Source organism: Streptosporangium sp. NPDC023963 (assembly GCF_040639135.1).
In the GTDB taxonomy this organism is placed as follows: domain Bacteria; phylum Actinomycetota; class Actinomycetes; order Streptosporangiales; family Streptosporangiaceae; genus Streptosporangium.
Genome location: NZ_JBEZZK010000001.1, coordinates 291,016 through 348,686, shown reverse-complemented (window position 1 = coordinate 348,686; position 57,671 = coordinate 291,016). Strand labels below are relative to the sequence as shown.

Genomic DNA, 57,671 nt, shown 5'->3' with positions numbered 1-57,671 from the left:
CAGGGCGTATCCGTCGCCACGCTCGCTGACGTACATCGTCAGGTCGAACAGCGCGCCCGGCAGCCCCGCCGGCAGCGGCTCGGTCACGCATCCCGGCAGGTCCAGCTTGGGCTCGGCGAAGTTGTACATGTTGAACAGCACCTGCGTCACCGGGTTGCGCCCCAGGTCGCGCGGGACGCGCAGCGCCTCCACGACGCGCTCCAGCGGCACGTCGCCGTGGGAGACGACCTCGGCGAGCTCGTCGCGGCAGCGGGCCACGTGCTCCTCGAACGAGGCCTCGGGGTCCTGGCGCAGCCGCAGCGGCAGCATCCGCACGCACATGCCGATCAGCGACTCGAACGCGACGTGCCCCCGGTCGGCGTACGGGGTGCCGACGAGCAGGTCCCGCTGCCCCGACAGCCTGGCGAGCAGCTGCGCGAACGCGGCCAGCAGCACCGGGTACGGGGTGACCCCCAGCCGGACCGCCAGCTTCCTGACACGGTCTCCGATCTCGCCGTCAATCTCCGCTGTTCGGAGCGCTCCAAAAAAAGTTTGCACAGGTGGGCGGGGGGTGTCCCTGGGCAGGTCGAGCACCATCGGGGCGTCCTTCAGGTGCTCACGCCACCAGTCGACCCCGTCGCCGTCCGGGCGTTCCCTCGACCAGCGCGCGTAGTCGGCGAACGACGCGCCCGCCGGCACCCGCGGGTCGCCGCGGTAGGCGGCGCTCAGGTCCCGGTAGAAGACGTCCTGGGACCAGCCGTCGAAGACGATGTGGTGCGCGGTCACCGCGAGCACGTGGTCGTCCTCGGCCAGCCGGATCAGCCTGGCCCGCACCAGCGGGTCGCGCGCCAGGTCGAACCGCGTCCGCGCCTCCTTCTCCAGCACCGTCTCCAGCGCGTCCCCGGGGTGGGGGAGCGCCGAGAGGTCGTCGAGCGGGAGCGGCACCTCGCCGGGCGGGACGACCGTCACCCGGGGCACGCCGTCGCGGGAGGTGATCCGCCAGCGCAGCGTCTCGTGCGCGGCCACCACGGACTCCAGGGCGCTTCGCAGCGTGCCGTGGTCCAGCGGGCCGCGTACGCGCTCGGCCATCGCGATGTTGTGCGCGGGGGTGTCGGGGGCGAGCCGCTCCACGAACCACATGCGCCGTTGCGCGGGCGACAGCGACGGGGGTTCGCCCGAGGGGGAGGACCCCTCGGCGTCCCGCAGGGGGGCGTTCTCGACACCGGAGGAGAGGGCGCCGTAGGTGCGGGCCGCGTAGACGTCCTCGACCGAGATGTCCCGGCCGAGTTCCGCCCTGACGGCCGACACCAGGCGCATCGCCCGCAGCGAGTGCCCGCCGCGCTCGAAGAAGTCGTCGTCGGGGCCGGGGGCGGGGGCGTCGAGCACCCGCGCCCAGATCCCCGCCAGTCCCGGGGCCCCGGCCGCGTTCCCGGCCGTGTTCCCGGAGGCGTTCCCGTTGGTGTCCCCGGAAACCCCGGAGGTGTTCCCGGCGAGGCCGCGCAGGGCGGCGAGGTCGACCTTGCCGGAGGCGTTCAGCGGCAGGGAGGGGACGTGCACCACGCGGGTGGGCAGCATGTAGACCGGCAGCCGCCCGGCGCAGTGCGCCCGCAGGGCGGCCAGTCCCGGCGCGTCCAGCGGCGCGACGTAGGCGACCAGCTCGCCGGGGGCGTCGACCACGGCCTGCGTCACCCCGGGGTGCGCCCGCACCACCGACTCGACCTCGCCGATCTCGACCCGCTGCCCCTGGATCTTCACCTGCCGGTCCAGCCGGCCCATGAACGCGATCCGGCCGTCCTCCTGCCAGGCGACGTGGTCACCGGTGCGGTAGAGCCGCGCCCCGGGCACGCCGTCGAACGGGTCGGGCACGAATCTTTCGGCCGTCATGCCGGGCAGGCCCAGGTAGCCGCGGCTCACCTGGGGCCCGCCGATGTACAGCTCGCCGGGAACGCCGACGGGACACTCGCGCATGTCCGCGTCCAGGACGTGCGCCCGGCAGCCGCGCAGGGGGTACCCGATCGGCAGCGACCGCTCCCAGGTCCCCGACAGCTCGGTGCCGATCACGCAGACGGTGGTCTCCGTGGGGCCGTACCAGTTGTGGAAGCGGGTGTGCGCCGACCAGCGGGCCACCTGCTCGGGCCCCGGCGGCTCTCCGGCCGTGACCAGGTCGCGCAGGTGCGGCAGCCGGGCCGGGTCGACCAGCGGCAGCAGGGCGGGCGGGACGAACCCCCAGGTGACGTCGTGCGCCTCCAGGAACCGCTGCAGGCGGGCCGGGTCGGTCCTGTCGTCGTCCGGCACCAGCTGCACGCAGCCGCCCACGGTGAGCGGCGCGAGCATGTCGAGCACCGAGACGTCGAACCCGAGCGCGGAGAACGCGATCGACCGGCAGGTGCCGTCCAGTCCGAAATGGGCCGCCGCGGCCGAGGCGAACGCGACCACGGAGGCGTGGCTCACGACCACGCCCTTGGGCCGCCCGGTCGATCCGGACGTGTACAGAACGTAGGCGGCGTTCCCCGGCAGCGCCGGGCCACCGTCGGTGATCTCGCCGACGATCTCGGCGGCGCGCTCCGCCGCGATTTCGGTCAGGTTCCCGGCCGGGGTTCCGGCGGCGGTTCCGGAGCTGGTTTCGGACACGGTTCCGGTCGCGGCGCGCGTTTCCGGATCGACCAGGGGACGCCCGCATCCGTCCAGCAGCGCGCGGCCGTGGCCATCGGCCACGACGACCGCGACGCCCGCGTCGTCGAGCACCTCCTCAAGCCGCCGGCGTGGATGCGCCGGGTCGAGAGGGACGTACGCGCCGCCCGCCATCATGATGCCGAGGACGGCGACGGTCATCAGCGGCGTGCGCCTGGCACAGAGCCCGACCCGGTCCTCGGGGCGCACCCCGAGGACGCGTAGCCGCAGCGCAAGCGCGGTGGCGGCGTCGATCAGCTCGCGGTAGGTGAGGCCGGCCCCCCACTGGCGGATCGCCGGTGCGGAGGGCGTCCGCGCAGCCTGGGCGGCGACGAGGTCGCACAGCAGCGCGTCCGGGGCGATGTGGGATGGTCCCGCCGTCCAGGCGGCGGGAGCGGGGGCCGTCGGCGGCGCCGGTGGAGTGGACGACGGACCGTGCAACGAGGCGGACGACGAGTCCCCCCGCATCGCTTCGAGCATTCACCCCCCATAGCCCTAAACAGGGTTTATGCCCTGTCAAGTATTCACAAGCGATAAGCCAGATCATTCCTATTATTTGCGCCATCGGCAGTCAAGGATTGAAAATTAAACGTGTGTCGGAATGCCGGTTTCGGCCGCAGGGGAAGATCGTCTGCCGTTCTCACGCTCCGACATCGCCGCAGTTCACGGCGATATCGGGAGCGGAAGGTGACCTGCCGCTTCCGTGCGTCGTGAGCCGTCTCACTCTGTGGACACCGATCGTGGCGGGAGGCTACCAAGAGCAAGTGTCCAAAATGCCAATTTCGGTCTTAGTTCATCGGGCTGTCATTTCGGTCGTACTCTCCGGCGATCCGCTCGGCCTCCTCGTCCGTGAGGTCGTCGATCTCCGCGGCCAGGCACTCCTCCACCACCAGCGCCAGCCCGCGGACCGAACGCGTGGTGAACAGGGCGTTGAGCGGCAGGTCGATGCCGACCGCCGAGCAGATCCTGGCGACGACCTTGGTGCCCAGCAGCGAGTGCCCGCCGACGTCGAAGAAGTCGTCGTCGATCCCGATGCCGTTCCTGCCCAGCACCTCGCACCAGATCTCGTGCACCAGCTCCTCGCTCGCCGTGACCGGTCCCGCGGGCGCCGACGACGCCTCCTCCGCGACGGGGGAGGGCAGCGAGGCGCGGTCGAGCTTGCCGTTGGGCAGCCGGGGGAAGTCCCGCACCGGCACGAAGAGGCTCGGCACCATCGTGGCGGGCAGCCGCGACGCCAAAAACGCCCGAAGCTCCCCGGCCGTCACCTCCCCGGCCGCCGTTCCCGCCGCCGTTCCCGCCTCCGTGCCCACGCCCGTCCCGGCGCCCGGGTCCGCGCCGGCACCCGCGCTCGTGCTCGTGTCCACGCCCGTGCTCGTGCCCGTGCCCGTGCCCGTGTCCACGTACGCGACCAGTGCCCGGCCGCCGGGGGCGTCCTCCCTGACCGCGGCGACCGCCCGCCGCACGCCCGGGTGCGCCGCCAGCGCCGCCTCCACCTCGCCCAGCTCGATCCGCACCCCCCGCACCTTCACCTGGCCGTCCGCGCGCCCGAGGAACTCCAGGGTCCCGTCCGGCAGCCGCCGGACCAGGTCGCCGGTCCGGTAGAGACGGCCGCCCCGGCCGAACGGGTCGGGCAGGAACCGCTCGGCGGTCAGGCCCGGCCGTCCCCGGTAGCCGCGGGCGACCCCGTCACCGCCCAGGAACAGCTCCCCGGCCACCCCGGAGGGCACCGGCTCCATCGCCTCGTCCAGCACGTACGCGGTGGTGCCCGCGACCGGCATGCCGATCGACATCGACTCCGCGCCCTCCGGCACCCGGTGCGCCAGCGACCAGATCGTCGTCTCCGTCGGCCCGTAGAGGTTCCACAGCTCGCCGGCGACCCGGTGGATCCGCCCGGCCAGCGACACCGGGAGCGGCTCCCCGCCGCTGAACACGCGCGGCAGCCCGGCGGGCAGCCGCTCCAAAATCTCCTCCAGCACCGACGGCGGCGCCTGCACCGTCGTCACCCCCGCCTCCGCCACCAGCTCGCCCAGCCCGCCGTTGCCGTACGGGGGAGCCAGCACCACCGCGCCCCCCGCCGTCAGCGGGCCGAAGATCTCCAGCGCCGCGATGTCGAACGACAGCGAGGTCAGCAGCAGCATCCGCTCCTGCTCGGTGAACCCGAGCCCGGTGACGAGGTTCACCACCCCGCGGTGCGGCACCACCACCCCCTTGGGCACTCCCGTCGACCCCGAGGTGTAGATCACGTAGGCGGGCGAGTCGGGAGAGACCGGACCGGGGACGAAACCGGACACCCCGTTCGCCGGCAGCGCGTCCAGCAGGATCGCCGGGGGATGGTCGGCCGGCAGCCGCTCCACCAGCGTCGAGCGGGTCAGCAGCAGCGGGCTGCCCGAGTCGGCCAGCATGAACCTCAGCCGCTCGGCCGGGTACTCCGGATCCAGCGGCACGTAGCAGCCGCCCGTCTTCAGCACCGCCAGCAGCGCCACGATCAGCTCGGCGCTCCTCGGCAGGCACACCGCGACAGGTGTCTCCGCGCCCACCCCGCGCTCGCGCAGCCGCCGGGCCAGCGCGCCCGCCCGCTCCTCCAGCCGCCCGTAGGTGAGGGTCCCCTCGGAGGAGACGACCGCCGGGGCGTCCGGCGCCCGCTCCGCCCGCTCGGCGATCAGCTCGTGCAGGCAGCGCTCGGGGTAGGAGGCCTTCGGGCCGTGCCAGGAGGTCAGCAGCCGGGCCCGCTCCCGCCCGTCCATCAGCGGCAGCCGGGAGATCGGCGCCCCCGGGTCGTCGACGGCCGCGCCGAGCAGCGTCAGGAACGCCGACACCAGGCGGCGGATCGTGTCCTCGTCGAACAGGTCCGTGCTGTACTCGACCCAGCCCTCCATCCGCCCGTCCGGGTTGTGCAGCTCCATGGTGAGGTCGGCCTTGGAGGTGCCGTTGTTGTACCGGCCGCGCCCGTCCGCCGCGACCTGGTTGAAACCCACCTGGAACAGCGGCGTCCTGCCGGGGTCGCGGGGCGGGCTCAGCACCTCCACCAGCTTCGCGAACGGCACGTTCTGGTGGTCGAACGCCTCGAGCACGGTCGTGCGGACCCGGTCCAGCGCCTCGCCGAACGTCGGGTCGCCGCCCAGGTCGGTGCGGAGCGGCAGGGTGTTGACGAACATGCCGATCAGCCCGTCCAGCTCCGGCAGCTCCCGCCCGGCGACGGGGGAGCCCACCACGACGTCGGTCCGCCCGCTCCAGCGCGCCAGCAGCACCGAGAACGCCGTCAGCAGCACCGTGAACGGCGTGGTGCCCCGCCGCCTGGCCAGCGCGCCCACCCGCTCGGTCAGCTCCTCGGGCACGGCGAAGTCCAGCGCCGAGCCCACGTACCTCATCTCCGCCGGGCGCGGCCGGTCGGACGGCAGCTCCAGCGGGACGCTCCCGCGCAGCCGCTCCCGCCAGTAGGCCAGGTCGCCGTCCAGCTCGCCGCCGCCCAGCCGGTCGCGCTGCCAGACCGCGTAGTCGGCGTACTGGATCGCCAGCTCGGGCAGCTTGGGCTCGCGGCCCTCGCGCAGCGCCCGGTAGACCTCGGTCAGCTCCCGCCACAGGACGCCGGCCGACCAGGCGTCGAAGATCGTGTGGTGCAGGACCAGCAGCAGCCGGCACTCCCCGCCGCCCAGCGTCACCAGCCGCACCCGCCAGAGCGGGGCGCTGTCCATCCGGAACGGCGCGCGCGCCTCCTCCGCGGCGACCCGCTCGAACTCCTTCGCCGCCGCCTCGGGGGGCAGCTCCGACAGGTCGGTCCTGGCCACCGAGACCGGCACCCGGTCCGCGATCGTCTGCACGACCCGCTCGTCGCGCAGCTCGAACGCCGTCCGCATCGACTCGTGCCTGCCCGCGAGCACCGCCAGCGCCCGCTCCAGGAGGTCGGGGTCCACCGGCCGCAGGTCGGCCGCCTCCGAGCGGATCGCGGTGTTGTAGACGGCCAGGTCGGGCAGGAGCTCGTGCAGGAACCAGATCCGCTCCTGGGCGAACGAGGCGGGAAAGACGTCCATCTAAACTTTCTCCTTCAGGCACTCGCGAAGCTGTTCCGCGATCACGGGCAGGGCGGCCGTCTCGCCCAGGGTGGCCAGCCAGTGCCACTGCTCCAGGGCGTGGCAGAGCCGGTAGAAGGCGAGCCGCTCCGGCCAGTCGTCCGGCAGGTCGCCGTACCCCTCCAGCAGGTACCTCCGCCGATCCTCATCGCCCCTGACCGCGAAGTAGTCGGTCCGCGCCAGGTCCATCAGCGGGTCGCCGCCCAGCGCGTTCTCCATGTCGATCACCCCGGTCATCCGCAGCGGGCCCCCCGGCCCGCCCTCCTCGGCGACCATGACGTTGCGCTCGTGGAAGTCGTTGTGGCACAGCACCGGGGAGTCGCAGCGCTCCACCAGGTGGCGGTGGCGCGCGACGTACGCGGAGAGCTCCGCGTGCAGCTCCGGGTCCCCGCCGAACTCGGTGAACTGCGCCAGCCTCAGGTCCAGCTGCCCGCCCACGTACGCCGCGTTGGAGCCCTCCTGCGGTCCGTCGATCGGCCCGAACCCCTCCACCCGCACGCCGTGCACCGCCCGCAGCGTCCGGCCCATCTCCCGGTACAGGCCCGCTACCTCCCCGGCCGAGAGCCCGCCGGAGACCTCCGACAGCGGCCGGCCCGGCACCTTCGTCATCACCGCGTACGCGTGCGGCAGGTCGCGCCGCGAGACGTCCCAGTGCACCATCTCGGGGCAGGAGGCGCCGCTGCCGCGCAGCAGCTCGTAGACGCGCGCCTCCTTGTGCAGCCGCGCCGCCAGCACGTCCGGGTAGATCTTCACGATGAGCTCGCGGTCGGCGCACCTGACCTCGTACACGGCGCTGATCTCCCCGCCGGTCCGCAGCACCACCTCCCGCACCTCCGCGTCCGGGTACGGGGTGCGCAGCACCGCCTTCGCGCGCTCCAGCGGCAGCGGCATCGTGATCGCCTTGGCGAACGCCGGGGCGGTCCAGGACACGCTCACCCGGTTGCCGACCCGCTCCCGCAGAATCTGGGCCCCGACCAGGTCGTCCGCCGGGGCGTCCGGCATCTCGTCGTCGAACCGCGACAGCACCCGCGTGCGCATCGAGATCAGCACGTGCACCGCGATGCCCAGGCCCAGCACGATGTACATGAGCGCCACGCCCCGGCCAGGGCCGACGCCGATCACCGAGCCCACCGTCGGCGCCAGCGCGCCGCCGGGCACCAGCAGCGGGTTGAGCAGCCGCTCGCCGAGCGGCGCCACCACCGCCATGCCGATCGGCAGCGTCGACCACGACACCATCTGGTTGAGCGACTGCACGCGGCCGTGGAAGCGCTGCGGCACCTTCGTGTGGATGATCGTCAGGAAGGTGCCGTTCACGATCGACAGGCAGCCCCACAGGCCGAACGCCCCGATCCCCACCACCCACGCGACGGGCTGCGACCCGGTGATCACCGCGAACACCGACAGTCCCAGCGTCGCCAGCATCACCCCGCGCATCCGCCGGCGCCTGGGCCCGCCCCACAGCGCGATCACCATGCCGCCCAGCGCCCCGCCCAGGCCGCCGACGAAGGAGATCTGCCCGGCGACGGTCAGCGTGGAGAACGACAGCACCAGCGGCGTGATCGACAGCAGCAGCGCCGAGAGCATCACGTTGAGCGTCGCGAAGTAGATCATCGCCGCCCGCAGGTGCCGGTTGCCGATCGACATCCGCAGCCCCTGAGCGATCTCCTTCGACAGGGGCTCCCTGGGCGAGTGCGCCATCGTGTCCGGGAAGCGGATCAGCAGCAGCGCGCCCAGCACCAGCGCGAAGCTCGCCACGTCGACCACGAGGATGCCGCCCAGGCCGATCGTGGACAGCAGCGCGACGGCCACCAGCGGCGCCGCGAACTGCGCCGTGCCGATCACCATCTGCACCACCCCGGCCGCGTGTCCCATGTACTCCTTGGGGACGAGCTGGGGGAGCGCGGTGGTGAAGCCCAGCCGCTGGAAGATCAGCGCGATCGACAGGCACGCGGTCAGCGGGTAGATGTGCCAGATCTGCAGGGTGTCCGTCCAGAACAAAAGGCCCAGGACGAGCTGCGTGCCACCGGCCATGCAGTTGCCGAGGATCATCATCGAACGACGGCTCGACCGGTCCACGATCGCCCCGGCCAGCGGCGCGATCACCACTCCCGGCATGATCGACAAGGCCACGAACAGGGCGAAGTCCACCAGCGACCCGGTGGTCAGGTAGATCCACACCGGGATCGCGAAGTCCGTGATCGCGGTGCCCACCATCGACACCAGCTGGAACGCCGCCACCACCAGGAACCGCCGCAGGCTGGGCGGCGGCGCCTTGACCCTCGCCTCGGTCTTGACCGGTTTCTCCCGTACGGCGGGTCGCTCGGGAGCGGGAGCCTCCTCCGCGAGGTCCGGGGCGGGGGAGTCGACGGAGACCTCCTCGACCCACCAGCCCGCCCCGGGGCCCCGCGAGGACCGGTCGAGGGTGCCCGCCGCGCCGTACCCCATCGCGATGTGCGTGTTGGTGAGGATCTCCGACAGCTCGGCGGCCCGATACTTCAGGAAATAGTGACCTGCCTCGTCCAAGATGACCAGCGCCGTCGTGTCGCTCAGGAAGTGCCACTCCCGGTAGCGCTCCTGGTAGTAGTCGGTCGTCGGATCCTGCTCGCCCACCACCGAGATGACCGGCGCCCGCAGCCGCTCCACGCGCTCGGCCAGCACCCGCGTGAAGATCTCCTCCGCGATCAGGGTGTCACGCCGCTGGTTGCGCACCATGAACCGGACCTGCTCGTCGTCCAGCCCCGAGATGTCGGTGCCCATCGACTTCATCCGGTTCTCGTACACCCGGTCACCGCGCAGCCGGTCGTAGCGCGTCAGCCGCGCCAGCGGCCCGGCGATCCGGCCCCTGGGCTTGGCGAACGGGAAGATCGCCCCGATGTACACCGCCTCCAGCGCGCGGCCCCGCTCCTCCAGCCGGCGCGCCACCTCCACCACCAGCGCGCCGCCGATGCCGCAGTGCCCGTACAGGGCGAGGGGACCCTCGACGTTCTCCAGGATCTCGGTCACGCACAGGTCCGCGACCTCGTCGATCGGCCTGGTCTCCTCGTCCGGCAACCCGGGGTCGTGCCCGGGGAAGGCCAGCGCGTGCAGCGAGCATCCGTCGGGCAGCGCGTCGGCCAGCGGCTGGAAGATCAGCGGGCTGCCGCCGCCGTACGGCACGCACACGTACGTCATCAGCGCCGGTCCCGGCCTGGTCAGCTCGTACAGCAGGCTCCTCGGCCCCGCGGGACCGGCGGGCCGCTCCACCAGGGCCGCCAGCTCGCGCACCGTGGGGTGCTTGAACAGGTCCATCACCCCGACCGCGCGCCCCCCGACCACCGGCAGCGCCTTGCGCATCCGCGCCACCGCCTGGATCGCGACCAGCGAGTGACCGCCCAGCTCGAAGAAGTCACCGTCGGCGCCGACCGACTCCACCTCCAGCAGCTCCCGCCAGATGTCGGCGATCGCCCGCTCCACCGGCGTCCGCGGCTCGGCCCCCGGCCCCGCCGCCTCGGCGCCCCGCCGCTCCGGCGCGGGCAGCGCCTTGCGGTCCAGCTTGCCGTTCGGGCTCAGCGGCAGCGCCTCCAGCACCACGAACGCCGACGGCACCATGTGGTCGGGCAGCGTCACCTTCAGCGCCCGCCGCAGCTCCGCCCCGTCGAGTCCCGCCCCGGCCGCGCTCCCGCCCACGCCCGCGGGAACGCCCGAGGGAACGTCCGCGGGCACCACGTACGCGACCAGCCGCCTGTCGCCCGGCGCGCCGTCCTCCCGCACCGTCACCACCGCCTCGCGCACCCCCGCGAGCCCGCGCAGCACCGCCTCGATCTCGCCCAGCTCGATCCGCTGCCCACGGATCTTCACCTGGTGGTCGATCCGCCCCAGGAACTCGATCGCGCCGTCGCGGCGCAGCCGCACCAGGTCGCCCGTCCGGTACAGGCGCGCCCCGGCCGTCCCGAACGGGTCGGGTACGAACCGCTCCGCCGTCAGGCCCGGCCGGGCGTGGTAGCCCATCGCCACCTGCGCCCCGCCGATGTGCAGCTCGCCGGGGACCCCGAAGGGCGCCGGCCGCAGGTGCCGGTCCAGCACGTACAGCGAGGTGTTCTCCACCGGGTGCCCGATCGGCACCGTCGCGTCACCCGGGCGGCACCGCCACAGGCTCACGTCGATCGCCGCCTCCGTCGGCCCGTACAGGTTGTACAGCCCCGTCCCCGGCAGCCGCCCGAAGAACCGCTCGGCCACGTGCGCGGTCAGCTCCTCGCCGCTGCACACCACCCGGCGCAGCGACCCGCACGCCTCGACGCCCTCCTCCTCCAGGAACGCCGCCAGCATCGACGGGACGAAATGCGCCGTCGTCACCCCCCGGTCCACGATCAGGTCCCGCAGGTACGCCGCGTCCCGGTGCCCGCCGGGACGGGCCAGCACCAGCCGCGCGCCCGTCACCAGCGGCCAGAAGAACTCCCACACCGACACGTCGAAGCCCGCCGGGGTCTTCTGCACCACCACGTCGTCGCCGGTCAGCCCGTAGACAGCCTGCATCCAGCCCAGCCGGTTGCGGATGCCCCCGTGCGTGTTGGGCACCCCCTTGGGGCGTCCCGTCGACCCCGAGGTGTAGATCATGTACGCCGCGTCCGCCGACGTCGCCGACGGCTCCACGGGCGTGTCCGGCCCGTCGAGCGGATCGTCCAGCACGACCGTCACCACCCCGCCGCCCCGGGGCGCCTCCCTCGCCGAACCCGAACCCGAACCCGAACCCGAACCCGAATCCGCACCCGAATCCGTGAGCGCGCCCGGCACCTCGGAGGCGGCGTGCGGTGCCGCGCCCAGCGGGTCTTCGGGGAGCACGTCGAGCACCGCCCGCTGCGCCAGCAGCACCGGCACCGCCGCGTCGGCCAGCATGAACGCCAGCCGCTCCGGCGGATAGTCCGGATCCAGCGGCACGTACGCCCCCCCGGCCTTCACCACCCCGAGCAGCGCCACCACCAGCTCGACCGACCGCTCCGCGCACACCGCCACCAGGGTGCCCGGCCCCACCCCCAGCCCCCGCAACCGGTGCGCCAGGCGGTTGGCCCGCGCCTCCAGCTCCGCGTACGTCAGGCGCTCGTCCTCGAACTCCACCGCCACCGCCCCGGGCGTCCTGGCCACCTGGGCCTCGAACATCCCGCCCAGCGTCGCCCCGTCCGCGTACGGCTCGCCGGGACCCGTCGCGCACGCCAGCACCCGCTCCCGCTCCTCGGCGGGAAGGACGTCCAGCTCCGAGATCCGCGCCGACGGAGCCGCCACCACCGCCCTCAGCAGCGTCTCCAGCTGCGCGGCCATCCCCTCGACGGTGGCCGCGTCGAACAGGTCGCGGTTGTAGACGAACAACCCGCCCATCCCGTCCGGCTGCTCGGTCAGGAACAGCTCCAGGTCGAAACGCGTCGCCCTGGCCTCGAACACGAACGGCTCCACCGACAGGCCCGGCCAGCGCGTCCCCTCCCTGCGCCCGTAGCTCTGCAGCGCGAAGACCGCCTGGAACACCGGCGACCTGCTCACGTCCCGCTCGATGCCCAGCTCCCCGACCAGCTGCTCGAACGGCAGCTCCTGGTGGGCGTACGCCTCCGTCGTGGTCCGCCTGACCCTCTCCAGCAGCTCCAGGAACCCCGGGTCGCCCGACAGGTCCGCGCGCATCGCCAGCACGTTCACGAACATGCCGATCGCGCTCTCCAGCTCCCGCCGGGGACGCCCGCCCACCGGGGAGCCGATCGCGAAGTCGTCCTGGCGCGCGTACCGGCCGAGCAGCACCTGGTACGCCGCCAGCAACACCATGTACAGGGTCGTGTCGGACCTGCGCGCCAGCCGCGTCAGCCCCTCCACCAGCTCCCGGTCCATGTTGAAACCGTGCGAGGCCCCCGCGAACGTCTGCTCGCCCCGCCGCCGCCCGTCCAGGGGGAGTTCCAGCGGAACCACCCCGGCCAGCTGCGACCGCCAGTACGACAGGCCGGCCTCGGAGACGGGCCGGTCCCGCTGCCACAGCGCGTAGTCGCCGTACTGCAACGGCGGCTCGGGAAGCTCCGTCCCCGAGTAACACGCCCGCAGCTCCTCGGCGAGGATGTCGGTGGACCAGCCGTCACCGCAGATGTGGTGCAGCGCCACCAGCAGCACGTGATCCTCGGCGTCCCCGGCGTCATCCCCGGCGTCCTCGGCGTCCCCGGTGCCCACCCGCACCAGCAGCGTCCGCAGCAGCGGTCCCCGCGCCAGGTCGAACGGCAGCGCCGCCGCGTCGCTCACCAGCCGTATCGCCGATCGCTCGCCGTCCGCCTCCGCCCTCTCCAGCGGAATCTCGACCCGCTCCTCCACCACCGCCGTCGGGCGCCCGTCCCCGTCGGCGGGAAAACGCGTCCGCAGGCTCTCGTGCCTGGCCACCACCGCCCCGATCGCCCGCTCCAGCGCCGCGACGTCCAGCGGCCCCGTCAACCGCAACGTCATCGGGATCGTGTACGCGGCGGTGCCGGGAGCGAACTGGTCCATGAACCACAGCCGCTCCTGCCCGAACGACAGCGGCGCGTCCTGCCCCGGCGGCCGCCGGGGGATCGTGAACACCGGATCCGGCACGCGACGGCGCAACCGTTTCTCCAGCAGTGCTCGCTTGGCGTCGGAAAGCTGTGTGCTGCTCGGGGACCGGCCAGGCGAGGACGTCACACGTGGCTCACTTTCCGCAGGGGGTTGAGACGCGCTCCGCGGCCGGGAAACGCGCCAGGTCTCTCCTAAACCGCTTACCTTTCCTCAGGATTAATGACATTCATACATATCTGTCTGACCGAGTCGAGATCAACAACACAACCCAATTGCCCGCGGGACGGCTTCGGCCGTGTTTCCCGCCCACGCCCGGGGACAAGCTCCCGGCCCGTATCCAGAGGTGAGCTCAGCGCCCGCCCTCAAAGCTCGGCGCCTTTCACGAGGTCGGTTTCGCGCCGCGAGGCGGGGCCTCCCGCCCGCGGCCCTCCCACCCGCTTCTTCCACGCCGTCACGCATGAGCTCACGCACGCACGGGCCGTCACGTATGAGCCGTCGCATGAACGCACGCACGGGCCGTCACGTATGAGCCGTCGCATGAACGCACGCACGCGCCGTCACGTATGGGCCGTCACCCGCGAGGGCCGGCCTCCTCGTACTCCCACGTCCGCAGCACCAACGACCGGCCCTTCTCCTCCGAGAGGACGGGCGGCGCGTCCGTCAGGCGGTATCCCGCCGCGCGGGCCACCGCCACGCTCGCCGCGTTGCCGGCCTCGATCTCCAGCAGCAGCCGGGACACCCCCACCGTCCTGCGGGCGAACTCCGTCATCACCCGCACCGCCCCCGACGCCAGCCCCCGCCCCCGGTAGGCGGCCCCCAGGCCGTAACCGATCTCCGCGACGTCCAGGCCCAGCCCGCTCAGCATCAACAACACCTCACCCGCCGGCTCGCCCCCGTCCGCGGTGATCGCCAGCTGCAGCCGCTCCCCGGACGCCCGCCGCCGCCGGGCCCGCTCCAGGTAGGCCCGCGCCGCCTCCGGGTCGAACGGCGAGGCCAGCGGCGTCCAGTAGGCCACCTCGGGGTCGTCGAACAGCTCCACCATGGCCGCCAGGTCGCCGTCCTCCCATTCGCGCAGCACCACCCCGTGCCCGCTCAGCCTCACCCGTTCGGGAAGGCACACCCGCCCGGCACCGAGGTCGCCCCGCTCCGTCCGGCCATCCCCCGCAGCTTTCACGCCGCCACCTTCCGTCACACCACTTCACGCCGCTTTTGAGCAACCTACTCCGCCCGCGGAGCCGGCATTCGTGTCCGGCGTACGACGTCGCCGGTGCTCCGTTCCCGGACCGCTCCGGCGAGGGCATCGTGAGGTCCGGCCACCCGCCGGTCAATGAGACCGAGCGCCGAGCGCCGGCGGCGATCGTCGAGAGGTGGCGAGAGGTGGGGAGCGCGGCCGGCGGTTTCGCGGGAGTGCGCGAGGCCGCCGTGCCAGGCGCCGGCGCCGGTTTTCGAACCGCCACGTGTCATGCGCGAACCGCTACGTGTCATGCGGGAGATGTCCGAACCGGCCGATCCCGGACCGGCGGAATCGCGCGGTCCCGGACCGGCGGAATCGCACGGTGGTGCCCCGAGTGGGATTCGAACCCACACTGAATGGATTTTGAGTCCATCGACTCTGCCGGTTGGTCTATCGGGGCATTTTTCGCTATTTGTCCGGATCTTGCGCGCCAGCTAAGAGCTTACCTAGAAGTAGATCACTCTCGGGCACCGGCGTGGTCCCAATCTAGCGGACGTCGGTACTCTCTTGCTCGTGAGTACGCAGCGGCGAGTGGTGATCGCGGAAGACGAGGCACTGATCCGCCTCGACCTCAAGGAGATGCTGGAGGAGGAGGGGTATGCGGTCGTCGCGGAGGCCGGGGACGGGGAGTCCGCGGTCAAGCTGGCGATGGAGCAGCGGCCGGATCTGGTGATCCTGGATGTGAAGATGCCCATCCTGGACGGGATCTCGGCGGCCGAGCAGATCGTGTCGCAGCGGATCGCGCCGTGTCTCATCCTCACGGCCTTCTCGCAGCGCGATCTGGTCGAGCGGGCGAGAGACGCCGGCGCGATGGCGTACCTGGTGAAGCCGTTCACGAAGTCGGACCTGGTCCCGGCGATCGAGATGGCGGTCAGCAGGCACGAGGAGATCGCCGCGCTGGAGCGGGAGGTCGGGACGCTCTCGGAGCGGCTGGAGACGCGCAAGCTGGTGGAGCGGGCCAAGGGCCTGCTGATGGAGCGTCACGGGTGGAGTGAGCCGCAGGCGTTCCGGTGGATCCAGAAGGCATCGATGGACCGCCGGTTGAGCATGCGGCAGGTGGCGCAGATCGTGGTGGCGGACGGGGCGGAGCCCGAGGTGGAGGCCCCGGAGGCCTGACCGGGGATTTTCGGGCTCTTTCGGGGGTCCGCGCCCGCCAGGCGCCCGCAGAGCGCGCTCCAGAGGGTGCGGCGCGGACGTCCGGGCGGTCGGAGTGATCCCCGTGGAGACCCTGAGGTCGCCAGTGACCACGGCTTTTGCATCTGATAGCCGAAAAGGATCGGTGTTATAACGAAGCGGCAACGGTGGGCCGTCCTGTATCGACCCGTGACATCCGCTAGTTGTACTAACCGACACAACCCCTGGCCACCCGCCAGGGAGGGCATCTGTGAACTCGGTCCCGACGAGGGGCCGGGCGAAAGGAAGGCAACCTTGCGGCCTAAGACTGCACGCCTCGGTGGAGTGCTTGCCGCCGGTGTGGCGCTCACCCTCGGTCTCGCTGCCTGCAGCAGCGGTGGTACGGAGGCCACGCCGGCTGCTGAGGGTGGCTCCAGTGCTGCCGCCCCCAGCACCGTCAAGATCGGCTTCATGGGTGACCTGACCGGTGCCAACGCCGGCATCGTCATTCCCCCCCGGAACGGTGCGAAGCTCGTCATCGACGAGTACAACAAGACCAACCCGGCCGTGAAGATCGAGCTTGTCGAGTACGACAGCCAGGCGGACCCGTCAAAGGCGGTCGCCCTGGCCCAGCAGGCCATCAAGACCGACAAGATCGTCGGTATGATCGGCCCCGCTTTCTCCGGTGAGTCCGCCCAGGTGGCGCCGGTGCTGGAGGAGGCGAAGCTGCCGAGCATCTCGGCCTCCGCCACCAACGCCGCACTGGCGACGAACGGCTGGAAGTTCTGGCACCGCGTGCTGCCCAGCGACAGCGTCCAGGGCCCCGGCATCGGTGACTTCATCGCGACCGGCGTCGGCGCGAAGAACGTCTTCGTCATCGACGACAAGTCCGAGTACGGCAAGCCGCTGGCCGACGCGGTCAAGGCCCAGCTCGAGACCAAGGGCGTCAAGCCGACGACCGACTCGCTCGACCCGGCCGAGAGCGACTTCTCCTCCGTGGTGAACAAGGTCGCGGCGGCCAAGCCCGACGCGATCTTCTTCGGCGGTTACTACGCCGCGGGCGGCAACCTGCTCAAGCAGCTCCGCGACAAGGGCGTGACCGCGAAGTTCCTGTCCGGCGACGGTTCGCTGGACAAGGGCCTGATCGACGGCGCCGGTGCCAAGAACGCCGAGGGCGCCCTGGTCGGCTGCCCCTGCTACATCGCCACCCCGGACGTCACCGACGCCAAGGTGAAGGCCTTCGCCGACGCCTACAAGGCCGCCTACAGCGCCGACCCGGCCATCTACGCGGCCGAGGGCTACGACGCCGCGACGGTCTTCGTCGACGCCGTCAAGGCGGGCCACGTCACCCCTGACAAGATCAACGAGTTCATCGCCACGGTGGACCTCGCGGGCGTCTCGAAGCAGGTCAAGTTCGAGCCCAACGGTGAGGTCGCGGCGAAGGACATCTACATCTATCAGGTCAAGGATGGTGCGATCGGCCTGCTGGGCAAGGCCGCCGAGGCCAAGCTGGGCTAGTCCGGCGCTGAAGGACAGTAGGTAGTCGACGCGCGGGGAGCGGGAACGCCGCGAATGCGTTCCCGCTCCCCTCGTACTTCCAGAGAGTCCACGAGGTTCTGCTGGAGGCGGTGTGCTACCCGGACGTGCAGGCGACCCCCGCTAGAAGTGGTAATCCCTAGTGCTCAATGACTTCATCAATCAGTTCTGGCCGGCGACGATCGACGGCCTGGCCTTCGGCTCGATCTACGCCCTGATCGCGCTCGGTTACACCATGGTGTACGGCGTGCTGCGGCTGATCAACTTCGCGCATTCCGAAGTTTTCATGATCGGCACCTTCGGTGCGATGTTCGTACCTTTCGTGCTCGGCATCAACTCGCCCCTCACCGGCATCGCGCTGGTCGGCCTCATCGTGGCGATGATCCTGGCCGGCATGCTCGCCTCGGCGGGCACCGCGGTGGCGCTGGAGCGAATCGCCTACCGGCCGCTGCGCAAGCGCGGCGCTTCCCGGCTGGCGGCGCTGATCTCGGCGATCGGTGCCTCGATCTTCCTGCAGGAGCTCTTCGCGCTCCTGGTGATCCCGAACGTCTTCAACCGTCCCGAGCAGGGCAGGATCCAGATGGGTCTGCCCCGCATCATGGAGCGGACCGAGCTTTTCTCGATCTTCGGCCACGTGGTCCGGGTCGACCAGGTCTTCGTCATCGTCGCCGCGATCGGCATGATGGTCGCGCTGGACGCCCTGGTGAACCGCACGAAGATCGGCCGGGGTATCCGCGCCACCTCGCAGAACCCCGAGGCCGCCGTCCTGATGGGCGTCGACATCAACAGGATCGTCCGGATGACCTTCCTCATCGGCGGCAGCATGGCCGGTGTGGCGGGGGCGCTCTATCTGATCTCGTACGAGAACACGAATTTCCTCATCGGATTCCTCTTCGGCATCAAGGCGTTCACCGCGGCGGTCCTGGGTGGCATCGGTAACCTGCGCGGCGCCCTGGTCGGCGGAATCACGCTCGGGCTGGTGGAGAACTACGGAGCCATCTTCTTCGGCTCCGACTGGAAGCACGTGATCTCCTTCACCATCCTCGTCTTGGTCCTGATGTTCCGCCCCACCGGCATTCTCGGTGAATCACTCCAGCAGGCGCGCGCATGAACCAGAAGAATCCCCTGGCAGGCTTCCGCACCGGTCTCGGCCGCTTCGGTGACGCCATGCACGATCGCTGGCAGGACACTCCCGGCTGGCAGCGCTGGATCCTCTATGTGGCCCTGATCATCGGGGCTCTGCTGCTGCCGTCGGAGAGCCTCGCCCCCATCATGTCGCCCTACACCGACTGGGCGAGCATCCTGTTCTTCCCGATCGGGACCTACGTGGTCCTGGCGATCGGCCTGAACGTGGTGGTCGGCCAGGCGGGCCTGCTCGACCTGGGCTTCGTCGCGTTCTACGCGGTCGGCGGCTACGCGATGGCGCTGATCGGCACCAGGCTGGGCTGGAACTTCTGGCTCATCCTGCTGGTCGGCATCGGGATCTGCGCCCTGTCGGGCATCACGCTGGGCGCTCCGACGCTGCGGTTGCGCGGCGACTACCTGGCGATCGTCACGCTGGGCTTCGGTGAGATCATCCGCATCACCGCCCGCAACACCGACGAGATCGGCGGCCCGAACGGCATCCGCGGCATCCCGCACCCGCCGAGCTACGAGGACCTGCACCTGTTCGGGATCAGCATCCCCAACGTGTTCGGGGTCGATCCGTTCAAGTACGGCGTGCTGGACCCGCGACCCTATTACTACCTGCTGGTCGCGCTGGCCGTCATCGTGATCATCCTGGTGAAGCGCTGGGAGAAGAGCCGGGTCGGGCGTGCCTGGGCGGCGATCCGCGAGGACGAGGACGCGGCCGAGGTCATGGGCGTGCCGACGTTCCGCTTCAAGATGCTCGCCTTCGCCATCGGTGCCTCCATCGGTGGCGCGATGGGCGTGCTGTGGGCGGCGAAGGCCATCTCGATCAACCCGAACGACTTCCAGTTCCTGCTGTCGGCGACGATCCTGGCCGCGGTGGTCATGGGCGGCGCGGGCAACCTGCCGGGCGTCATGCTGGGCGCCTTCGTGGTGGCGTGGCTGCCCGAGCGGTTCCGCGGCCTGCAGGAGTACCGCATGCTGATCTTCGGCGCGGTGCTCGTGGCCCTGATGATCTTCCGTCCGGAGGGTCTGCTGCCATCGCGCCAACGCAAGGCGGAGCTGAAAGAGGGGTCAGGCGGGATGGGTACGCTCGGAGCCGAGGTTCCCGGGCCCGAGTCGCAGGGTGAGGAGGTGGCTTCCAAGTGAGCGCCGAAGTGAACCCGGCCGACGCGAGTCCGGCAGGGACGGATCCGAAGGCCGTACCGGCGGAGCGCGCGGGTCGCGCCATGCTGGAGCTGAAGAGCCTCGTCATGCGGTTCGGTGGTGTCACGGCACTGCGTGACGTCAACCTGACCATCAACGAGGGGGAGATCTTCGCTCTCATCGGCCCGAACGGCGCCGGAAAGACCACGGTCTTCAACGTGGTCACCGGCGTCTACCAGCCGACCGAGGGCGAGGTCCGCTTCCTGGACGAGAAGATCAGCGGCGTCAAGCGCTTCAAGATCACCAAGCGGGGCATCGCCCGCACGTTCCAGAACATCCGGCTGTTCCACAACATGACGGCCATCGAGAACGTCATGGTGGGCGCGGACGCGCACCACAGGTCGGGCATGGTCAGCGTGGCGCTGGGGCTTCCCTGGCACCGCCGGGCCGAGAAGGACGGGCACAAGCTCGCGATGGAGCTGCTCGACTTCGTGGGCATCTCGCACCGCGCCCACGAGCACGCCAAGAACCTGCCCTACGGTGACCAGCGTCGTCTGGAGATCGCCCGCGCGCTGGCGACCAACCCGAAGCTGCTGCTGCTGGACGAGCCCGCCGCCGGTATGAACCCGGCGGAGAAGGTGGCCCTGCAGCAGCTGATCCGGGACATCCGCGACGCGGGCCGGACGATTCTGATCATCGAGCACGACATGAGCCTCATCATGGGCATCAGTGACCGCATCGCGGTGCTGGACTTCGGCCAGAAGATCGCCGATGGCCTGCCGGACGAGGTGCGGACCGACCCCCGGGTCGTCGAGGCGTATTTGGGAGCTCCCGCCGATGCTTCTTGAGGTCAAGGACATCCGTGTCCACTACGGCAAGATCGAGGCGCTCAAGGGCATCTCGGTCGAGGTGAACGAGGGCGAGATCGTCACGCTCATCGGGGCGAACGGGGCGGGCAAGACCACGACCCTGAAGACGATCTCGGGCCTGCGCGGCCTGTCGTCGGGGAGCATCATCTTCGACGGCAAGGACATCAGCAAGATGCCCGGCCACAAGCGGGTCCTTGCGGGCCTGGGGCAGGCGCCCGAGGGCCGGGGCGTGTTCCCCGGCATGACGGTGCACGACAACCTGCTCATGGGCGCGTACACCCGGTCGGGTGACTTCAGCGCCGACCTGGCCGAGGTCTACGAGCTGTTCCCCCGCCTGGCGGAGCGCAGGACCCAGATGGGCGGCACGATGTCCGGCGGCGAGCAGCAGATGCTCGCCATCGGCCGCGCGCTGATGGCCAAGCCCAAGGTGCTGCTGCTGGACGAGCCGTCGATGGGCCTGGCGCCGCTGCTGGTGCAGCAGATCTTCGAGATCATCGAGGAGATCAACCGCCGCGGCACCACGGTGCTGCTGGTGGAGCAGAACGCCCAGCAGGCGCTGAAGCTGGCCCACCGCGCCTACGTCCTGGAGACCGGGAAGGTGGTCAAGAGCGCGCCCGCGGACGAGCTGCTCAACGACCCCGCCGTGCAGGCCGCCTACCTGGGCGGCGGCGCGGAGATCGACCTGAAGGCGGAGGCGGCGCAGGCCGTTCCCGCGCCCGCTCCGGCGACCCCCGCTCCCGCTCCGCGGGAGGGGCGGGACTCCGCGAAACCGGAAGAGCTGCCCTGACCCGGTGACCCCCGTCCCCACGGGGTCTCCCCGGATCTCCCCGGGGTCCTCACCGGGCCTTCACTCCCCCCGGGGCCTTTCACGGGCCCGATGGCAGGTGACGGGCCCGTCGCGCGCTCGCGCGGCGGGCCCGTCCACGCCGGTGCGGGGATCTTCCGCAGAGACGGCGTCTCTTCCGCAGAGACGGCGTCGAAAGTCCCGGAGCCGCCCCGAGCGGCGCCGGGCGGAAGCGGCTCAGGGCAGCGGCACCTGCACGCCGTCGGTGCCGCCGGTCACGCCGAGGGGCGGGTCGCCGAACAGCCGGATCGCGGAGACCTTCGCCTCCTTGGGGATGTCGTACCAGAGGTCCAGCTCGATCCTGACCTGGGCGCCGAGCGGGAGCTCGTCGGGCTGCCGCTTGATGGCCTGCGCGAACTTGTCGATCGCGTACGCGGTGCCGTCGGAGGCGATGAGCTTCTGGCGTTCGGCGTCGAAATGGGCGTTGGTGCGGCCGGGGTTCTCCACCAGGATCCGCACGACCACGTACTGCCCCTTGGCCTGCCACTCGGCGTGGCTGCCGAAGAAGCCGCTCAGGCCCTTCTGCAAGCCGACCACCTGGAATCGGGTGTCGCCGTCGGTGACCGGCGCGGACCTGACGGGGATCTCGCCCGGCCGCACCGGGCGCGGCGGGAGCTCGTAGGTCGGGGTGGGCGTGACCGGGGGAGAGGCGGGAGCGGCCGGCTCCGCTCCGGCGCAGCCGGACAGGAGGGCGGCGGCGAGGGCGGCACCGGTGAGCAGGATCAGGGGATCACGCACATCCGGCAACGTAACCGAGGTAGATCCTGAAGTTCAACGGCTCCCCCCGACAGGGGTCCTCGATCCGGCAAGTGCCGGCGCCCGGATCCGCGTGGGGGCAGGGTATTGAACAGAAAACTCCGGACGCGGTTGTTGTCCGAATTGTGTCGTACTGGTGATCTGCATGATTATGCAGGTGATGAAGCATGACCTGCACTGAGGTATCCATACAAGAAGCGACATTGACCGTAAGGAGGCCTTCGTGGGCCTGAGTTTTGTTTCCCGTCGTGCGATGGCGGTGGGCGCCATGGTCGTCGCCGGTGCGCTCGGCCTTTCGGCCTGCGGCGGTGGTGGCGACTCCACCTCCGCCAGCCCGAGCGATGGTGCCTCGGCAAGCGCCCCCGCGGCCGCGGGCGGCCCCAAGCTCGTCACCCCCGGCAAGCTGACCACCTGCACCAACCTCCCCTACGAGCCCTTCCAGTTCAAGGAGGGCGACAAGGTCGTCGGCTTCGACGTCGACATCGTCGACCTGGCCGCCAAGAAGCTCGGCCTGACGCAGGAGATCGTCGACATCGACTTCGCCGTCATCAAGAGCGGCGCGGCGATGGCCACCAACAAGTGTGACGTCGCCGCCGCCGGCATGACGATCACCGAGGAGCGCAAGGCCAACATCGACTTCTCCGAGCCCTACTTCGACGCCACGCAGGCTCTGCTGGCCAAGAAGGGGACCACCGCCAAGACCCTCGACGAGGTGAAGGCGCAGGGCCTCAAGCTCGGCGCCCAGGCCTCCACCACGGGCCTCGACTACGTCAAGGGGAAGGGGCTCGACCCCAAGGAGTTCGCCGACTCTCCCAAGGAACTGCTCGGCCTGCAGTCCGGCCAGGTCGACGTGATCGTCCAGGACCTCCCTGTCGTCCTGACCTGGCTGAAGAAGCCCGAGATCGCCGACAAGTTCGAGCTGGTCGCCAGCCTCGACACCGGCGAGCAGTACGGCGTCGGCCTGAAGAAGGGCTCCGACCCGATCCTGCTCAAGGCGATCAACGACTCGATCGCCGAGGCCAAGGCCGACGGCACCTACGAGCAGATCTTCGTCAAGTGGTTCGGTAAGAAGCCCGGCGAGCTCGGTTAACCGATGACCGACCAGCCAACGACGACCGAGCCCACTCCCGGCGGGGGCGCCCCCGCCGGGAGCGGGCTCAGTCCCCGCAAGAGGCAGCAGATCAGCAGGGGCGTCCAGTACCTCGTACTGGGGGCCGTGGTCGCCTTCCTCGCCCTGCGCATCGAGTGGGGCAAGCTCGGGGAGAACTTCACCAGGCCCGACATCGCCGAGAAGACGCTTCCCGACCTGTTCACGATCGCGCTGAAGAACACGATCATCTACTCGGTCGGCGGTTTCGTCTTCGCCTTCCTGCTCGGTCTGCTGTTCGCGCTGATGCGGCTGTCGTCGGTGCGGCCCTACCGGTGGATCGCGGTCGCCTACATCGAGATCTTCCGGGGCCTGCCCGCCCTGCTGGTCTTCCTGCTCATCCTGTTCCTGCCGCTGGCCATCACCGGCTTCGAGGTGCCCGGCGGCACGTACGGCCAGGGCATCCTGGGCCTGACGATCGTCGGCTCGGCCTACATGGCCGAGACGCTCCGCGCCGGACTCCAGGCGGTGCCCAAGGGACAGATGGAGGCGGCGCGCTCGCTGGGCATGTCGTACTCGCGGGCCATGGTCAGCATCGTCATCCCGCAGGCCGTGCGCATCGTCATCCCGCCGACGACCAACCAGTTCGTGTCCCTTCTCAAGGACTCCTCGCTGGTGCTGTTCCTCGGCGTCTCCGGCGACTACGTCGAGCTCACCAAGTTCGGCAACGACACGGCCTCGACCTATGCCAACGCCACGCCCATCCTGGTCGTAGGTGTGACGTATCTACTGGTCACCATCCCGCTGGGTTACCTCGCGTCCCGGCTGGAGAGGCGACAGGCGAGGGGACGGTGACAGTGACTCCGACGACTTCGGAAGCGACCCCGGCGACCCCGGTGAACCACGCGGTCGAGATCCGTGACCTGCACAAGTACTTCGGGAAGAACGAGGTCCTGCGGGGCATCGACTTCGCCGTCGACCCCGGCCAGGTGGTCTGCGTCATCGGCCCCTCGGGGTCGGGCAAGTCCACGCTGCTGCGCTGCGTGAACCTGCTGGAGCAGCCCACGTCGGGCAAGGTCGTCGTCAACGGCGTGGAGCTGACCCACCGCGACGTCGACATCGACGCCGCCCGCCGCGGTGTCGGGATGGTCTTCCAGCAGTTCAACCTGTTCCCGCACATGACCGTCCTGCAGAACGTGATGATCTCGCAGCGCCGGGTGCTGAAGCGGGGCAAGGCGGAGGCCGAGCGGATCGCCAGGGAGAACCTGGAGAAGGTCGGCATCGGGGAGAAGTGCGACGCCTTCCCCGCCCAGCTCTCCGGCGGGCAGCAGCAGCGCGTGGCCATAGCCAGGGCACTGGCGATGAGCCCGGCGCTGATGCTCTTCGACGAGCCCACCTCGGCGCTCGACCCCGAGCTCGTCGGGGACGTGCTCACGGTCATGCGCAAGCTCGCCGAGGAGGGGATGACCATGCTCGTGGTCACCCACGAGATGGCGTTCGCCCGCGACGTGGCCGACCGGGTCGTGTTCATGGACGGCGGCGTGATCGTGGAGGACGGCAGCCCGGAGCAGGTGATCAGCGCTCCGCAGCACGAGCGCACCAAGACCTTCCTGCGCCGCGTGCTCGACCCGACGCACACCGACATCTGAGTTTCGCCGTGTACGGCCCGCGCCCGCCCGGCGCGGGCCGTACGCGTGCCGGGGGCAGGCGTGTCGCGGCGGGCGGGACGCGTGCCGGGGTACGGGGGGCCGGGAGGCGGGGTAGGTGTGCGGCGAGGGTCCGGGCGGAGCGGGACGCGTGCCGGGACAGGTGCGCGGAGGTCCGCGCGAGGGGCGGGACGCGCGAAGGCCGATGGGAACGACGCGCGAAGGCCGGTGGGAACGGCGAGGGGCGGGAACGGAGCCCGGCCGGCCCGCGGGTCCCGGGGGCCCGGCGATACGTGGCGAGCCCGGGGGAGGCCTTTGGCGCCATACGGAGCTTCCCCGACCCCGTACGTTTTCTACTCGGCCTCCCCACGGGCATCGCCGTCACCCACCGTAGCGGACTCGTTGCTCCAGGTGGGCAAAAAGGCGGTCCGAATATGATCGAGGACGAGATGTGATCAGACGATCGGCATGCGTCACCAGGCGCGACCAGGTGTGACCAGGCGTGACCGGGGGCGCTCGGCGTGCTCAGGCGTCGCGCAGCATGCACGTGAGACGCGAGGTGCACACCCGGCGGCCCTGCTCGTCGACGATCTCGATGTCGTAGGTGGCGAGCGTACGGCCGCCGTGGATCCGGGTGGCCACCCCGGTGACCAGCCCGGACGTGGCCGAGCGGTGGTGGGTGGCGTTGATCTCGACGCCCATGGCGATCCGCCCGGGGCCCGCGTGGATCGCCGCGCCCGTCGAGCCCAGGGTCTCCGCCAGCACGCACGAGGCGCCGCCGTGCAGCAGGCCGTACGGCTGGATGTTGCCCTCGACCGGCATCGTGCCGACCACCCGTTCGGCGGTGGCCTCGGTGATCTCGATGCCCATCCGGTCCACCAGCGTGTTCCTGTGCGATGCGCCGAGCGCCTCTTCGATGCGCCGGGCGGCTTCGTCGCGGTCTGTCACGGTCAAGGGGGCGTCTCCTGTAGTACGAGGTCAGGTTTTCTGTCGCACCAGGAGACTAGGCTTTCGGTGTGCCGAAGAGCGAAGCGACCCCCACTCGTCCGTGTCTCCTGCTGCTGGATGGGCATTCACTGGCCTATCGGGCGTTCTATGCCCTGCCGGAGGAGAATTTCTCCACCACCACGGGCCAGACGACCAACGCGGTCTACGGTTTCACCTCGATGCTGGTCAACGTGCTCCGCGACGAGCGGCCGACCCACGTGGCGGTCTGCTTCGACCGCTCCGAGCCGACGTTCCGCCACGAGGAGTACGCCGACTACAAGGCGAACCGGAGCGCGAGCCCCGACAGTTTCCGCAGCCAGATGAGCCTGATCCACGAGGTGCTCGACGCGTTGCGCGTGCCGCACCTGTCGCTGGCCGGATACGAGGCCGACGACCTGATCGCCACCCTCGCCACCCGCGCCGCCGAGCAGGACATGAACGTGCTGGTCGTCACCGGCGACCGCGACGCGCTGCAGCTCGTCGACGAGCGGGTCACCGTGCTGATGACCCGGGTCGGCATCAGCAACATGACCCGGTTCACCCCCGAGGCCGTGCTGGAGAAGTACGAGCTCACCCCGGCCCAGTATCCCGACTTCGCGGCCATCCGCGGCGACTCCAGCGACAACCTGAAGAACATCCCCGGCGTGGGCGAGAAGACCGCCGCCAAGTGGATCCGCGAGTTCGGCTCGCTGGAGGAGCTGGTCAACCGCGTCGACGAGGTCAAGGGCAAGGTCGGCGACAAGCTCCGCGACCACCTCGACCAGGTGCTGATGAACCGGCGGCTCACCCAGCTGATCCGCGACGTGCCGCTGGAGCGCGAGGTCACCGCCCTGCAGATCGGCGCGCCCGACCGCGAGGAGATCGACAAGATCCTCGACACGCTGGAGTTCCGCGGCGAGATCCGCGACCGGCTGTTCAAGACGATCGGCTCGGCCGAGACGGAGGCGGAGGAGGGCTTCGACGTCGAGGCCGTCACCCTGGGCCCCGACGAGGTGGGCCCCTGGCTGCGCGCGCTGCCCGAGGGCCGCGCGGGCCTGGCCTTCAAGGGCGCGTACGGCAGCGGCACCGGCCGCGTCGACAGCATCGCCGTCGCGGCGGCCGGGGCGGGAGCCGGCGCGGAGGCGGGGAGGGCGGCGAAGGGCGGCCCCGGCGCCGCGTTCATCGACCCGACCACGCTCACCGAGGCCGACGAGGCGGCCCTGCGCGAGTGGCTGGCCGACGCCTCGAAGCCCAAGGCCGTGCACGACGCCAAGGGCCCGATGCTCGCGCTGTGGGCGCAGGGCATGGAGCTGCGCGGCCTCACCTGCGACACCGCGCTCGCCGCCTACCTCGCGATGCCGGGGCAGCGCTCGTTCCCGCTGGAGGACCTCGTACGGGTCTACCTGAGGCGCGAGCTGCGCAGCGAGGCCGACAACGGCGGCCAGGCCAGCCTCTTCGACGACCAGGACGCCGACGGCGCCCGCGACCTCGCCCTGCGGGCGCTGGCGGTCGGCGAGCTCGCCGACGCGCTGGAGGCGTTCCTGGAGCCGCTGGGCGGCACCCACCTCATGCGCGACGTGGAGCTGCCGCTCGTCACCGTGCTGGCCGAGCTGGAGCGGGCCGGCATCGCCGCCGACCGGGAGCATCTCAGCGGCCTGGAGGCCGAGTTCGGCGCCGCGGTGAAGCAGGCCGTCGAGGCGGCGCACGCCTCCGTGGGCGGCGAGCAGTTCAACCTGGGCTCGCCCAAGCAGCTCCAGGAGATCCTGTTCACCAGGCTCAACCTGCCCAAGACGAAGAAGACCAAGACGGGTTACACCACCGACGCCTCCGCGCTGGCCTGGCTCGCCGCCCAGACCGAGCACGAGCTGCCGACGATCATGCTGCGCCACCGCGACCAGGCCAAGCTGAAGGTCACGGTCGAGGGCCTGATCAAGGAGATCGCCGACGACGGCCGCATCCACACCACGTTCAACCAGATCGTGGCGGTCACCGGGCGGCTCAGCTCGGAGAAGCCCAACCTGCAGAACATCCCGATCCGCACCGCCGAGGGCCGCCGCATCCGGCAGGGCTTCGTGGTCGGCAAGGGCTTCGAGACCCTGCTGACCGCCGACTACAGCCAGATCGAGCTGCGCGTCATGGCCCACCTGTCCGGGGACGAGGCGCTGATCGCCTCCTTCGAGTCCGGGCACGACTTCCACATGGCCACCGCGGCCCGGGTCTTCGACGTCGAGCCGGAGAAGGTCACCGGGGAGATGCGGGCCAAGATCAAGGCGATGAACTACGGCCTCGCCTACGGATTGTCCGACTTCGGGCTGTCGGAGCAGCTCAATATCGCGGTCTCCGAGGCGCGGGCGCTCAAGGAGGAGTACTTCGAGGAGTTCGGCGGCGTCCGCGACTTCCTCAACGCGATCGTCGCGCAGGCCAGGAACGACGGCTACACCGAGACCATCCTCGGCCGCCGCCGCTACCTGCCCGACCTCAACAGCGACAACCGCCAGCGCCGCGAGATCGCCGAGCGGATGGCGCTCAACGCGCCCATCCAGGGGTCCGCGGCCGACATCATCAAGGTCGCCATGCTCAACGTGCAGAGCGCGCTGAAGGAGGCGTCGCTCGGCTCCCGGATGCTGCTGCAGGTCCACGACGAGCTCGTGTTCGAGGTGGCGCCCGGCGAGCTGGAGACCCTGCGGGAGCTGGTCACCGACCGGATGAACGCCGCGTACTCCCTGCGCGTCCCGCTGGCCGTCTCGGTGGGCGTCGGCCGCACCTGGGAGGACGCCGGGCACTGACGATCCCTTCCAGGAGGGGTTCCCGGGAGGGCCGCGACCGGTTCCGGGATGTCGGACTTCGTTGATTGGCCGGGCCTGTCCGAGTCTGTTCTAGGCTGGTGATCCAAGCCGAGAAGCTCGACGGGCGCGGGAGTTCTGTGCGGAGTCCAATCCCCCTGACGAAGATCATTTTACTGGCCAACGTGCTGGTCGTCGTGGTGGCGGTGGTGGTGCTCCTGGTGCTCCCGCCGTCCTCCGCGCCACCCGGCGCCGCCCGGCCGGGCACGGCGAGCAGCCCGTCGCCGCCGCCGTCCGCGCCCCCCTCGCCGGCGCCCGACCTGCCCTCGGCCGAGCTGCCGCCGCCGATCACCGCCTCGGAGGAGTTCGCCCGGCAGGTGAAGGCCAACGAGGCCGGAGCGGTCCCGATCCTGATGTACCACCGGATCACCCGCAAGAGGCTGGCCTCCATCGACCGCACCCCCGCCCAGGTGCGCAAGGAGCTGGAACGGCTCGCCAGGGACGGCTACGTGCCGGTCACCGCGCGGGAGTTCGCCCTCGGGAGGATGGACATCCCGGCGGGCAAGCACCCGGTCGTGCTGACCTTCGACGACGGCCACCCCAGCCATTTCGCCCTCAACGCGGACGGCACCCCGGCCAAGGACACCGCGGTCGGCATCATCTACCAGGTGGCGGTGAAATACCCCGGATTCCGGCCCGTCGCCACCTTCTGGGTCAACCGGGACCCGTTCGGCCTGCGCGAGCGGAAGGACCAGGAGCGGGCCGTGCGGTGGCTGGCCTCGCGGGGCTTCGAGGTGGCCAACCACACCTGGGGCCACCCCCACCTGCCGAGCCTGACCAAGAAGAAGATCGCCGAGCAGCTCGTCAAGGTCGAGCGGCTGCTGAAGAGGCTCGGCGCTCCTCCCTCGGAGACGCTGGCGCTGCCGTTCGGCGCGATGCCCCGCAAAAGATCTACCGTGCAGAAGGGGAAATGGGGCGGAGTGTCCTACCGGTTCAAAGGCGTCTTCCTGGCCGGTGCCGAGCCGTCGGTCTCGCCGTTCGTCAAGGACTACGACTGGCGCGCGATCCAGCGGATCCAGAGCAACGGCAGGAAGGGGGAGTGCCGCAAGTGGTGCTCCGAGTACTGGCTCGGATGGCTGGACAAGCATCCCCGCGAGCGCTATACGGCCGACGGCGACCCCGATCGGATCTCCATCCCTCGCGGGCTTCGAGGTAATATCAGGGCGGACCGGAGGCAGAAGATCAACGCCTATTAAGCGAGATCGTTATCCTTTCGGCACGCGGGCGCGTAGAGTCGTTGGATTGACCATACCCGTCTGGTCTCATATGCTGATCGCTGCGTTGTGGGCTCGCGCGCGTCTCGGACGGAGTGGGCTCGCGCTCGATCACGCCGATGAATTCTTCGGCTGACGGTAAGAGGCCTGCCGCGCGTTCGCCACATCGACATCTGTCCGCGTTCGGAGCAACTCCACACATGACGAGCAGCACTGAGGCCACCTCGAGCACCCCGCAGGTAGCGGTCAACGACATCGGCTCCGAGGAAGAGTTCCTCGCAGCGATCGACCTGACCATCAAGTACTTCAACGACGGCGACATCGTCGAGGGCACCGTCGTCAAGGTCGATCGAGACGAAGTTTTGCTCGACATCGGCTACAAGACCGAGGGTGTCATCCCCTCGCGCGAGCTCTCGATCAAGCACGATGTCGACCCGGCGGATGTCGTCGAGGTTGGCGAGCACGTCGAGGCCCTCGTCCTCCAGAAGGAGGACAAGGAAGGCCGCCTGATCCTGTCCAAGAAGCGCGCTCAGTACGAGCGGGCCTGGGGCACGATCGAGAAGATCAAGGACGAGGACGGCATCGTCACCGGCACGGTCATCGAGGTCGTCAAGGGTGGACTCATCCTCGACATCGGCCTGCGCGGCTTCCTGCCGGCGTCCCTGGTCGAGATGCGGCGCGTCCGCGACCTCCAGCCGTACGTGGGCCGCGAGCTCGAAGCGAAGATCATCGAGCTCGACAAGAACCGCAACAACGTGGTTCTGTCCCGCCGCGCCTGGCTCGAGCAGACCCAGTCCGAGGTTCGCCAGACGTTCCTCAACACCCTGCAGAAGGGTCAGGTCCGCAAGGGCGTCGTCTCCTCGATCGTCAACTTCGGTGCGTTCGTCGACCTCGGCGGCGTCGACGGTCTGGTCCACGTCTCCGAGCTCTCCTGGAAGCACATCGACCACCCCTCCGAGGTCGTCGAGGTCGGCCAGGAGGTCACCGTCGAGGTGCTCGACGTCGACATGGAGCGCGAGCGCGTCTCCCTGTCGCTCAAGGCGACGCAGGAAGACCCCTGGCAGCAGTTCGCCCGCACCCACCAGATCGGTCAGGTCGTCCCGGGTCGCGTCACCAAGCTGGTGCCGTTCGGTGCGTTCGTCCGCGTCGAGGAGGGCATCGAGGGCCTGGTCCACATCTCCGAGCTGGCCGAGCGCCACGTCGAGATCCCCGAGCAGGTCGTTCAGGTCGGCGACGAGATCTTCGTGAAGATCATCGACATCGACCTCGAGCGCCGCCGGATCTCGCTGTCGCTCAAGCAGGCGAACGAGGGTGCGATCGGCGCCGACGTCGAGTTCGACCCCACGCTGTACGGCATGGCGGCGACCTACGACGACTCGGGCAACTACATCTACCCCGAGGGCTTCGACTCCGAGACCGGCGAGTGGCTCGAAGGCTTCGACAAGCAGCGCGAGGAGTGGGAGCGGCAGTACGCCGAGGCTCAGACCCGCTTCGAGGCTCACAAGAAGCAGGTCGAGGAGGCCCGCAAGGCCGAGGCCGAGGCGGGCGAGGCCGCCCCCACGTCCTACTCCGGCGAGACCCCGTCCTCGGGTTCCACCGGCGCCTCCAGCAGCAGCAGCAGCGGCTCCTCCGCTCCGGCGGCGGGCGCGCTGGCCTCCGACGAGGCTCTCGCGGCTCTGCGCGAGAAGCTCGCGGGCGGCCAGAACTGACGGTGCCGACGGCGCCGAGCTGACAACGCGGTAGAAGATCGAAGGAAGGGCCCCGCTCCGGCGGGGCCCTTTCCGCGTTCCCGGGGCCCTCCTCCATGGACTCCGGGCCCGGAACCCGTGGAGTTCCCGGGACCTCTGAGACGGCTTCCGATGGAACCGCTCTGCCCCCGGCCTCCCGCCCGGCCGCTAGGGTGACGCCGTGATCGTGATCGAGGTGGCGGAGCCCGAGGACGCGGGCGAGATCCTGACCGTGCAGCGCGCCGCCTACGTGGGCGAGGCCCAGCTCTACGGCGACCCGTTCATCCCGCCGCTCGTGGAGTCGGCCGCCCAGGTCCGCAAGGCCGTCGAGACGGCCACCGTGCTCGTCGCCCGCGACGGGGCGAGGATCGTGGGATCGGTCCGCGGCCGGATGTCCGGCACGACCTGCCTGGTCGGCCGCCTGGTGGTCGCCCCCGACCGGCAGGGCGAGGGCATCGGCGGATCCCTGCTGGCGGCCCTGCACGACGAGGCCGCCACGGCACTCGCCTTCGACCTGTTCACCGGCCACCTGTCGGAGGGCAACCTGCGCCTCTACCGCCGCCACGGCTACCGCGAGACCCGCAGGGAGCCGATGAGCGACCACCTCACCCTGGTGCACCTGCGCAGGGAGCTGTAGAAGCCCCAGGGGGTGTTCGCACACGTCGTCCGGTGCCGAGTGAAGGCGGCGGCCGGAAGGGCGGCAGCGTGGCCTCCGGCGCCGCGGGGGCGACTTCCGCCGGCCTGCCGGAGTGCGCCACCGGGCGAGCCCGGTGCCGGCCGCCCCGGAGCACGGCCCGTACGGCGTATGCTGCGGATCATGTTGAAGGTGGGGCTTACCGGCGGCATCGGGTCGGGCAAGAGCGAGGTCTCCCGTCGGCTGGGCGCCCGTGGCGCCGTGGTCATCGACGCCGACAAGATCGCCAGAGAGGTGGTCGAGCCGGGAACCCCCGGGCTGGCGCGCGTGACCGGGGTCTTCGGCACGGGTGTCCTGCACGAGGACGGCTCGCTCAACCGGGAGAAACTCGGCTCGATCGTCTTCGCCGACTCCGAGAAACTCGCCTCCCTCAACGCCATCGTCCACCCGCTCGTCGGCGCGAGGGTCGGCGAGCTGCAGGAACAGGCGCCTCCCGGCAGCATCGTGATCTACGACGTGCCGCTGCTGGCGGAGAACAAGCTCGCCCCCATGTACGAGGTGGTGATCGTCGTCGACGCCGCCGACGAGGTGCGCGTCGCCCGGCTGGTCGAGCTGCGCGGCATGAGCGAGCAGGACGCCAGGGCCAGGCTCGCCGCCCAGGCGACCCGCGAGGAGCGGCTGGAGATCGCCGACATCGTCGTCCCGAACGAGGGGACCCTGGAGGAGCTGGAGGCCCGGATGGACGGCATCTGGGCCGACCTGACGGCCCGCGCCGGCGTCTGAGCGGGACGGCGTCCGGGGGGCTCGGGGCTCGCCTGAGTGCGACGGCCGGTTACGCCCGCGCCGGCGTCTGAGCGGGATGGCGTTCAGGGGATCGGCGTGCGTGCTGTTCGTCGCCGCGATCCTGCCGGAGCCGCCGATCCAGTTCGCCGCGCTGGGCGGAGCGGCCCTGCTGGTCGCCGCCTCCGCCTGGCGCGACCACTCGAAGCTCATCCTCGCGTTCTTTCCTTGGCAACTGCTCGGCTTCGTCGTCGGCCTGTTCCTGGTGGTGTCCACCTTGAACCGTTAGGTACGGTCCGGCCTCGGGGATGAGCTCCCTCATCGAGTCCTCCGGAGGCCAGGAAGGCGACGGCGCCTACCGTGTCGCGGCCGTCGGTGCGGTGCTGTCCAACTTGATCAACAATCTGCCTGCCTGCACGGTCGTGGAGCAGGCCATCCACCCGGGCGACCGAAACCTGCTGTTCGCCCTGTTCATCGGCGCCACCGCGGGCTCGGTGATCACCCTGTACTACATTCGCAGATCTTGAATGTGTAGATTTTGGGTAATCTCCGTCCCGGACGGATGGTTGTGGGCCGATGGTCGGCGCGTGACTTCCTTCCTTTCCTGCGATCAGGTCGTGTCCTGGGATACAGAACTGACAGCGCTGGTCACGCGGATCACCGGCCCGCTGTTCGCCCGGCCCGAACCCCGGCAGGCTTTCGCCGACCTGGTACGCGCCCTGCTGGCCGACGTACCGCGCAAGAACTCCTGGCAGCTGGCCGACCACATCGGGCACGCCAACGCCCACCGGTTCGAGCACCTGCTGGACCGCGCGAAATGGGACACTGCGGCCTGACCTGCCAGGTGGAGAACTGCCAGGTCATGCCCATGCTTACCTATGCCTCGGACGCCGGGCACGCGAGCGCCGCTCGTGCGGGAACGGCAGCAAGGGCGCGCGCGTCTACGACTGGAGCGCGGTGGCCGTGGTCGTGGCGGAGCGGGCGCCCACGCCCGGGTACGCGCACACGCCGCTGATCCGCCGCTCGATCGCGGCCCCGTCGGAAGTGGAGTTCTTCCTGGCCCACGCCCCGGCCGGCACCGCCGTTACCGAGGTGATCGACGCGGCCGGGATGCGCTGGAAGATCGAGGAGAACAACGAGACCGGCAAAGACCTGCTCGGTCTGACCGAGTACCAGGTCCGCAAATGGGACGGCTGGTACCGCCATGTCAGCACGGCCATGCTCGCGCCGGCGTTCTTGGCCGTCATGCGCGCCATCCTGCCCGCCGACGCTGATGAGGCCGCTGACAAGGGGAAAGACCGTCCGCTCCTGGAGGCGTCACCACGCTGAGGCTCCTGCGACGGTCTCTGGCCGAGATCCGTCGTGTTCTGGCCCGGTTGTTCATCCCCGCGGCCAATGCCATCGATCACGTCCTGGCCTGGTCGGACTTCCGACGGCTTCACCAGATGCGTGCCCTGATCGGTCACTATCGGAGGCGCGGTGACCCACTCCCAGCGGACCTACGAATGTAGTACGGGCCTGTGGGGTTCCTACTGTCGCGGACGGCGATGGCTTCCGGCAACCAGCTTTTTGGAGCTGTGAGGATCGGCCACTTATAGGGTTGGCCCGCGTTACGGCGATCGACAGGAGACACACTTGCGAGGATCTGTGGAAGAAAGCCGCCACGAAGCGAAGGCGCGGAAAGAGGGCTCCCGGTATGGTTCCTCTGGAAGGCTGGCGGTAATGGCCGTGGCTTTGGCCCTCGTGATGCCCGGGTGCGTTGCGACTGACCGTGCCCCTGACCTTTCGATGCGGCCTCGGCTTGTCTGGTTGAATGCGTTCGCGGTCGCCAACCCGGACTTCAGGGTTATTCACGAACGGCAGGTGAAGGGAGAGGGGGAAAGTAGCGAAGCAGTTCAGATGCTGGTGGAACCCAGATGGCCGTCGCCCTCGTTCAGTGAACAGTACGCGCGATATCAGCTTGAGATCACACGTACATCATCGGGTAAATTTGATACTCCTCGACTGTACCCATGGCGGATGACCGAAATTCTCCGAAGGTTCTGGCGTGAGGGGAGCGAGACCGATTCCGAGGACGCCGCCTCCCTGCTAAAGGGTTTGGACGGCGCGGCTGTACGGGTCTCAGCGGTGGTGGAGCTTGTGCAGCCGATGTCGGAGGCCGACGTCAAGAAGATCTGGCCTTACCAGATAGATGTGGCCCTGCTGTCACCCGCCGGACCGGGAAATCCCCTATCCTGGGATCAGTCTGGTTACTGCTCTTCCAGGGGATTCGACACGTGCAAGTCCGATGTCAAGGATTCATTGATGTCCGAATTTCAGCATTGGGTTTCATTCCTAGAGGCCGATGATGAGGTCGCCCTGGGCGCCTTTGGCCTCAGCCTCGGAGAGCTTCAAAGAAGATCCCAAGAAGGTCGATACTACGGGTTCATTCTGAACGCCTATCCCAGTAGGATACGTTCGATCGTCGGTGACGAAAAGATTCGCTCTATCCAGGTCGCAGACGTCTCAATGGCCGGGTTGTGATAACGGCATGGTAGGTTTGAATCATGTGTCCGATGGCCGTGGTGTGAAGATCAACGATAGGGAAACGTAAGCCCTGAGCATCCCTTGACGTCGACTTTCCGCATCCTCGTCGAAGGGATCGGTAAACGGTTGTGAAGAGTTTTCGGCCGATCCCTCTGATAGCTGTTGGGACGGCGGCCGCCGTCTTGATTGCTCTTTTTTCCGGACGTGTGTTCGGGCCATGGAAGGAATACTCAAACAACGATAGGGCTCGTCTGGTCGTCGTCAATGCGTTCGCTGTCAGTCACCCGGGCTATTACGTTTCCTTCGAGGATATCAGGGACGGGGATGTGGATATTTGGCCTGATGGAGGCTCTGTTTCGATGGACCTAAGCCCGCGATCTCCCCATGTGAACAGCACAGTTCAGGGCCACGGGTTCAGGGCGCGTTTGGAGCTTCTTCCGTCGGGAGAGCTGGACTTTCCGTGGCTTTTGGAAACAGGTGCCACCAATGCTCTTGACGCCCTTGGTGAGGGGGCCCAGAGCGATGTGGAGTCCGCCGCGGCCACGCTCAGCGGCATAGAGGGGCCAGTTGTGGTGACGGCTCTTGTGTGGTTGGCGCGTCCGCTGAGTGAGGATGTCGCACGGAGGTCATGGAGCAATGGATTCGACACCGTTTTCCTGAGTCCGCTGGACGCCGAGACCTCTCCCGTCTCGTGGTCGCCCTCCGCGTGCGCCTGGAGAGGCATCGGCGACTGCGACGCGGAGATGATGCGGTCCCCTGTACGGCAGTTCCAGCGTTGGGTCTCCCTGCTCGAAGAGAACGACGCGCCTGCCTTGAAACAACTAAAGCTCGATCTGCAGGAGGTGCGGACCCGTGCCCAGGAGGGGCTTGTGCACGGATACTTCGCAACGGGGCGCCCCGAGGAGCTGGCAAAACTGTCGAAGGACCGCGGCATCCGGCAGATGCAGATCGTTGATGTTGCCCTTATCCCCTGAACTCCAGCCCGCAGACCCTGGTTTCTCCACGTTCCGCTGCGGCGAGAACGTGGGCGGACTGCTGGTTGAACTCGCGGGCCGTGGCTTCCCTGCGCCTATGGTGCTACTCATGACTGCATCTGGCTGAGTCTGCTGGTCAGTCGAAGTGACCTGACCTCACCGTGCTGAGGAAGGTGTGCCACTCGCCCGGGGTGAGGACGAGGGCCGGGCCCGCAGGGTTCTTGCTGTCGCGGATGGCGACGGCCCCTGGGAGGTTTCCGGCGACCTCGACGCAGTTTCCGCCGCTCCCGCCGCTGAGGGAGCTCTTCTTCCAGATGGCCCTGGAGAGATCGGGGCCGGTCAGGTCTGCTGCTTCCATTGGTCCCTCGCTTCTTTGATCATCTCTAGCGACTGGCCGGGACGATGCGCCTCTGCTCGGATCCTGTCATATCTGTCCCAGACGACGCCTACCAGTTTGTGTTCCGCTGAGACTTCGCCTTCTCCCGCTGACTCCACGGAGACGGCGGTTGGCGCGTCCGCCAGCTGGGCGAGCACGAATCCGGACATCATGCCGGCCGTGCAGGCGGCGTCGTGCGGAACGATCTGCACCGTCACGTTCTGGCGACCGGCGACGGTCGCGAGTTGGTCGAGTTGCTCGCACATGACCTCGGGACCTCCGACGGGGCGGCGGAGCACCCACTCGTCGAGAAGTGCCCACAGCACGGGCGGATTGTCCTTCTTGAGGATGAGTTGCCGTCGCATGCGGGCGCCGACCTGCTCTTGGACATCCTCCTCCGAGCCCGCCAAGTCGCCACGGAAGACGGCTCGCGCGTAGTTCTCCGTCTGGAGCAGGCCGGAGATCAACAGCGGGTCCCAGCTTCGCAGCACGCGCGCCCGGGGCTCGATCTCGTCGGACCATCTGAGGAACCAGGCTGGCCCGGTGGGGGCGGTGATGTTGCGGCAGAGGTGGGTGAAGAGGTCGTCCGTCTTGAAGAACCTGTCGCAGTCGGCGGCCAGCTTGGTGCCGGGCCTCCGGTTGCCGGTCTCGATGTGCCCGATGAACGACGACGAGACGCCCAGATGACTTCCCAGCCGGGCCTGCGACAGGCCCGCCTCCCTGCGGGCTCGCCCCAGCTCCCGGCCGAAGCGCTGAGCCGGTGTCAGGCGTGGGTCGAGGTCGTTTCCCATGTTCACCTCTCAATCGTCGCGATGACGTCGGCCGTCAAATGAACGACAAACGCCTACAGCTTGTGTGGCTTTTCGTCGTCAATTCGTCGGCCGATCTGTTCTGCAACGGCAGCATAACTGTGTGCACTCTATGGGCCAAGACTTTATCCGGGCGATGCGAGGGAACTAAAAGGACAATTCGTCTGGTTAATGGAGCCATTGGAGGCGGGGGTGAGAAGGCTCTTTTCGAGTTCGGTCGCGGTTCTTCGCGTACGGACGGTGCGGCAGGCGAGCCGAATTGCGATCCTCGGTCTTCGAATGCCCGACAAAGCTTCCGAGTGCGCCGGTGCGCGTCTGGCGAATTCAACCCGGTCCCCGGAAAACAAAACCGTGAGCGTTCGGGTTTTGACCGGCCCGGGTCCCTGCGAGCGGGGACCAGGCCGGTGGGCAGGGCAGCGGGGCGAGGGAGTCCGGGAGCGGGTTACGAGACCTTGGAGGAGGGAGCGGTCCAGGTCTTGCAGGAGCGAGGATCTGAGGTGGAGTAGCCCCGCTTGGTCCAGTAGGCGACGTTGGCGCTCTTGCCGAAGTAACGATCCTTGCCCTTGGGGGCGTCGGCATCGGCCTTGGCAAGGTCCAGCAGGCGCCGGGCGTCCTTGGCGGGGTAGCCGAGGGCGTGCCACACGCCCTTCGCGGTGATCCCGCCCAGACAGTTCGCCTGAAGGCTGTAGCGGCGGAGCTGCTCCTGGATCTCCTTGTCGTCGTCGGCGTGCAGGGCGTTGTAGCCCTCCCTGATGTCGACCAGGTGCTGCACGTACTCGCCGTAGACGGAGCTCAGCTCCACGAGGATCGGAAGGTCGTCGGATGCCTTGATCCAGTCGGGACGGATGTGTACGGAGATGTACCTTCCAAAGCAGTTGACGGCCTCCGACCTTGCGGGGTCCATCTTGGCCCCGAAGCAGTAGCGTTCGGAGTTCTTCTTCAGGGCGGTCCCCTTCATCTCCAGACTGGGCGGCACGGACGACAGGTCGGCCTCCTTCAGGTACGGGAGCCAGGCGTCGTTCATGCAGTCGACGAGTGCTTTGACGTGCTTCTTGACCGAGGCGAGGCTCTTGCCCTTGGCGGGTCTGTCGGCGCACCCCGCGGCGGGGAGCTTGCCGGCGGTGTAGAGGGAGTTGCCGGTCAGGAGCGGGGCGTCCTCGACCGGATATGCGAGGGCGGCGGCCGTACCGGGGAAGAGCAGGACGGAGGCGACGGCCGTCGCCATGATCACGCGGATTTTCATGGTCATGGACATTAGGGCATATGTCTAATGTTCGTTCGGTCATCTAATTCATTTGCCCGTGGACCAGGGGGGAAGAAATGATCGAGCATGGCGATGACACCGGAACTGCTCGCCTACTACGAGCAGGACAAGGAAGACGGCAGGCTCCGTGCCGGCCGCGGGCGGCTGGAGTTCTGGCGGACGCAGGACGTGCTGCGCAGGGCGCTGCCTCCGGCTCCGTCCAGGGTTCTGGACGTGGGCGGCGGCACCGGGGTGCACGCGGAGTGGCTGGCCGCGGACGGGCATCGGGTCGAGCTCATCGACCTCATGCCGTCGCACGTGGAGCGAGCGGCGCGGCTGCCCGGGGTCACCGCGCGACAGGGTGACGCCAGGCGACTGCCGGTGCCCGACGAGAGCGTGGACGCGGTGCTGCTCCTGGGCCCCCTCTACCACCTCGCCGACCGCGCCGACCGGGTCCGCGCGCTGGCCGAGGCGGTACGGGTGGTGCGGCCCGGCGGCATGGTGGCCGCCGCGACCATCAACCGCTACGCGGCCGTGCACGACATGGTCTACCAGGGGACCTACCTGAGGGAAGGCCCGCGGGAGGCGGCACGCGCGGCCCTGGCAGACGGGGTCCTGTTCGGTCCGGGCGACGGGTTCACCGCCTACATGCACGACCCCGACGACGTCCCGGCCGAGTTCGCCGACGCGGGACTTCCCGATGTCGTCCGCTACGGCCTGGAGGGAGCCTTCTGGCTGTACGGCGACGTCGACGACTGGCTCGACGACCCCGAGCGCCGCGCTCTCATGCTCGACGCCCAGCGCCGCCTGGAGTCGGTCCCCTCCCTGCTGGGCGTCAGCGGCCACGTGCTCACCCTCGCCCGCAAGACACCCTGATCCCGGTTGACGATCACTGTTCTACTCGCGACGACACCGTCGCCCCGATGGAGATGCCTTGTCGATTCAGATTGTCCCGCTGGCCGATCCCCGCCCGGGCGCGTCCAGCCGCCGCCTGGTGTGGCTGGCCGCCGACGGCGACGGGGTCCCGGTGGGATCGGCGTTCCTGCGCCTGTTCGAACGGGAGGGCCAGGACCATCTGGCCGAGCTGGAGCTGAACGTGCACCCGGCCGAGCGGCGCGCGGGTGTCGGCTCCGAGCTGCTGGCGCGGGCGGTGGCGGGTGCCGGGGCGGAGGGACGGCGCTGCGTGCTCGCCCAGGCCGACGCCGGTGCGCCGGGTGACCACTTCCTGGCGGCCAGGGGGTTCAGGAAGGTGCTCACCCTGACGTACGCCAGGCTCGCGCTGGCCGACGCCACCGTGGACACCGCCGCGTCGGCCCACGCCGCCGTGGACACGGTCGCGGGCAGCACGCCCGCCGGGTACCGGCTGCGTTCCTGGGACGGGACGGTGCCGGACGAGCTGGCCGAGACCTTCACCGCCTCCCGCCGGGCGATGGACGACATGCCGATGGACGACACCGACTACGGGGTCGTGGTCTGGGACGTCGAGCGGGTCAGGGCGGCGGCCAGGGCCATCGAGGACCGTGGCGAGTCGCTCCACACGGTCGTCGCCGTCGACGAGTCCGACGGCTCGATCGCCGGGTTCACCGAGCTGGTCGTCCCCGGTGACGGCAAGGGCGACGGGCAGCACTACGGCACGGGGGTGCTGCCGGAACACCGCGGCCACGGCCTGGCCAGGTGGATGAAGGCCGAGGCCATCCGGCAGGCCCGCGAACGCTACCCGGACCTGGGCGGCCTGCTGGCGGACACGGCCGACGGCAACACCCGCATGCGGGCCGTCAACGACTCGCTCGGCTACCGGCCCACCCACAGGACGTTCCAGTACCAGCTGGATCTGTGAGGCCCCGCAACACGGCGGCGGCTCGGTCAGGGGCGGCAGGACGCCGGTCGGGCGACCACGGAGCGTCCTGCCGCCGGTGACGGCTCAGCCGACGACGCGGAACCGGATGCTCGTCGCGTGCGGCACGTGATTCAGGGCGACGCGTTCCAGCCTGACGTTGGTCCCGCCCGGATGGCTGAACAGCCGGACGCCGTCGCCCAGCATGACGGGCGCGACGAACACGAGGATCTCGTCGAGCACGCCCGCCTCGAGGCACTGCCGGGCGACGTCGGCGCCGAGGATGTTGACGTACTTCTCACCCGCGGCGGCCTTGGCCGCGGCGACGCCGCTGTCGAGGTCGTCGACGAAGGTGACACCCGGTACGGGCGTGTCCGGGATGTGGTGGGTGAGCACGAACTGCGGCCCGGTCCACGCTCCGCCGAACGGCTTCTCCTCCTTGTCGGTGCCCCGGTGGGGGTCGTCGCCGCGGAAGGTGCGGTTGCCGACGAGAAGCGCGCCGATCTCGCCGACGAGCTCGTCCACCGCCGGGTCGGGGCCGAGGTGCTCGGTCAGCCAGGACATGTCACCGCCCGGACCGGCGATGAAACCGTCCAGTGACATGGTGACCGAATACAGCGTCTTGCCCATGAGGTGCCTCCGTCGGGATCGATCGTGGTCGACCCGTTCTGAGACGGCGGATCGCGCGAGAACTCATCGGTCTGTGGAGGACAACGTCGTGGGGAGGGCGAACGCCGGGAACAGGCTCAGATCGTGGAAGGCGACGACCTCCGCGATCCGGTCGTCCTCGATCCGCAGCACGCCGATCCCGAAGGCGCTGTGAACGGGCTCGCCGGGGCGCCGTACGTAGGCCGCCGCGGCCGGCTGCCGGTTGGCCCGGACGGGCAGCATCCGGAACCGGCCCACGTAGTCGGGCGAACCGGCGTCCCAGCTCTCCGCCAGCGTCGCCACGACCGCGTCGCGGCCCCGGAACCACATGGGCCACGGCGGCATCTCCGCCCGTACGTCCTCGGCCAGCAGGTCGGCGACGGCGGCGAGGTCGGCGCGTTCCATCGCGTCCATGTAGCGCCGCAGCACCGCCCGCTCCCGCTCGGTGGGCTCCGCCGACGGCGCCCAGTCCAGGCGGCGTTCGGGCAGGTGTTCCCTCAGCGTCGCACGGGCCCGCTGCAACGCGCTGTTCACCGACGCCACGCTGCCCTCCAGCAGCGACGCGGTCTGCTTGGCGGGCCAGCCGAGCACGTCGCTCAGGATCAGCGCCGCCCGCTGCCGGGGCGGCAGGTGCTGGAGCGCGGCCAGGAACGCGAGCTCGATCGTCTCCCTGGTGACGGCCAGGGAGTCCGGCTCGGTCTCGCTCGGCGCGACCGGTTCCCACAGCCGGTCGGGGAACGGTTGCAGCCACGCGATGTCGGCGGGGGGCGGCAGCGCGGCACCCGGATCCGACGGCCCTGACAGGTGGCGGGGGAGCACCCGGTGCGCCCGGCCGTCGAGGGCGTCGAGGCACGCGTTCGTCGCGATCCGGTACAGCCAGGCCCGGAACGACGAGCGCCCCTCGAAACCGCCGAGGTGCTTCCACGCGCGCAGGAACGTCTCCTGCGTCAGGTCCTCCGCCTCGTCGAACGAGCCCAGCATCCGGTAGCAGTGCACCCGCAGCTCACCCCGATGGCGCTCGACGAGCGCCGCGAACGCGGGTTCGTCACCCGCCCGCGCGGCCGCCACCGTCGCGTCGCCGTCGCCCACGCCCACCCGACCGCCCTCCGCCCGTACTCCGGCCACCGGCCGGCCTTTGCCGGGAACCCTACGACAGACATGGCGGAGGTGCGGCCCGGCGCTCCTCACGCGCCGCGCGAGCGGCGAAACGCGCTGCGTGAACGGCGAAACGGGTGTGCCCCGGCGACCAGGGCACACCCGTCACTCACGAGAGGAAGGCTAGAACCAGCCGCGCTTCTGGGCCATGGCCTGCAGGCCGCCGCGCAGCGACTGCTCCACCTGGCCCGGGTGGTCGTCGTAGCGGACGGTGAAGCGGCTGTAGGTGTCGTGGCTGGAACCGAAGCTGCCGCGCTTGTCGGCCTCCAGGATGATGTCCATCGCCTGGGGGCCGGCGATGAAGGTCAGCTCCAGCTCGTTGAAGTGCCGGCGGTACTCGTGGCCCGCGTAGTACTCGATCTCCTGGAAGAACGGCATCTGCGAGCCGCGCAGGGTGCCCCGCTCCAGGTCGGCCTTCTTGAAGCGGAAGCCGAGGTTGTCCAGCGCGCCGAGGACGTGGTCCTGGGCGGGCAGCGGGTTGACGAACAGCGCGTCGAGGTCGCCCTTGTCGAGCGCGCCCGCCAGGGCGAGCTCGGTGGAGACGCCGAGCTGCATGCCGCGCAGCGGGTGGCCGCCGATGGCGCTGATCGGGGTCTCCCAGGGGACCTGGATCTCGAAGGGGGCCGACTGCGGGGCGCCCGCGGCGAGGTGGAAGGGTCCGGTGATCTGCTGGCGCAGGAAGCTGTACGTCGACTTGTACTCGTTGTCGCCGCTCTCGACCTCGACGACGGCGGTGAAGTCGATGAAGATGCCCTCCACCTTGTAGTCGGAGCCGCCGCCGCGGAAGTTGACCTGTCCGCGCAGGACCTCGCCGGGCCGCACCTGCGAGTTCTGCAGCACGGTGTCGACCTCGACACCGGCGCCGAACGCGGCCATCAACTTACGGAACACCATCTAGGACTCCCAGGGGTTGGAGATTGTTCTCATCAGGGGCTTGTCAGGGGGCTTGGTTCTGCGGCGTGACCTGGCCGTTGCCGCCGTTGCCGCCGCCGTTCAGCTGGGGCAGGATCTGGGCCAGCAGCAGGGTGGACAGGGCCGAGGTGTCGCCGGAGGCGCCGGAGGTGCGGACGACGACGGGGCGCGGGGCGCTCTCGGCGAGCCTGGCGCCCACGTCGAGCCTGCGGCGGGCCAGCTCGTACTGGAGCACCGCGCGGTTGTCGCGGTAGGAGTCGGCCAGCCTGCGCAGCCCCTTCGCCTCGTTCTCGGCGGAGGTGAGCTCGGCCCGGCCCTTCGCCTCGATCTCCCAACGCACCCGCTGCGCCTCGGTCTCGTGCTCCTCCAGCATGCGGGCGACGTCCTTACGGGCGGTGTTGGCGGCGGCTCTCACCTCGACGATACGCGCGTCACGCGTCTTTTTGGAACGTTCGATCTCCATCAACAGGGTGTCGATCCTGCGCTTGCGGGTGAGCTCCCACTCGCGCTCGAAGGCCGACAGCTCCTTGGCGACCTTCTCGCGGGTGGCCAGATGCTGCTGGTACTGGTCGGGCAGCTGCACGTCGGGGATGTTGGCGCCGGTGATGCGCACGCCGTACCGGCCGAGCTGGCGGGTGAGGAGCTCCTGCATGTCGCCGACGTCGGACCCCCGCAGGTCGTAGGCGCGCTCGGTGTTCACCAGGCGGCTGCGCTGGCGGATGGCGTCCTGTACGGCGCTGCTGAGCACCAGGTCGAAGTTACCGGCGCCGATCGTACGGACGAAGGCCACCGGGTCGACGATGCGGAACTTCAGGAAGAACTCGATCGACTTCAGCGGGACGTTCTCCGCCGTCGGGCAGGCCACGATCGGCGCGGAGTAGGGGATCTCGGTGGAGGTGTCGACCACCGCGTCCACCCGGTCCCACGGCAGCCACAGGTAGTGGCGCCCCGGGGGCAGCGTGCCGACGATGGCGCCCCACCGGCTGCGCACGCCCGTGGTGCCCTCCTCGATCTCGATGATCGCCCGGCGCCACAGCCACACCAGCGCCGCGACCAGGGAGAACAACGCTCCTACCGCGGCCAGGAAGGAGAGCGCCCCGCCGGCGAACACCGCCGTGCCGGCCAGGTAGAGGGCGAGGAAGAGCAGCGCCACCCAGGCGAAGCCGCGCCGGTCCTTGGGGATCACCACCGGGACCAGCTGGCCCGACTCGCCGCCGCGCAGCAGCTGGCGGATCTCCGACCAGGAGGCCAGGGATTCCTTGATCTTGGAGAACTCTCTGCCGCTCATCGGACCTCTTCCTGGGCGACCTGTCCCACGATGGGGGCGGGGGTGTCTGCGGGCGGGTTGAGCAGGGAGCTGATCTCCGCCCCGCGCTCCTCGACGCGGCCGCCGATCTCGCTCATCCGCGCCCTGATCGCGGCCATGTCCGCCTGGGAGAACAGCTGGGCCTCGGGGTTGCCGACCAGCTGCCTGGCCAGGGCGAGCAGGTCGATGTCGACGGCGTCGCCGACCTGCACCAGCCGGGGCAGGTGCGAGGCGACGGACTCCAGCTTGTCGAGCAGGTCCTGCTGGAAGCGGTAGTCGAGGATCTCCGGCGCCTCGGCGGCGCTCAGCGAGCGGATGTCCAGCGCCTGCGCCTCCAGCAGCGCCGCGTTGGCCTTGGCGGTGGACTCCGCCTCCACCAGCCGCTGGCCGCCGGCGGCCTTGGCCTGGTGGGAGGCGCGCTCCAGCGCGGTGTCGATCCTGGCCTGGTGCCCGGCGATCTCGGCGTGGATGGCCGACAGCTGCTCCTGCAGCCCGGCCAGCTCCTTGATCAGGTCACCCTCGTTCTGCTCCTTGCGCAGCTGGAGCTCGTACTCGTAGGTGTACGCCTCCTTGGCGACCCTGATCATCTCGGGGGCGGCCAGGTCCATCCGGTACTCCTGGCTGGACGGCTCGGCGTGCGTGATGTTGACGTCGGTGAGCCGTACGGCGGGCAGGAACTGCTGGTTGAGGTTGTCCAGCATGCCCATGGTGCTCTCGCCGACCAGGTCGTAGATCTCCTCGGCGCGCTGGGCGTAGATGAGGGAGCGGGTGACCTCGCTGATGGCGTTCTGCAGCTTGGCCTGGAAGCCGCTCACCGAGCCGAGCACGAAGATGAACTCGGCCGGGTCCTCGATCCGGAACTGCAGGAACAGGTCGACGCTCGCCTTGACGCCCTGCTGGGTGGGGGCCTCGCGGATGGGGGCGTTGAAGGGGTACTCGCGGGTGGTGTTGACGATGTAGCTGACCCGCTTCCACGGGTTGAACAGCGTCACCCGGCCCGGCTCGGCGATCTGCACGAGCTTGCCGAACTTCGTGATCAGGGCCTTGCAGCCCTCGGGCACCATGACCACGCTCCTGCGCCACCACAGGAACGCCGCGGCCAGCACGAGCACGGCCCAGTAGTGCGGGCCGAACAGCACCCGGGCCCCCTCGGGCAGCCCGGTGGCGACGAGCCCGACCAGGCCGAGCCCGGCCAGCACGACCAGCGGGACGACCACCCTGGCGGTGGTGCCCTTGGGGATCACCACGGGGGAGATGACGTGGACCGGCTCGCCGTTCGGGCCGTTGCCGCTGAAACTCCGGTTGACGATCTCCCCGGCCTCGTTGAGCGGGGCGCTGCGGGCCTCGATCACCGTGCCCAGGGACGAGCCCTGGTCGCGGGCGGCCATGAAGTCGGAGGGGTTGAGCGCGAAGCCCTTCTCCCCGGCGGAACCGCCGGAGCCGGTGTTCCCGGCCGCCTGGCCCATGAACTGCTCGGCCACCTGCCCGGCGTACTGTCCCGCCGACTGGCCGGCGTACTGCCCCACGGCCTGCCCGACGACCTGGCGCACGTCGCCGCCCTGTCCTATGGCCTGGGCTGCGGCCCTCGCGTACTGCGCGGCTTCTCTTGGCCGGGACATCACACCTCCGGGATGGTGATAGATCGAAAGCTCGATATATCACGCTTTGTGATCATTGGCACGCGAGACAGTTAAGGGGATCCCGCTTGCGGATCGCTTGCCACGCGGTTGACGCCGGTCCACCCGTGCGCGGACCTATGAAGAAGGATTGTCGGTCACGCCACCTACAGTGGGACAGGTGAGGCCGGTAACAGATTTGCAGCGCAGGGTGGCGCCCTTCGAAGTCGTCACCGACATGACCCCATCGGGCGACCAGCCCGCCGCGATCGCCGAGCTCGAACGGCGCGTCAAGGCCGGCGACAGGGACAACGTCCTGCTGGGCGCCACGGGCACGGGCAAGACCGCCACGGTCGCCTGGCTGATCGAGCGCCTCCAGCGGCCGACCCTGGTCATCCAGCCCAACAAGACGCTCGCCGCCCAGTTCGCCAACGAGCTGCGCGAGATGATGCCCAACAACGCCGTCGAATACTTCGTCTCCTACTACGACTACTACCAGCCCGAGGCGTACGTCCCGCAGAGCGACACCTACATCGAGAAGGACTCCTCGATCAACGAGGAGGTCGAGCGGCTGCGCCACTCGGCGACCAACTCGCTGCTGACCCGCCGCGACACGATCGTGGTGGCCTCCGTGTCGTGCATCTACGGCCTGGGCACCCCGCAGGAGTACGTCGACCGCATGGTCAGGCTCAAGGTCGGCCAGGAGATCGACCGCGACACCCTGCTGCGCCGCCTGGTCGACATGCAGTACACCCGCAACGACATGGCCTTCACCCGGGGCACCTTCCGGGTGCGCGGCGACACCGTCGAGATCATCCCCAAGTACGAAGAGCTCGCCGTGCGGATCGAGATGTTCGGCGACGAGATCGAGAAGCTCGCGACCATGCACCCGCTCACCGGCGAGGTGATCACCGAGGACGAGGAGCTCTACATCTTCCCCGCCTCCCACTACGTCGCGGGCGCCGAGCGGATGGAGAACGCCGTCCGGGGCATCGAGGCCGAGCTGGCCGAGACCCTGGAGACCATGGAGCGCCAGGGCAAGCTCCTGGAGGCCCAGCGGCTGCGCATGCGCACCACGTACGACCTGGAGATGATGCGCCAGATCGGCACCTGCTCCGGCATCGAGAACTACTCGCGCCACATGGACGGCCGCACCCCGGGCAGCGCGCCCAACACCCTGCTCGACTACTTCCCCGAGGACTTCCTGCTGGTCCTGGACGAGTCCCACCAGACCGTCCCGCAGATCGGCGCGATGTACGAGGGGGACGCCTCCCGCAAGCGCACCCTCGTCGACCACGGCTTCCGCCTGCCGTCCGCGATGGACAACCGCCCGCTGAAGTGGGAGGAGTTCCTGGAGCGGATCGGCCAGACGGTCTACCTGTCGGCCACCCCCGGCTCCTACGAGCTGGGCCGCTCCAAGGGCGACGTGGTCGAGCAGGTCATCCGGCCGACCGGCCTGATCGACCCCGAGGTGATCGTCAAGCCGACCAAGTCGCAGATCGACGACCTGGTCCACGAGATCCGCACCCGTACGGAGAAGGACGAGCGGGTCCTGGTCACCACGCTGACCAAGAAGATGTCCGAGGACCTCACCGACTACCTGCTGGAGCTCGGCATCCGGGTCCGCTACCTGCACAGCGAGGTCGACACCCTGCGCCGCATCGAGCTGCTGCGCGAGCTGCGGATGGGCGAGTTCGACGTGCTGGTCGGCATCAACCTGCTCCGCGAGGGTCTCGACCTGCCCGAGGTGTCGCTGGTGGCCATCCTCGACGCCGACAAGGAGGGCTTCCTGCGCTCGGAGACCTCCCTGATCCAGACCATCGGCCGCGCGGCCAGAAACGTCTCCGGCCAGGTGCACATGTACGCCGACCGGGTCACCCCCTCCATGGAGCGAGCGATCGACGAGACCAACCGCCGCCGGGCCAAGCAGATCGCCTACAACGAGGCCAACGGCATCGACCCGCAGCCGCTCCGCAAGAAGATCGCCGACATCCTCGACTCGCTCAACCGCGAGGACGCCGACACCGCCCAGCTCCTCGGCGGCAGCGGCCGCCAGCAGTCGCGCGGCAAGGCCCCCGTCCCCGGCTTCGCGATCAAGCAGGCGGGCCAGCACGCCAAGGCGATCGCCGGAGAGATGCCCAGGGCACAGCTGGAGGCGCTGATGGAGTCGCTCACCGAGCAGATGCACCAGGCCGCCACCGACCTCCAGTTCGAGGTCGCCGCCCGGCTCCGCGACGAGATCAAGGAGCTCAAGCGGGAGGTGCGCGACATGCGCGAGGCCGGGGTCTCCTGACCCGGCCGCCTTCCGGGCGGTGGGGCTGCCCGCCGAGGAGGAGTCGGCGACCGCCGAGATGGTCGCCGACAAGCCCGACCGGCACGACTGGCGGGTCGTCGACGGCGCCCTGCTCGGCTGGCGCCTCGGCCTTCCCGTCGTGCTCGACGGTTTCCTGCCCACCGCCCAGGCCCAGGCCATGCGGGCCCGCATCAACGCCGGAGCAACCTACGACGACCTCGCCGGGATGTGGGGCTCGCCGAACGCCTCCGGCGCGGAGGCCCCCGGCTGCCGGGAGGATGTCAAGAACCGATGAACTCACCGAGCTCGAGATCGATGTCGACCTCGAAGCCCACATCCGCCTCACCGTGTGCGGCTCGCGGGCCGTTCGGGATGCGACGACCACGAGAGGTCACCGGCGGGTTTCGCCGGTGACCGGCCCGGCGACCGTCCCCTCGCGGCGGGAGCCGCCGGGAGAGAAGGGTCAGCGGGAGTCGTCGGGGTGGGAGCGGTTGATCATCGTGCGGTTGTAGAGCTCGTCGATCTGGTCCAGCGGGTCGGGAGCGCGGCGGCGCGCCTCGATCTCCAGGTCGGTGCGGCCCTGGATCTCGTCGATGCTCCCGGCCGAGTGCGCCATCTGGTCGTCGCGCAGGTCGGCCCTGATCCTGGCGCAGGACGTGGTCAGCTTGGCGTGGTGCTCGCGCAGGCGGCCCAGCGCCGTGTGGTCGATGTAGGGCGAGACCCGGCGCTCCTGGGCGTAGTGGGCGAGCTGGGCGTCGAGCTGCTCGGCGTGCACCGAGATCTCCGCCACGAGGTGGGGCAGGTCGCCCAGGCCCCAGCCGGCACGCAGCGCGTTGTCCACGGCCTGACGGGTCAGGGAGACCTCACGCCGCAGGTCGAGGCGCATCCGCTCGGTCTCCGCGGCGTCGCCGGTGCCCATCGCCGCCACGTGGGTCGCGACCCTGGTGGAGACGGCCCTGGCCTTCTTCGTGGCCTTCCTGCCGACCTTGACCAGAAGGTAGATCCCGACTCCTCCCAGGAGAAGGAAGAACAGCAGGATCACCAGCAGGACGATGAGGAAATCGCCGATCGGAGCCACCTCCCGACAGGGGCTGGACAGGGTGTTTCGAGCATAGCCCGCGCCGCGGTCCCCGCGCGGGCGTCAGGCCTCGCGGGGTCGGCCGGTGCGGGCGGGGGTGCCACCATCCCCGCGGGGGGAGTGGCACCGGTCGTGGTCCACGCCGCGGCGCGGACCACGGCGCGGCTCGTGGCAGGCACCACCACACGGACCACCACACGGTGGCCCGCGGAAGAGGTGGCGCGGTCGCGCGGGCGCGGGCTCATCGCAGGCTCGGGGCGGCCTCTCGCCGCCGTCGCCGTATCCTGCGGGTCGCCCACCAGGCGAACAGCGCCAGCCCCGCCACCACCACGACGACCAGGACCGGCAGGAAGATCGCCACCAGGCTGATGCCCAGTGCCCCGGCGTCCTCGACCGTGCTGACCACGGGCGCCCCCACCCCGGCCGTGGTGGCGTTGACCACGGGCCTGGTGGTCGCCTTCATGGTGTGCACGGCGAGGGCGATCGCGATTCCCAGCACCCAGCTGAGCCAGGGGTTGTGGGTCATCCAGGTCGAGCCGTCCAGCCGGGCGGCGGCCTCGGTGGCGCTGAAGACCACGCCGCCGGAGGCCGGGCGGACGACGGTCTGGATCATGTCGTTGACGCTGTCGACCACCGGGACCTTGTCGAGCACGAACTCCGCCAGGAGCAGCACGCCGATGATCCCGAGCACCCAGCCGTTGGACAGCCAGGCGAACTCCTGCGGCAGCCGTACGTGATCGGTGAAGTTGGCGAGCAGGCCGACCACCAGCAGCGGGATGTAGGCGTTGAGCCCGGCCGCGGTGGAGAGTCCAAGGCCCGTCAGTGCCGCGAGCATCGCACCTCCGTAGTGTCTCTCTCCTCCTTCAACGGTTCCCGGCCGTCGATCGATCCCGATCCGTCCCCTATCGCGATATCACTCCGGTCTCGGTGTCCACGGGGTTCCTGGCGTCCCGGGCGTTCCTCGCGTTCCCCGCGACCTCCAGGTGGGGCGGCAGCCACCCCTGGCCCGGTACGTAGTGGCGCACCACCTTGGCGGGGATGCCCGCGATCACGCTGTGGTCGGGGAACTCCCCGCGCACCACCGCCCCGCCCGCCACCACGCACTGCCTGCCGATCCGGGTGCCCGGCAGGATGATCGCGCCGGTGCCCAGCCACGAGCCGGATCCGATCGACACCGGGTTGTTGCGCGGCCACTGGCGGCCGATCGGCGCCTCGGGGTCGTCGTAGACGTGGTTCTGGTCGGTGATGTAGACGTACGGGCCGGTGAAGACGTCGTCGCCGATGTCGATCGACTGGTGGCCCACGATGTGACTGCCCCTGCCGATGGAGCAGCCTCCGCCGATCCGCACGATCGAGTCCGGGCCCAGGTCCACCCCGGGGCCCATGCCCGTGGAGATGGAGACCCGCTCGCCGATCAGGGTGTGGTCGCCGATCTCGATCCAGGCCTCGCCGAAGACGGCTCCCAGCGGGAACGACAGGCAGGTGCCCTCGCCGAGGCGCCGGAAGCGGTATCCGGCGGGGCTGGCGGGGGTGACGTCTCCGGCCTTGCGGACCGCCTCCCAGAGCCGGTGGACGAGGCTGCCCAAGGCACGCCGTACCACACCATGAAGTGACATAACGGATCAAATTACCGCTTGGTTGGGTTTGAGGAGAACGCGGGTGGGGGGTTGTTCGGGTACTTCGCCTGCACCGTTTGTTATTCTGAGAGCCCGTGGACCTGTAGGCCATTCATCAGGGTGCGCCGACGATCTGTAACGACCACGGGAGCCTTCTTGCGCAGCGCCGCACACACCAAGCATCTGTTCGTCACCGGCGGCGTCGCCTCCAGTCTTGGGAAGGGACTGACGGCCTCCAGCCTCGGGCGCCTTCTCAAGCTGCGCGGCCTGCGGGTCACCATGCAGAAACTCGACCCCTACCTCAACGTCGACCCCGGCACGATGAACCCGTTCCAGCACGGTGAGGTGTTCGTCACCGACGACGGCGCCGAGACCGACCTCGACGTCGGCCACTACGAGCGGTTCCTCGACACCGAGCTGCACGGCTCGGCCAACGTGACCACCGGCCAGGTCTACTCCAACGTCATCGCCAAGGAGCGCCGCGGCGAGTATCTCGGTGACACCGTGCAGGTCATCCCGCACATCACCAACGAGATCAAGGACCGCATCCGGTCGATGGCCGGGCCCGACGTGGACGTGGTCATCACCGAGGTCGGCGGCACCGTGGGCGACATCGAGTCGCTGCCCTTCCTGGAGGCCGTCCGCCAGGTCCGCCACGAGGTCGGCCGCGACAACGTGTTCTTCCTGCACGTCTCGCTGCTGCCGTACATCGGGCCGAGCGGCGAGCTGAAGACCAAGCCGACCCAGCACTCGGTCGCCGCGCTGCGCAGCATCGGCATCCAGCCCGACGCGATCGTGTGCCGCTCCGACCGGCCGATCACCAACTCGCTCAAGCGCAAGATCAGCCTGATGTGCGACGTGGACGAGGACGCGGTCGTCTCCGCCATCGACGCCGCCAGCATCTACGACATCCCCAAGGTCCTGCACTCCGAGGGCCTGGACGCCTACGTGGTGCGCCGCCTGGGCCTGCCCTTCAGGGACGTCGACTGGAAGGAGTGGGAGCAGCTCCTGCGCCGGGTGCACCGCCCGGCCAACGAGGTCACGATCGCGCTCGTCGGCAAGTACATCGACCTGCCCGACGCCTACCTGTCGGTGACCGAGGCGCTGCGCGCGGGCGGCTTCGCCAACGACGCCCGCGTCAACATCCGCTGGGTCAAGAGCGACGACTGCGAGACCCCCGAGGGCGCGGCCCGCGAGCTCGACGGCGTCGACGGGGTCCTGGTGCCCGGCGGCTTCGGCGTACGCGGCATCGAGGGCAAGGTCGGCGCGATCCGGCACGTCAGGGAGAACAAGATCCCGCTGCTCGGCATCTGCCTGGGCATGCAGTGCATGGTCATCGACGCCGCCCGCAACCTCGCGGACATCGAGGACGCCGGCAGCACCGAGTTCGACGCCGAGACCACCCACCCGGTCATCTCCACCATGGCCGACCAGGAGGACGTCGTCTCCGGCGAGCGCGACATGGGCGGCACCATGCGGCTGGGCCTGTACCCGGCCAGGCTCGGCGAGGGCACGCTCGCCCGCCAGCTGTACGGCATGGCGAAGGTGGACGAGCGCCACCGCCACCGCTACGAGGTCAACAACGCCTACCGCGAGCAGCTGGAGAAGGTCGGCATGGTCTTCTCCGGGCTCTCGCCCGACGGCCGCCTGGTGGAGTACGCCGAGCTGCCCGCCGACGTCCACCCCTTCTTCATCGGCACCCAGGCGCACCCCGAGTTCCGTTCCCGGCCGACCCGGGCGCACCCGCTGTTCAAGGGCCTGATCGGCGCCGCCCTGACGTACGCCGACATCCGCGGCACCGCCGCCAAGGCGGGGCGGGGAAAGTGAGCGGCTCGCGAGCGGGCGCGGGGGAGAACCGGGAGGGCCGGGACGCCGTGGACGCCGTGGACGTCGTGGACGTTCCCGAGGAGTGGAAGGTCGCCTCCTCCACCGAGCGCTTCCGCGCCCGCGTCATCACCGGGGTCACCGACGCGGTCGTGATGCCGGACGGCGAGGTCGTCGACCGTGACTACGTGACCCACCCGGGCTCCGTGGCCGTCGTCGCCCTCGACGAGCGGGGGCGGGTCCTGCTGATCCGCCAGTACCGCCACCCGGCACGGCGGCTGCTGTGGGAGCTGCCCGCGGGACTGCGCGACGTCGAGGGCGAGGCCCTGCAGGCGGGGGCGGCCCGCGAGCTCGCCGAGGAGGCGGGCTACCGGGCGGGCACCTGGCACACCCTGATCGACGCCTTCACCTCGCCCGGGATGAGCGACGAGCGCACCCGGATCTTCCTCGCCAGGGACGTCAGCCCCATCCCCGAGGGGGAGCTGGACTTCGTCCACCGGCACGAGGAGGCCGACATGCCGGTGGTCTGGATTCCCCTGTCCGACGCGGTTCGGCGTGCCATGGCGGGAATGATCCACAATTCCCAAGCCGTGGCCGGTATTCTCGCCGCATACGCCGCTTCGGCGGACGGATTCGCCTCACTGCGGCCCGCCGACGCACCGGAGGCATGACAGGAGGACACCCTGAGCGAGACGGAGGCCGTCCTGTCCAGTTACCTCGCCCACCTGGCCGTGGAGCGGGGCCTGGCCGCCAACACCCTGGCCTCCTATCGCCGTGACCTCCTGCGGTACGTGGAGCACCTCAAGCAGCGCGGCCGCGTCACCTTCGGCGAGGTCGCCGAGGGTGACGTCACCGCCTTCGTGGCGGCGCTCAGGGAGGGCGACGGGGGACACCAGGCCCTCGTCGCCGCCTCGGCGGCGCGGGCCGTCTCCGCGGTGCGCGGCCTGCACCGCTTCGCGCTGAGCCAGGGCGTCTGCCGCCACGACCCGGCCCACGAGGTGCGCTCGCCGCGCCAGCTCAGGCGGCTCCCCAAGGCGATCAGCGTCCGCGACGTGGAGCGCCTGATCGCCGCCTCGGGGCCCGACGGAGCCCCGCTCACGCTGCGTAACCGGGCGCTGCTCGAACTGCTGTACGGCACCGGGGCGCGCATCTCCGAGGCCGTGGGGCTCACCGTCGACGACGTCGACCTGGGGGCCGAGGCCCAGCGGGTGCGCCTGCGCGGCAAGGGCGGACGCACCCGGCTGGTGCCCCTGGGCGGCTTCGCGGGGGAGGCGCTGCGCGCCTACCTCACCCGCGCGCGCCCGCGCATCGCCTCACACGGCCGGGGCACCTCGGGGCTCTTCCTCAACGCCAGGGGCGGGCGGCTCACCCGCCAGGGCGCCTGGGAGGTCCTCCAGGCCGCCGCCGAGCGCGGCGGGCTCGAAGGAGTGTCGCCACATATGTTGCGACATTCGTTCGCAACCCACCTCCTTGACGGGGGTGTGGACGTTAGGGTGGTTCAGGAACTACTCGGCCACGCCTCGGTGACCACCACCCAGGTGTACACACAGGTCACGGTCGACAAGCTCCGCGAGGTCTATGCCGCCGCGCATCCGCGCACACGGGATTGACCTTGCTTATGTCCGGGCGTGCCGCCTTGCCGCATACGTGTTGACGCCATAGTGTCCGTCCGGACGGTCCGGTTAGAGGCCGTCAGGGAGGTTCGACTGGTGACTGTGACCACCGACGGTTCTATCCGGGGAACGACCCCGGCAAACCCCGAGAATCCCTGGGGCGACACCAAGACCGCCGGGACCCCTCGCAGCGGGGGAGTCCTCGGCCCGACCGGGCGTCCCCGGCCGGTCTTCCCCGACCCGCCCCCCCGTACGGTGCACGGGCCGGCGAGGGTCGTCGCCATGGTCAACCAGAAGGGCGGCGTCGGCAAGACGACGACCACCATCAACCTGGGCGCCGCGCTGGCGGAGGCCGGGCTCAAGGTCCTGCTGGTCGACTTCGACCCGCAGGGTGCCCTCTCGGTCGGCCTCGGCATCAACCCCCTCCAGCTCGACCTGACGGTCTACAACCTCCTCATGGAGCGGCAGATCACCGCCAGGGACGTGCTGCTGGAGACCGGTGTCGAGGGCATGGACCTGCTGCCCAGCAACATCGACCTGTCGGCCGCGGAGGTCCAGCTCGTCACGGAGGTCGCCCGCGAGCAGGTGCTCGGCCGGGTCATCAAACCCCTCCTGCCCGAGTACGACGTGTGCCTGATCGACTGCCAGCCCTCCCTGGGACTGCTCACGATCAACGCGCTGGCCTGCGCGCACGGCGTCATGGTGCCGCTGGAGTGCGAGTTCTTCGCGCTGCGCGGTGTCGCGCTGCTCATGGACACCATCATCAAGGTCCAGGAGCGCATCAACGACGAGCTGGTCATCGAGGGCCTGCTCGCCACCATGTACGACGCGCGCACCCTGCACGGCCGCGAGGTGCTGGCCCGGGTCGTCGAGGCCTTCGACGAGAAGGTCTACCACACGGTGATCAACCGGACGGTTCGCTTCCCCGACGCCACCGTGGCCGGTGAGCCCATCACCAGCTTCGACTCCTCCTCGCTCGGCGCCAGCGCGTACCGCGAGCTCGCCAGGGAAGTCCTGGCCAGATGGGCCGCGCTGGAGCGGTGATCCCACCCCCGGGTGCGGGACAATGGCGGGATGACCGAGCAGCCGAGGACCGACGATGACACCTTCAAGGTGCATCTGGAGGTCTTCGAGGGTCCTTTCGACCTCCTGCTCGGTCTGATCTCCAAGCACAAGCTGGACATCACCGAGGTCTCGCTCAGCCAGGTGACCGACGAGTTCATCTCCTACATCCGGGCCAGGGGCCCGGAGTGGGACCTGGACCAGACGAGCCACTTCCTGCTCGTCGCGGCGACCCTGCTCGATCTCAAGGCCGCCAGGCTGCTGCCCTCGGGCGAGGTCGACGACGAGGAGGACCTGGCCCTCCTGGAGGCCCGTGACCTGCTGTTCGCCCGTCTCCTGCAGTACCGGGCCTACAAGGAGGTCGTCAAGGTCTTCTCCAGCCGGATGGCCGAGGAGGCGCTGCGCTTCCCCCGCACCGTGCCGATGGAGGCCGAGTTCGCGAGCCTGCTGCCCGAGCTGATCCTCGGCATCGGCCCCGACCGCCTCGCGGAGATCGCTCAGCGGGCCTTCGCCCCCAAGGTGCCCCCGTCGGTCTCGACGGCCCACATCTACCAACCGCTCGCCAATGTCCGCGAGCAGGCGGTTATCCTTGTCGAGCGGCTGCGGCGGATGCACCGGGCGACTTTCCGGGCCCTCACCTCCGACTGCGCCGGAACCTTCGAGGTCGTGGCGCGTTTCCTGGCCGTCCTGGAGCTCTACCGGGAGGCGGCCGTGTCCTTCGAGCAGGTGGAGCCTCTCGGAGAGCTGTACGTGACCTGGACCGGCAGCGACGACGGCGACGTCGCCGTGGCCGACGACTACGACGAGACCCCGAACAGCCCGAGGAGAGAGCCCGCCGATGACTGACCTGGCGTCAGAGCCCGGTTCGCGTGCCGAGATCGGCCCGTCCGCCGAGCCCGGTCCGCGTGCCGAGCCGGACCTGCGTGCCGGGCTGGAGGCCATCCTGCTGGTGGTCGACGAGCCCGTCGCCGAGGTGACGCTCGCCCAGGTTCTGGAACGGCCCGTCCACGAGATCGGGCGGGCGATCCGGGAGCTCTCGGCGGAATACACCGCCGCCGGACGGGGTTTCGACCTGAGAGAGGTCGCGGGCGGCTGGCGGTTCTACACGCGGGCCGAGTGCGCGCCACTCGTGGAGCGGTTCGTCCGCGACGGCCAGCAGACGCGCCTGACCCAGGCCGCGCTGGAGACCCTGGCCGTGGTCGCCTACCGGCAGCCGGTGAGCCGGGCCCGGGTGGCGGCCATCCGCGGTGTCAACAGCGACGGCGTCATGCGCACGCTGATGACGAGGGGGCTGGTCGAAGAGGCCGGCACCGAACCGGAGAGCCAAGCCGTGCTCTACCGGACGAGTTCGTATTTTCTCGAGCGGATGGGCCTGCGGGAGCTCGACGAGCTTCCCGAGCTGGCACCTTTCCTGCCCGACGACATGGAATCCCTAGAGGAGCAGAAGTAGTGAACAACAGGCGTAGTACCCCGTCCGGTGATGGACGCGGTCAAGGCCGTGGCGGAGCCCCGCGCGGTGGCAATTCCCGTGGGGGCTCGCAGTCCGGTGGATTCCGCGGCGGCTCCTCCCGAGGCGGGTCCTCCTCCGGCGGGTCCCGGGGCGGTTTCCGCTCCGACGGCCCGCGTCGTGACGATCGCGGTGGTTCGTCGTCCGGTGGTTTCCGTTCCGACGGTCCGCGTCGTGATGATCGTGGTGGTTTCCGGGCGGAGCGGGACGGTTCGCGGAGCCAGTACGGCGGGGGCAGGCCCTCGGGCGGTTCCCAGGGGGGTTCGCAGGGCGGTTACCGCTCCGACGGCCCGCGCCGCGACGACCGCGACGGCTTCCGCTCCGACGGCGCGCGTCGCGATGATCGCGGTGGCTTCCGTTCCGACGGCCCGCGTCGTGATGACCGCGGTGGTTCGTCGTCCGGTGGTTTCCGCTCGGACGGTCCGCGTCGTGATGATCGTGGTGGTTTCCGGGCGGAGCGGGACGGTTCGCGGAGCCAGTACGGCGGGGGCAGGCCCTCGGGCGGTTCCCAG

The 57,671-nt window shown here is 69.8% G+C and carries 47 protein-coding genes and 1 tRNA gene (1 of these 48 running past the window's edge); 30 read left to right on the top strand and 18 right to left on the bottom strand.

The features are described from left to right. The 5 genes from AB0F88_RS01495 to AB0F88_RS01475 form a co-directional block, all read right to left on the bottom strand. Nucleotides 1-3,129, bottom strand: the 5' portion of a protein-coding gene (locus AB0F88_RS01495) for an amino acid adenylation domain-containing protein (RefSeq protein WP_362676165.1). Its footprint begins 1,965 nt before the window's first position; the window shows 3,129 of its 5,094 coding nt (coding positions 1-3,129); the start codon lies at nucleotides 3,127-3,129; the stop codon falls past the left edge of the window. Nucleotides 3,130-3,437: 308 nt separating this feature from the next. Beyond that, the gene (locus AB0F88_RS01490) at nucleotides 3,438-6,677 is read right to left on the bottom strand and encodes an amino acid adenylation domain-containing protein (RefSeq protein WP_362676163.1); all 3,240 of its coding nucleotides are present in this window, start codon (nucleotides 6,675-6,677) and stop codon (nucleotides 3,438-3,440) included. After that, on the bottom strand, nucleotides 6,678-13,370 hold the full coding sequence (locus tag AB0F88_RS01485) for an amino acid adenylation domain-containing protein (protein ID WP_362676161.1): 6,693 nt from the start codon (nucleotides 13,368-13,370) through the stop codon (nucleotides 6,678-6,680). It abuts the gene before it with no gap. A 445-nt stretch (nucleotides 13,371-13,815) separates the two neighbouring features. Beyond that, entirely contained in the window at nucleotides 13,816-14,418 is a 603-nt protein-coding gene (locus AB0F88_RS01480) for a GNAT family N-acetyltransferase (RefSeq protein WP_362676159.1), read from the bottom strand. A gap of 383 nt (nucleotides 14,419-14,801) precedes the next feature. After that, nucleotides 14,802-14,878: transfer RNA gene (locus AB0F88_RS01475), tRNA-Leu, on the bottom strand. Nucleotides 14,879-14,991: 113 nt separating this feature from the next. On the opposite strand from AB0F88_RS01475, the gene AB0F88_RS01470 reads away from it, so the two are divergent. The 6 genes from AB0F88_RS01470 to AB0F88_RS01445 all read left to right on the top strand — a co-directional run bounded on the left by AB0F88_RS01470 (nucleotide 14,992) and on the right by AB0F88_RS01445 (nucleotide 21,057). Next, the gene (locus AB0F88_RS01470; RefSeq protein ID WP_362676157.1) at nucleotides 14,992-15,594 is read left to right on the top strand and encodes a response regulator; all 603 of its coding nucleotides are present in this window, start codon (nucleotides 14,992-14,994) and stop codon (nucleotides 15,592-15,594) included. A 342-nt stretch (nucleotides 15,595-15,936) separates the two neighbouring features. Next, complete coding sequence (locus AB0F88_RS01465; protein ID WP_362677899.1) at nucleotides 15,937-17,109, top strand: branched-chain amino acid ABC transporter substrate-binding protein; 1,173 nt, start codon at nucleotides 15,937-15,939, stop codon at nucleotides 17,107-17,109. A 160-nt stretch (nucleotides 17,110-17,269) separates the two neighbouring features. Then, nucleotides 17,270-18,238: a branched-chain amino acid ABC transporter permease gene (locus AB0F88_RS01460; protein ID WP_362676155.1), complete on the top strand. Its 969-nt coding sequence runs from the start codon at nucleotides 17,270-17,272 to the stop codon at nucleotides 18,236-18,238. Further along, complete coding sequence (locus AB0F88_RS01455; RefSeq protein ID WP_362676153.1) at nucleotides 18,235-19,404, top strand: branched-chain amino acid ABC transporter permease; 1,170 nt, start codon at nucleotides 18,235-18,237, stop codon at nucleotides 19,402-19,404. The genes AB0F88_RS01460 and AB0F88_RS01455 overlap by 4 nt, the downstream gene beginning before the upstream one ends. Nucleotides 19,405-19,484: 80 nt before the next feature. Then, entirely contained in the window at nucleotides 19,485-20,249 is a 765-nt protein-coding gene (locus AB0F88_RS01450) for an ABC transporter ATP-binding protein (protein WP_362677897.1), read from the top strand. Continuing rightward, a complete protein-coding gene (locus tag AB0F88_RS01445; protein ID WP_362676151.1) occupies nucleotides 20,239-21,057 on the top strand; it encodes an ABC transporter ATP-binding protein in 819 nt (272 codons plus the stop codon). The genes AB0F88_RS01450 and AB0F88_RS01445 overlap by 11 nt, the downstream gene beginning before the upstream one ends. A 234-nt stretch (nucleotides 21,058-21,291) precedes the next feature. On the opposite strand, the gene AB0F88_RS01440 is transcribed toward AB0F88_RS01445, so the two are convergent. Next, nucleotides 21,292-21,852, bottom strand: coding sequence for a DUF4352 domain-containing protein (locus AB0F88_RS01440; protein ID WP_362676149.1), 561 nt, complete (start codon nucleotides 21,850-21,852; stop codon nucleotides 21,292-21,294). 241 nt (nucleotides 21,853-22,093) lie between these two features. On the opposite strand from AB0F88_RS01440, the gene AB0F88_RS01435 reads away from it, so the two are divergent. The 3 genes from AB0F88_RS01435 to AB0F88_RS01425 are packed head-to-tail and all read left to right on the top strand — an operon-like array spanning nucleotide 22,094 to nucleotide 24,606. Then, nucleotides 22,094-22,960, top strand: a complete 867-nt coding sequence (locus tag AB0F88_RS01435; RefSeq protein WP_362676147.1) for an ABC transporter substrate-binding protein — start codon at nucleotides 22,094-22,096, stop codon at nucleotides 22,958-22,960. Between the two features lie 3 nt (nucleotides 22,961-22,963). Continuing rightward, on the top strand, nucleotides 22,964-23,812 hold the full coding sequence (locus AB0F88_RS01430; RefSeq protein ID WP_362676145.1) for an amino acid ABC transporter permease: 849 nt from the start codon (nucleotides 22,964-22,966) through the stop codon (nucleotides 23,810-23,812). 41 nt (nucleotides 23,813-23,853) lie between these two features. After that, on the top strand, nucleotides 23,854-24,606 hold the full coding sequence (locus AB0F88_RS01425; RefSeq protein WP_362677895.1) for an amino acid ABC transporter ATP-binding protein: 753 nt from the start codon (nucleotides 23,854-23,856) through the stop codon (nucleotides 24,604-24,606). Between the two features lie 522 nt (nucleotides 24,607-25,128). Here AB0F88_RS01425 and AB0F88_RS01420 read toward each other — a convergent pair. Next, nucleotides 25,129-25,473 (bottom strand): hotdog fold thioesterase, encoded by a 345-nt coding sequence (locus AB0F88_RS01420; RefSeq protein WP_362677893.1) that lies wholly within the window; start codon nucleotides 25,471-25,473, stop codon nucleotides 25,129-25,131. A 146-nt stretch (nucleotides 25,474-25,619) separates the two neighbouring features. Between AB0F88_RS01420 and polA the strand changes: the two genes are divergently transcribed. From polA to AB0F88_RS01365, 11 genes are all read left to right on the top strand, one after another. Then, entirely contained in the window at nucleotides 25,620-28,355 is a 2,736-nt protein-coding gene (polA, locus tag AB0F88_RS01415; protein WP_362676143.1) for a DNA polymerase I, read from the top strand. Between the two features lie 137 nt (nucleotides 28,356-28,492). After that, nucleotides 28,493-29,608, top strand: coding sequence for a polysaccharide deacetylase family protein (locus AB0F88_RS01410; protein WP_362676141.1), 1,116 nt, complete (start codon nucleotides 28,493-28,495; stop codon nucleotides 29,606-29,608). A 218-nt stretch (nucleotides 29,609-29,826) separates the two neighbouring features. Continuing rightward, nucleotides 29,827-31,335: a 30S ribosomal protein S1 gene (gene rpsA, locus AB0F88_RS01405; RefSeq protein ID WP_350967247.1), complete on the top strand. Its 1,509-nt coding sequence runs from the start codon at nucleotides 29,827-29,829 to the stop codon at nucleotides 31,333-31,335. A 199-nt stretch (nucleotides 31,336-31,534) separates the two neighbouring features. Further along, entirely contained in the window at nucleotides 31,535-31,990 is a 456-nt protein-coding gene (locus AB0F88_RS01400; protein WP_362676138.1) for a GNAT family N-acetyltransferase, read from the top strand. 180 nt (nucleotides 31,991-32,170) lie between these two features. After that, the gene (gene coaE, locus AB0F88_RS01395) at nucleotides 32,171-32,770 is read left to right on the top strand and encodes a dephospho-CoA kinase (RefSeq protein ID WP_362676136.1); all 600 of its coding nucleotides are present in this window, start codon (nucleotides 32,171-32,173) and stop codon (nucleotides 32,768-32,770) included. A 76-nt stretch (nucleotides 32,771-32,846) separates the two neighbouring features. After that, nucleotides 32,847-33,056, top strand: a complete 210-nt coding sequence (locus AB0F88_RS01390; protein WP_362676134.1) for a hypothetical protein — start codon at nucleotides 32,847-32,849, stop codon at nucleotides 33,054-33,056. A 19-nt stretch (nucleotides 33,057-33,075) separates the two neighbouring features. Then, on the top strand, nucleotides 33,076-33,294 hold the full coding sequence (locus tag AB0F88_RS01385) for a hypothetical protein (RefSeq protein WP_362676132.1): 219 nt from the start codon (nucleotides 33,076-33,078) through the stop codon (nucleotides 33,292-33,294). A gap of 90 nt (nucleotides 33,295-33,384) precedes the next feature. Next, nucleotides 33,385-33,603, top strand: a complete 219-nt coding sequence (locus AB0F88_RS01380) for a hypothetical protein (RefSeq protein WP_362676130.1) — start codon at nucleotides 33,385-33,387, stop codon at nucleotides 33,601-33,603. A gap of 121 nt (nucleotides 33,604-33,724) precedes the next feature. After that, the gene (locus tag AB0F88_RS01375) at nucleotides 33,725-34,096 is read left to right on the top strand and encodes a hypothetical protein (protein WP_362676128.1); all 372 of its coding nucleotides are present in this window, start codon (nucleotides 33,725-33,727) and stop codon (nucleotides 34,094-34,096) included. Between the two features lie 318 nt (nucleotides 34,097-34,414). Next, on the top strand, nucleotides 34,415-35,290 hold the full coding sequence (locus AB0F88_RS01370; protein WP_362676126.1) for a hypothetical protein: 876 nt from the start codon (nucleotides 34,415-34,417) through the stop codon (nucleotides 35,288-35,290). Nucleotides 35,291-35,421: 131 nt separating this feature from the next. Continuing rightward, nucleotides 35,422-36,267: a hypothetical protein gene (locus AB0F88_RS01365; protein ID WP_362676124.1), complete on the top strand. Its 846-nt coding sequence runs from the start codon at nucleotides 35,422-35,424 to the stop codon at nucleotides 36,265-36,267. 136 nt (nucleotides 36,268-36,403) lie between these two features. Here the strand turns inward: AB0F88_RS01365 and AB0F88_RS01360 are convergent, their stop codons facing one another. The 3 genes from AB0F88_RS01360 to AB0F88_RS01350 form a co-directional block, all read right to left on the bottom strand. Beyond that, nucleotides 36,404-36,625: a DUF397 domain-containing protein gene (locus tag AB0F88_RS01360; protein WP_362676122.1), complete on the bottom strand. Its 222-nt coding sequence runs from the start codon at nucleotides 36,623-36,625 to the stop codon at nucleotides 36,404-36,406. After that, entirely contained in the window at nucleotides 36,607-37,434 is an 828-nt protein-coding gene (locus tag AB0F88_RS01355) for a helix-turn-helix transcriptional regulator (protein ID WP_362677891.1), read from the bottom strand. Before AB0F88_RS01355 ends, AB0F88_RS01360 begins: the two co-directional genes overlap by 19 nt. Before the next feature lie 460 nt (nucleotides 37,435-37,894). Next, complete coding sequence (locus AB0F88_RS01350; protein ID WP_362676120.1) at nucleotides 37,895-38,701, bottom strand: hypothetical protein; 807 nt, start codon at nucleotides 38,699-38,701, stop codon at nucleotides 37,895-37,897. 81 nt (nucleotides 38,702-38,782) lie between these two features. Between AB0F88_RS01350 and AB0F88_RS01345 the strand changes: the two genes are divergently transcribed. Together AB0F88_RS01345 and AB0F88_RS01340 are read left to right on the top strand one after the other, a co-directional pair. Next, entirely contained in the window at nucleotides 38,783-39,571 is a 789-nt protein-coding gene (locus AB0F88_RS01345) for a class I SAM-dependent methyltransferase (RefSeq protein WP_362676118.1), read from the top strand. A gap of 58 nt (nucleotides 39,572-39,629) precedes the next feature. Then, the gene (locus tag AB0F88_RS01340) at nucleotides 39,630-40,532 is read left to right on the top strand and encodes a GNAT family N-acetyltransferase (RefSeq protein ID WP_362676116.1); all 903 of its coding nucleotides are present in this window, start codon (nucleotides 39,630-39,632) and stop codon (nucleotides 40,530-40,532) included. Nucleotides 40,533-40,616: 84 nt separating this feature from the next. On the opposite strand, the gene AB0F88_RS01335 is transcribed toward AB0F88_RS01340, so the two are convergent. From AB0F88_RS01335 to AB0F88_RS01315, 5 genes are all read right to left on the bottom strand, one after another. Next, a complete protein-coding gene (locus AB0F88_RS01335; protein ID WP_362676114.1) occupies nucleotides 40,617-41,159 on the bottom strand; it encodes a dihydrofolate reductase family protein in 543 nt (180 codons plus the stop codon). 63 nt (nucleotides 41,160-41,222) lie between these two features. Continuing rightward, a complete protein-coding gene (locus AB0F88_RS01330) occupies nucleotides 41,223-42,272 on the bottom strand; it encodes a sigma-70 family RNA polymerase sigma factor (protein WP_362676112.1) in 1,050 nt (349 codons plus the stop codon). A 183-nt stretch (nucleotides 42,273-42,455) separates the two neighbouring features. Then, entirely contained in the window at nucleotides 42,456-43,226 is a 771-nt protein-coding gene (locus AB0F88_RS01325) for a sporulation protein (RefSeq protein ID WP_362676110.1), read from the bottom strand. A gap of 43 nt (nucleotides 43,227-43,269) precedes the next feature. Next, nucleotides 43,270-44,532, bottom strand: coding sequence for an SPFH domain-containing protein (locus AB0F88_RS01320; protein ID WP_362676108.1), 1,263 nt, complete (start codon nucleotides 44,530-44,532; stop codon nucleotides 43,270-43,272). After that, a complete protein-coding gene (locus tag AB0F88_RS01315) occupies nucleotides 44,529-46,169 on the bottom strand; it encodes an SPFH domain-containing protein (RefSeq protein WP_362676106.1) in 1,641 nt (546 codons plus the stop codon). Before AB0F88_RS01315 ends, AB0F88_RS01320 begins: the two co-directional genes overlap by 4 nt. Nucleotides 46,170-46,347: 178 nt before the next feature. Between AB0F88_RS01315 and uvrB the strand changes: the two genes are divergently transcribed. Beyond that, the gene (uvrB, locus tag AB0F88_RS01310; RefSeq protein WP_362676104.1) at nucleotides 46,348-48,459 is read left to right on the top strand and encodes an excinuclease ABC subunit UvrB; all 2,112 of its coding nucleotides are present in this window, start codon (nucleotides 46,348-46,350) and stop codon (nucleotides 48,457-48,459) included. 19 nt (nucleotides 48,460-48,478) lie between these two features. Further along, the gene (locus tag AB0F88_RS01305; RefSeq protein WP_362676102.1) at nucleotides 48,479-48,754 is read left to right on the top strand and encodes a hypothetical protein; all 276 of its coding nucleotides are present in this window, start codon (nucleotides 48,479-48,481) and stop codon (nucleotides 48,752-48,754) included. Between the two features lie 168 nt (nucleotides 48,755-48,922). On the opposite strand, the gene AB0F88_RS01300 is transcribed toward AB0F88_RS01305, so the two are convergent. From AB0F88_RS01300 to AB0F88_RS01290, 3 genes are all read right to left on the bottom strand, one after another. Beyond that, nucleotides 48,923-49,537, bottom strand: coding sequence for a hypothetical protein (locus AB0F88_RS01300; RefSeq protein ID WP_362676100.1), 615 nt, complete (start codon nucleotides 49,535-49,537; stop codon nucleotides 48,923-48,925). A gap of 241 nt (nucleotides 49,538-49,778) precedes the next feature. Beyond that, nucleotides 49,779-50,372: a DUF4126 domain-containing protein gene (locus AB0F88_RS01295; RefSeq protein WP_362676098.1), complete on the bottom strand. Its 594-nt coding sequence runs from the start codon at nucleotides 50,370-50,372 to the stop codon at nucleotides 49,779-49,781. A gap of 67 nt (nucleotides 50,373-50,439) precedes the next feature. Continuing rightward, nucleotides 50,440-51,123: an acyltransferase gene (locus AB0F88_RS01290; protein WP_362676096.1), complete on the bottom strand. Its 684-nt coding sequence runs from the start codon at nucleotides 51,121-51,123 to the stop codon at nucleotides 50,440-50,442. Between the two features lie 186 nt (nucleotides 51,124-51,309). Between AB0F88_RS01290 and AB0F88_RS01285 the strand changes: the two genes are divergently transcribed. The 6 genes from AB0F88_RS01285 to scpB all read left to right on the top strand — a co-directional run bounded on the left by AB0F88_RS01285 (nucleotide 51,310) and on the right by scpB (nucleotide 57,102). Then, nucleotides 51,310-52,980 carry a CTP synthase gene (locus AB0F88_RS01285; protein WP_350967271.1) on the top strand — a complete coding sequence of 557 codons (1,671 nt, stop codon included), beginning with the start codon at nucleotides 51,310-51,312 and terminating at the stop codon, nucleotides 52,978-52,980. Nucleotides 52,981-53,027: 47 nt separating this feature from the next. After that, complete coding sequence (locus tag AB0F88_RS01280) at nucleotides 53,028-53,648, top strand: NUDIX hydrolase (protein ID WP_362677889.1); 621 nt, start codon at nucleotides 53,028-53,030, stop codon at nucleotides 53,646-53,648. A gap of 12 nt (nucleotides 53,649-53,660) precedes the next feature. Next, nucleotides 53,661-54,587 (top strand): tyrosine recombinase, encoded by a 927-nt coding sequence (locus AB0F88_RS01275; protein ID WP_362677887.1) that lies wholly within the window; start codon nucleotides 53,661-53,663, stop codon nucleotides 54,585-54,587. A 99-nt stretch (nucleotides 54,588-54,686) separates the two neighbouring features. After that, on the top strand, nucleotides 54,687-55,634 hold the full coding sequence (locus AB0F88_RS01270; RefSeq protein ID WP_329093373.1) for a ParA family protein: 948 nt from the start codon (nucleotides 54,687-54,689) through the stop codon (nucleotides 55,632-55,634). 30 nt (nucleotides 55,635-55,664) lie between these two features. Next, the gene (locus tag AB0F88_RS01265; protein ID WP_362676093.1) at nucleotides 55,665-56,498 is read left to right on the top strand and encodes a segregation/condensation protein A; all 834 of its coding nucleotides are present in this window, start codon (nucleotides 55,665-55,667) and stop codon (nucleotides 56,496-56,498) included. Further along, complete coding sequence (scpB, locus tag AB0F88_RS01260; RefSeq protein ID WP_362676091.1) at nucleotides 56,491-57,102, top strand: SMC-Scp complex subunit ScpB; 612 nt, start codon at nucleotides 56,491-56,493, stop codon at nucleotides 57,100-57,102. The genes AB0F88_RS01265 and scpB overlap by 8 nt, the downstream gene beginning before the upstream one ends. Nucleotides 57,103-57,671 lie beyond the last annotated feature (569 nt).

Excerpts from the sequence above, each read along its gene's own strand:
- AB0F88_RS01335 (WP_362676114.1), bottom strand. The coding sequence starts at position 41,159 with ATGGGCAAGACGCTGTATTCGGTCACCATGTCACTGGACGGTTTCATC.
- AB0F88_RS01295 (WP_362676098.1), bottom strand. The coding sequence starts at position 50,372 with ATGCTCGCGGCACTGACGGGCCTTGGACTCTCCACCGCGGCCGGGCTC.
- AB0F88_RS01390 (WP_362676134.1), top strand. The coding sequence starts at position 32,847 with ATGGCGTTCAGGGGATCGGCGTGCGTGCTGTTCGTCGCCGCGATCCTG.
- AB0F88_RS01455 (WP_362676153.1), top strand. The coding sequence starts at position 18,235 with ATGAACCAGAAGAATCCCCTGGCAGGCTTCCGCACCGGTCTCGGCCGC.
- AB0F88_RS01355 (WP_362677891.1), bottom strand. The coding sequence starts at position 37,434 with ATGGGAAACGACCTCGACCCACGCCTGACACCGGCTCAGCGCTTCGGC.
- AB0F88_RS01350 (WP_362676120.1), bottom strand. The coding sequence starts at position 38,701 with ATGACCATGAAAATCCGCGTGATCATGGCGACGGCCGTCGCCTCCGTC.
- AB0F88_RS01420 (WP_362677893.1), bottom strand. The coding sequence starts at position 25,473 with ATGGGCATCGAGATCACCGAGGCCACCGCCGAACGGGTGGTCGGCACG.
- AB0F88_RS01385 (WP_362676132.1), top strand. The coding sequence starts at position 33,076 with ATGAGCTCCCTCATCGAGTCCTCCGGAGGCCAGGAAGGCGACGGCGCC.
- scpB (WP_362676091.1), top strand. The coding sequence starts at position 56,491 with ATGACTGACCTGGCGTCAGAGCCCGGTTCGCGTGCCGAGATCGGCCCG.
- coaE (WP_362676136.1), top strand. The coding sequence starts at position 32,171 with ATGTTGAAGGTGGGGCTTACCGGCGGCATCGGGTCGGGCAAGAGCGAG.
- AB0F88_RS01345 (WP_362676118.1), top strand. The coding sequence starts at position 38,783 with ATGGCGATGACACCGGAACTGCTCGCCTACTACGAGCAGGACAAGGAA.
- AB0F88_RS01445 (WP_362676151.1), top strand. The coding sequence starts at position 20,239 with ATGCTTCTTGAGGTCAAGGACATCCGTGTCCACTACGGCAAGATCGAG.
- rpsA (WP_350967247.1), top strand. The coding sequence starts at position 29,827 with ATGACGAGCAGCACTGAGGCCACCTCGAGCACCCCGCAGGTAGCGGTC.
- AB0F88_RS01490 (WP_362676163.1), bottom strand. The coding sequence starts at position 6,677 with ATGGACGTCTTTCCCGCCTCGTTCGCCCAGGAGCGGATCTGGTTCCTG.
- AB0F88_RS01320 (WP_362676108.1), bottom strand. The coding sequence starts at position 44,532 with ATGAGCGGCAGAGAGTTCTCCAAGATCAAGGAATCCCTGGCCTCCTGG.
- AB0F88_RS01430 (WP_362676145.1), top strand. The coding sequence starts at position 22,964 with ATGACCGACCAGCCAACGACGACCGAGCCCACTCCCGGCGGGGGCGCC.
- AB0F88_RS01325 (WP_362676110.1), bottom strand. The coding sequence starts at position 43,226 with ATGGTGTTCCGTAAGTTGATGGCCGCGTTCGGCGCCGGTGTCGAGGTC.
- AB0F88_RS01450 (WP_362677897.1), top strand. The coding sequence starts at position 19,485 with ATGCTGGAGCTGAAGAGCCTCGTCATGCGGTTCGGTGGTGTCACGGCA.
- AB0F88_RS01315 (WP_362676106.1), bottom strand. The coding sequence starts at position 46,169 with ATGTCCCGGCCAAGAGAAGCCGCGCAGTACGCGAGGGCCGCAGCCCAG.
- AB0F88_RS01360 (WP_362676122.1), bottom strand. The coding sequence starts at position 36,625 with ATGGAAGCAGCAGACCTGACCGGCCCCGATCTCTCCAGGGCCATCTGG.
- AB0F88_RS01265 (WP_362676093.1), top strand. The coding sequence starts at position 55,665 with ATGACCGAGCAGCCGAGGACCGACGATGACACCTTCAAGGTGCATCTG.